The sequence below is a fragment of the Stenotrophomonas sp. YJH_SMC_133 genome (genome assembly GCF_059370655.1).
Genome location: NZ_JCAFTW010000010.1, coordinates 1 through 57,671, shown reverse-complemented (window position 1 = coordinate 57,671; position 57,671 = coordinate 1). Strand labels below are relative to the sequence as shown.

Sequence of the window (57,671 nt, the reverse complement as noted above, 5' to 3'; positions counted from 1 at the left end):
GCACCGCAGCCGCCAAGGCACCTTTGATATGGGCACAGAAATTCTGAACAACCTCAAGCAACGCAACTGCATCGACGACTTCGGCACGGACAAACAGGCCATCAAAGCGTTGGTGGACGATTACTTGAAAGACAAGACGCCCATGGACGAGAAACTGGTCTTGGCCCACACGCGCTCTGAAGTCAAGGCGCTCACCACAGGCATCCGAAAGGGACTCCAGGAGCAAGGCGTGCTGGACAAGGAGGAGTTCACCTTCCGATCGATCGTGAAAGGGCAATGGGAAGACCTGACGCTCTCCCGCCGCGACCGTGTGATGTTCACGGCGACCAACAACGACTTGGGCGTCATCAACGGCACCGAGGGCACGGTGGAGAGCATTCGGAAGGACAAATCCGGTGGCTACGACCTGGTGGTGCGCATCGACTCCTCGAACCCGAAAGAGGACGGGCGCATTTTGGAATTCAACACCAGCGAGCACAACGCCTTGGCCCACCGGTATGCCATGACCGTCCACAAGGCGCAAGGACAAGGGAAATCCGAGGTTTACCACTTGGCCACGAACATGGGCATGCTCGACCAGCAGTCGGCCTTGGTGGCGTTCACCCGCCTCACCAAGGGCAGCTACCGCATGTATACGACGGACGACGTGATGGAGCGCATGGCCGAACGCTTGGGCACCGAGCGACACAAAGAAATGGCGCTGAGCGTCGGCTTGTCCGAGACCCAGGCTGCTCCGGTGCGCAACCTGGTCCAGGACGTGGAAGAGCTGCTGGCAGGATTGAAACCGCAACCCCGGGTGCCAATCACAAACGCGGAATTGCGCGAGATGAGGCTTACCCGGTGACGCATCGGGCCAGCGCCAACACGCTGATCACCACCACTACCCATGGCCACCACCCCACGCGTTCGGAGGGGGCTTTCACCGGTGTTCCCAGCTGCCACCGCCGTTGGTGGGCCAACCCGCGCACGTGGGCCGTGGCCCGCCGGTGGGGGTTGACCACGATCCCCGGTGGCTTGGCGTAGATGCGCCATCCCTCCCGGGAGGCCTTCACCCGCCACGCCTGCTCATACGCCTCGGTTTCCGCCCGGGTGGCTGTCACCACCTCCAGCGCATGGAACCGGAAGGGACGGTGCCAGCCGCCTTTGGGGGAGCGGTGCTGCTTCTCCCGCTGCTGCGGGTTTGAGCTTTGGCCGATGTAACAGCCCCCGTCGTCGAACAGCAGGGCGTAAAGGGTGCGGGGCAGGGCGTGATACTTCTCGCTGCGTCCCAGGTTGTGGCGGTGGGTCATGGTCTCTCCGTGAGTAAAACGACCCACTCACGAATAGATCAGAATCTGGAGTTGGCAAGCCTGCTGCGAAGGACTTGAGAGGCCGCGCGTTACTTGCGTGTAATCTCTTCGCAGTTCATGGCGAGCATGGGGCTGGCGAGTGACCTTTAAGTTCCCGGTTGGACCTTCCAAAGGGCGTTGCAACATATGCGGGCAGGAAACCGACCTGACCGAAAATCACGTGCCACCCAAGGCGTGGGCTCAAGGCATCGCTCTGAGGGTGTCCAGCGTCGCCGATGCAATCAGTGGAGAGAAGAAGCCGCGGTCCCACAAGATGCCCAATGGCGTTTGCTTCAGGAGCATCTGCCGGACCTGCAACGGCTCGGTCCTTTCCCGATACGACAAGGCGCTTGTATCGATGAGCCGACAGGTGACGGAGATCTTGCGTGATCGAACCAAAGTTACCTACTACCAGAGCATCCGTATCCAGCCGCAGCTTGTGGCAAGGGGCGTCCTGGGCCACATGTCATCGGTGGGCTTGAATCGCTACGACGAACGCCACAGCCAGCACCTGTTCGATGAGCGGTCAGATCTTCTACGCCAGGTTCGGCTTCACTACTGGGTGTATCCCTACAGCGGTCGAACGGTTCTTCGCGACTTCGGGCTGGGCATCTTGGGCGGGAAAGGAAGTTCGGCGGTGTATGTCCTGAAGGCCTATCCGCTGGCCTTTGCAATGGTCTGGAACAGGGACTTTCAGTTCGAGGACCGGCAGCCGCAGAGCTTTGACCCGTTCGCTGGGTTCGAGCCAGACCAAGAGGCGAACCTCCCGCTGGAGTTCGTGGGCCTGCCAGGACAGGTTTGGCCAGAGCACGTCCAAGGGAACACGTTCGCGCTCCTTCATTCCGATGGTGCGTTCGTGGCAACGGAGAAAAGACGGGGCTAGGTTTGGGCGGTTTCGGCTCTGCCGGATCGGAGGCGCCGCGGATAGCTGCAGCGTTCCAAAGAAAAAGCCCGGGCTGGACCCGGGCTTTTCATATCGGTCAATGGGGAGCATGGCTCACCGCGCGTTGACCTGTGTAATGTAAGGAGCGCGCTTGCTCCTACAGCAATTGTCGTGTCGTAAAGCACCTTCAAGCCCACGCCAAGGGCTCTGCAAAGCGGGTGTTTCTTGATGCGTGTTGCAAGCGTGTTGCTGTTACTTGTTTCTTTATTCATTGAGGTATCCCTGTAATTCTTAGTGCTGCATGTGTCATCTTCCTTTGCGTCGTGGTTGGTCAACCATTCCCTAACGGCTTCTAGGGCAATGGCAAGCATTGGCGTGAGTAGTGCTACGGCAACGGTCATTATTGCAGGTGGGATTGTCAGTCCGGCTCCTACACTGATTAACGGTGGAGATGTTACCAGCTTCCAATGCCTTGGTCAATCGTAAGTTATTGTATATAAATACAATTTCAATAAATTGACGCCACGAACAAGGGCCCCGAAGGGCCCTTGCCGAGATACGATCACCTCCTTTCGCCGCTGACATTCTTTGATTCGTTACCAGCCGATGGCCCAGGCTGCGCCCACGGCCGTGTCCTGTCCGCTGCGGGAAACCCCGATCGAGAAAGCCGATGGGGATCCGCGTGGGGTGGTCACGTCACGGGTGTAGCCAATGGAAATGGCGGCTTGGCCGCTGCAGCCACCGACGCCCACGGCCAAGCGGTTTCGGTTCTCTCCGTGGATAGCCGACGTCGAGGTGGCCATCTGGGCGTTGGCTTGGGCCATGGCGCACACACCGCTCACCCGTTTGTCGAGCTGGCGGAAACGGCGGTCCGTCAGGTTCCAGCGGTCGTCTTGCTCCCGCTGGTAATCCCACAGCTGACCACCGTTGATCGCGTCCGTGGACCCTGGAGCGATCGCTCCTGCAGCCACCCCGGTTACCCGCTGGTTGGCGGCGTTGATCCCGGATCTGGTGACCGATGGGCCGCCCTGGACAGTGAAGCCGTCGCTGTTGTGGATGGCCTTGGCCACCTGGACCGAGCCCTGCTCGGACAGTTCAACGTTGTCTCTCAAGCCAACGGTTTGGGTGCCGTCCCCGTTGTCCGTGACCTCGATGTTGGCCCCGGCCACTGCGGTGGTGTTTCCCCCATCCTTACCGTCCTGGCCTGCTGGGCCTTGCGGACCGGTGGGACCCTGTGGACCGGGGGCGCCACCACCGCCGCCAGGGTTTTGTTCCAGCTGGTGAACGCGCCCATCGAGATCGTAGATGGCACCGGCCACGGTGGTGTAGTTGTTACCGCTGCTCAGCTGGTAGTTCGGCGCCACGATCACGCCGTTCACCATGGAGGCGCCAGCGCCCAAGGTTTCCACCACGGTCCGCAGTTGGCTGACCGCCACGGCGTCGTCGTCCGCTTTGCCCAAGGCAACTTGGGTCAGGCGGCGGTTGCCAAAGGCTGCAGTGTCTTCTTCATCGCACGTGGTGTTGGCGCCCACGGCCACGCATCCCCATGCGTTGGCCACGGCACGGGGCCCCAATGCCACACTTTCTGTGGCGTTGGCCGTGGCAGACGCGCCGAAGGCGGCAGAGTAGGGCGCAAACGCCTGTGCCCATGGACCCACGGCGGTGCCGGCCTCGCCGGCAACGCCAGCGCTGTAACCGTAGGCGCCGGCAAAGTCGGCGGTTGCGTTGGCACCGGGTCCCACGGCGGATGCACCTTCGCCCTCGGTCTGGGATGCGGCGCCCAACGCGAGGTTGCGATCGCCTTGAGCATTCGCCCCGGCCCCGAAAGCCGCCGCGCCGTTTCCATCGGCTCTTGCGGTTGAGCCTACAGCGGTCCCGCCATCCCCGAGCGCGCGGGCACTAGAGCCGATGGCCACACCGGTGATCCCGCTGGCCAGGCTGTGCCCGCCAATGGCCACCGTGGAATCGCCGGTGGCTTGGGCTTGGGGTCCGACGGCGACGGCGTAAACCGCAAATGCCTGTGCGCGAGAGCCAATGGCGAGCGCATTTGAGCCCTGCGCTTCGCTCGAGAACCCCAGAGCGGTTGTATGGCATCCGCGAGCGGTGGCGCGATTGCCCACCGCAGTGGCCCCCAGGCACTCACCCGGAACGCCATTTTCATCCACCATTATCCCGCCGTCGGCGAGGGCGTCCGCCCCGATGGCCGTGGCCCCAACGGTCAACGATTGGGCGCGGTCGCCCACCGCGGTGGCATCGGGTTTGGTGGCAACGGCGCCGTTGCCCACTTGAACCTGGGCTTGCGCCGTGCCTGCAAAGAGGCCCGCCAGCAAAGCGCAGTGGATGAGGGAGCGATTCATGGGGTGGCCTCCTGGGTTGTTAAATGAGTGAGCGTGTGCACTCACGAATAGATCAGATCCTGGAATGCGCAAGCCCCCCCCAACGAAACTTCCCGGCGAAACGGCAGGAGGGGCCGTTGCGCCAGGAAGCGGTGGGGCCGACTTTTCCCACCCCTGTTCTTCTACGACAGGGAAAAAATTCCGCAAGCCCCCTTGCGCGTTTTCGATTCTCCGCTTGCATGGGTGTATCGCTCATGTGAGTAAGGAGGCCTACTCATGTTTCAACGCTTGTTGCTCGCGCTCGCATTGGCCAGCGCCCCCATCTTGGTCCACGCTCACGTGCCAGCCACCGATTCCGTTGAGGTCCACGGTAAGAAGCCTGGGTTTTTCAAACGCCTGTTCCACCGCCACAAAGACGCCCCGCAGTGGGACGGTGTCCAGCCCGAGCTTCGCTCAACGCTGGAACGGATCGCTTTGCAGATGAAGGGCGAGGGCTACGACCTGCGCCTGATGGAGGGCTACCGCTCTGAACAGCGTCAGGCCGCGTTGCTCGCCAGCCAGAAGGGCGTGACCCAGGTGGGGCCAGGCAGCAGCTGCCACAACCACGGCTGGGCGGCGGATATGGTCATCTACAAGCGTGGGCGCCCTTCTTGGGACCTGAGGGACGAGCAGGTGCGGCAGGGCTACCAGCGCTTCGGTGAGCTGGCCCAGCAGGCGGGTTTGAGGTGGGGTGGCGCTTGGAGGAGATTCCAGGACATGCCCCACGTCGAGATGCGCAGCGAGTGCCTGGTGGCGATCCGGTCCTACCGCGCCGGCCAGCCCATGTTGGTGGCCGAGGTGGTGCCCGAACCGGTGGTCCCCTTGGCGCCGATGTGGCCCGGGTTGGTGCCGCTGGCGATCACGCCGGCCACGCCCTGCGAGGGCTGGATATGCGCCCGGCGGTGGGACTGGAACCTGTCCGTGGCAAGCGTCCCGATGGGGGCATTGTGGATGCGCACCCTGCAACAGGATGCCCCGTTGCAATGTCCCGTCAGCTCACCGTTCTGGGGTGCCTAAGCCACGTTGTGTTGCGATGGTGTTGCGATGCGTTCGCCAGATGATTGCAGGAATGTCGGAATTTCCTTGAAATCAGCTGAAAATCGATATCGATAGAAACACACGCCCATGGTGCTTCATCAGCGGGGTGTGTTCGGCGGACTTGTCTTTTGACATGGGACTCGTGGATCAGGGCGTCCGGCCACGCCGGGCGGCAGCGGCAGCGGAGCGGGTACAGGGCCGTCCATGGTAACTGCTGGGGCCGGTGGGCGCCGCTGCGGTTGGTGGGCATTGCCCGTGCGGAGCACACAGTCAGGCCGGAACCAGGGTGATCTGCCGGTGGCTTGCGAAGATCTCCATTACGATCTCGAAGTAGGTCTGGCCCTGGCCTCGTTGCAGGGCGTCCAGCTGGAGCGCAATGGTCCGCCTATTGAAGGTGCCCGGGGCTTCCAGCTTGGACTGCAGCCACTGACATGTGGTAGTTCGTCCCAGTGCGGCGCGGCTGTGCTCGATATCACCCCAGATCACCGTGGCCCGGTCGTGGCCGGCCAACACCCCATAGCCGCCATGCAGCAGGTCATCCAGGGCGTCCAGGCTTGGCCCGAGCTGCCAGTTCTCGCCGGCCATGAACACGCGGTTGATCTCCGCGTACAGGCTGGGGATGTCATTGATAGCGGCGCCTTCAATCTGTAGGACGATGGTCATGCGGCGACTGTAGCGTCAGCAGGCGAAAGCTGGCGTGCTGTAGGACCAGGGTTCGCACCATGGCCCGAACGCGCAGCGTCCCGGGCGTTTGCGGTGTGTTGCCCCGCAGTCGACTGAATTTGCAATCTTTCCTATAGAAGTTTCTGAGGCGGCCGATACCCTTTGCGCCTTTCTGCGCTTCGCGTAGCGGCGTGCTGTCGCCTGTGCGTCGGCAGACCCGAATCAAGCCGGCACGTCGATGCCTTGTCCTTTTCCGGACAGAGCGCCTGACGGCCTGCATCAATATCAGGAAAACACTGTGCGGTCAGGGAAGAAGCAGGCACGACAGGCGTGCCGTGGTGGTGGGTGGGTGGTGTTGCTTGGCATGACCTTCGGTGTTGCCGCCCAGCAGGCCGGTGATCCAGCCGCGCAGGAACTGCTGAGGCAACAGGAACGCGAACGCGTGCTGCGCGAGCAGCAGGAACAACGCCCCGACGTCCGCCTGGAGCGGAACGCGCAGAAGGAGAGCGACCGCCTGCCGGCGCAGGAGCACCCCTGCGTGCGCATTGATCGCATCGTGCTGGAAGGCGAGGACAGCCAGCACTTCGGCTGGGCACTGGCGGCTGCCGACCCGGTCGGCGATCCGGCCACAGGCCGTTGCCTGGGGACCGAAGGCATCAACGTGGTGATGAAGCGCGTGCAGAACGCGATCATCGCCCGCGGCTATGTCACCACGCGGGTGCTGTCGGCACCGCAGGACCTCAACCAGGGCACGCTGACGTTGTCGGTGGTGCCAGGCCGGTTCCGCGAGGCCGTGTTCTCCGACCCGCAGGGACGGCATCCGGCCCTTGCCAATGCACTGCCGATCCGCAGCGGCAGCCTGCTCAACCTGCGCGACATCGAGCAGGGGCTGGAGAACCTGCAGCGCGTGCCCACCGTGAGCGCCGACATCAAGATCGCGCCGGCCGACGGCGAGGGCGCGGCGCCAGGCCAGAGCGACCTGCAGATCGACTGGACGCAGCGCTCACCGGTGCGCGCCAGCGTCACCCTGGACGATGCCGGCAGCCGCGGCACCGGCAAGCTGCAGGCCAATGCCACGCTGTCATTGGACAATCCGCTGGGCCTGAACGAGCTGTTCTACATCAGCGCCGGCCGTGGCGTGTTCAACGGCCGAGGCAAGGACACCAACAGCTGGACCGTGCACTACGACGTGCCCTACGGGTATTGGCTGTTCGGTGCCACCGCCAGCGCTTACGACTACAGCCAGAACGTGGTGGGTGCCTTTGAAAGCTATGACTACAGCGGCCGCAGCCAAAACGCCGAAGCGCGGGTGGACCGGCTGTTGCTGCGCAATGCCAAGGTCAAGTTCAGCGCCTACGCGCGTGGCTGGCAGCGAGAGTCGAAGAACTACATCGACGATACCGAGATCGAAGTACAGCGCCGCCGCACCGCGGGCTGGGAACTGGGCCTGACCCACAAGCAGTTCATCGGCAACGCCACGCTCGATGCCAGCGTGGCCTACCGGCGTGGCACGGGGGCCTTCCACGCCCTGCGCTCGCCAGAAGAGATGGCGCAGCAGTGGGATCCGACGCTGCCTCTGGAAGGGACCTCGCGGATGAAGCTGATTACCGCCGACGCGCAGTTCAGCGTGCCGTTCCAGCTGGGCAGGCAGCGCCTGCGCTACACCGCCGCATGGCGGGCGCAGTGGAACCGCACGCCGCTCTCGCCACAGGACCGCTTCGCCATCGGCGGCCGCTATACCGTGCGCGGTTTCGATGGTGAAAGCTCGCTCAGCGGTGAGCGCGGCTGGTCGCTGCGCAACGATCTTTCGCTGGGCATCGGCGGTGGCCAGGAGTTCTACGTCGCCGCCGACTACGGCCGCATCGGCGGCCCATCCGCGCAGTGGCAGTCCGGCCGTGACCTGGCGGGCATGGCGCTGGGCCTGCGCGGCGGCTGGCAGCAGCTTTCCTGGGATGGCTTCGTCGGTTCGGCACTGCACAAGCCCGCCCATTTCCCCACCGACTACACCACATTCGGCTTCAGCCTGGCCTGGCGCTACTGATCTGCCACAAGGACACGTGACATGAACACTATCTATCGTCTGGTTTTCAACCGCGCGCTGCGCGTCTGGCAGGTGGCGTCGGAGCTGGTGAAGGGTGGCGGTGGCCTGGTCGGCCATGTGCCGGGCCGGCAGAGCGCCGCGCTGTCGCCGCTGGGCTTCGCACTGATGTGCTCACTGGGCTGGGTCAGCCTGGCAACTCCTGCACTGGCGCAGTCCGATGCGCGCATCATTTCCGACCCCAATGCGCCGGGCCGTGAACGGCCGACGATGGTGACGGCCCCCAATGGTGTGCCGATGGTGAACATCACCACGCCGTCGGCGGCGGGTGTGTCGCGCAACCGCTATTCGCAGTTCGATGTCGGACGCGAGGGCGTCATCCTCAACAACGCCCGCGGCCAGGTGCAGACGCAGCTGGGTGGCTGGGTGCAGGGCAATCCGTGGCTTGCCACCGGCAGTGCGCGGGTCATCCTCAATGAAGTGAACGGTCCGGCCAGCCGCCTCAACGGCTACGTGGAAGTGGCCGGGCAGCGCGCCGAGGTGATCATCGCCAACCCGGCCGGCATCCAGGTCAACGGCGGCGGCTTCCTCAACGCCAGCCGCGTGACCCTGACCACCGGCACGCCGATGTTCACGGGTGCTGGGGCACTGGAGGGCTACCGCGTCACCGGTGGTGCGATCCAGATCGATGGAGAGGGTCTGGACACCAGCCGCGCTGACTACACCGACCTGATCACCCGGTCACTGAAGGTCAACGCCGGCATCTGGGCCAACCAGTTGCAGGCCACGCTGGGCAACAACGTGGTCAATGCCGACCACAGCCAGGCCAGCCTGATCCCGGCCAACGGCGAGGCACCGACCTTCGCGCTGGACGTGGGCGCTCTCGGCGGCATGTTCGCCAACAAGATCTGGCTGGTCGGCAACGAGCACGGTGTGGGCGTGCGCAATGCCGGCAGCATCGGCGCGCAGGCCGGTGAGCTGGTGGTGACGGTGGACGGCCGCCTGGAAAACACCGGCGCACTGCAGTCGCTGCAGAACGTGCGCTTGCAGGCGCGCGGTGATCTTGCAAATGCCGGCACCATCGCCGCCACGCGCGAGGTTGCGATCACCACCGGCGGCACGCTGGACAACAGCGGCGGCAAGCTCAACGCACAGCGCCTGCAGGTCGAGGCGCAGGGCCTGCGCAACCATGGCGGCACCATTGAACAGACTGGTGTGCAGGCGCTGGCGCTCAAGGCCGAAGCGGCCCGCAACCGCAGCAACGGTCTGCTGGGTGCGCTGGATGCCGTCGCGTCCGGTGGCAACGGCGGTGGCCCAGGGGGCGGCACGTCGCCGGGCAGCGGCGGAGGAACGCCGGGAACCGGTGCCCCGGGTACGGGGACGCCGGGTACCGGCGGCGGCTCGACCGGCACGCCGACCTCGCCAGTGGTACCGATGGCCGAGGGCCTGATCGCCATCGCCGGCATGCTGGACAATGACGGCGGCAGCATCGCCAATGGTGGTGCGGTATCGCTCGCCGCACGTGCCGGACTCGACAACAGCGGCGGTCGCCTGGGAGTGAGCGCGCTGCAGGCTGGGGGCGAGCTGCGCAATGATGGCGGCACGCTGCAGGTGCATGGCGATGCCGCGTTGCATGTCGGCCTGTTGTCGAACCAGAAGGGTGCGCTGAGCGTGGCCGGCGGCCTGCGGCTGGATGCGCAGTCGCTCGACAACCGCGGGGGTGAATTGCGGCACGCCGGCAAGGCGGCATCGTCGTGGACGGTGCAGGGTCTGTTCAACAATGACGGCGGCCTGCTGGCCACCAACGCCGCGCAGTTGGCGCTGCAAGCAGGCCAGGTCGGCAATGCCGATGGCCGCATTGAACATGCCGGTGAGGGTGGCCTCACGCTGGACACGGGTGACTGGGCTGGTCCCGGTGGACGGCTGAGCACGGTGGGGCGTCTGCACTGGACGACTGGCAGCGCCGACCTGCGCAACGGTGCGCTCAGTGCGGCGGGATTCGACATCGTGGCTGGCATGCTGGACAACCGCGGCGGCAGCCTGCTGTCGCTCGGAACCGGTGCCAGTTCGGTGAAGGCGTCGAACCTGGACAACGGCGCAGGTGGCACGTTGGCCGGCAACGGCGACCTGATAGTGGCCGCGACCACGCTCGACAACAGCAAGGGCCTGGTGCAGCAGGCTGGCACCGGGAGCTTGAGCGTGCAGGCCGATACGCTGCATGGCAGCGAGGGGCGCCTGCTCAGCAACGGTGCACTGGTGCTGTCCGGCGGCGAGCTGGATGTGAGCGGCGGTACGACGTCGGCGCAGAGTGTGCAGATCCACGCCAGGGCACTGCGCAACCGCCAGGGCCAGATCGTCTCGCAGGGTGTCTCGGAGCTGGCACTGGACGTACGCGATGCGCTAGACAACCAGGGCGGCAAGATCGTCGGCAACGGCGGCCTGCGCATCGACGCCGGTCGCATCGACAACCAGAAGGGCACGCTGCAGTCGGCCGGTACGCAGGGCGTGGCGCTGACGGTGCGCGACACGCTGGATAACAGCGGCGGCGGCATCTCCGGCAATGGCCAAGTGCAGCTGCAGGTTGGCAGCCTGGTCAACCAGGGCGGCAAGGTGCTGGCGGCAGGCAGCGGCGCGCTGCAGGTGCAGGCCCGAGAGCGCTTGGACAACAGCAACGGCGGCCGCCTGGCCGGTACCGGTGATCTGCGGCTGCAGGCGGCAAGCCTGGACAACCGCAGCGGTGCAATCGAACACGCCGGCGGCGGTACGTTGCAGATCCGCGCCGACAGCCTGCAGGGTGCGGGCGGCCGCATCCTCAGCCAGTCGGCGCTGGAACTTGAGGGCGGCGACCTGCTGCTGGGGGCCAGCAGCACTACCCAGGCAGAGCGCATTGCCATCGATGCGCAGCGCTTGGACAACACCGGTGGCAACCTCAGCGCGACCGGCAGCGACACGCTGCGGCTGCACGTGGCGCAGGGCGTGGACAACAGTGGCGGCACGATCGCCGGCAACGGGGCACTGGATGTGCAGGCCGGTGAACTGATCAACCGCACGGGCACGCTCAGCGGCGCCGGAACGGCTGACAGCACCCTGCAGATCGTCGGTGCGCTGGACAATCACGAAGGCACGATCGCCAGCAACGCCAACCGCCTGACGATCGCCGCCGCACGGCTGGACAACAGTGGCGGCAGCATCCGCCAGGCCGGCAACCAGGGCCTGGACATCACCACCGGCCGCCTGGACGGCAGCAAGGGCACGCTGGTCTCCTCGGCCACACTGACCTTGCGCGCCGACGACGTGGATCATCGTGACGCGACGCTGGGCGCCGATCGCCTCGACCTTGAGGCCACCACGCTCGACAACGCCGGTGGCCGCATCATTGCCAGCGGCGAAGGCGCCAGTCGCATCAAGGCGACGGCGCTGGGCAATGCCGGTGGCACGCTGGCCAGCAATGGCGACCTGACCCTGCTGGCCCGGACGCTGGACAACAGTGCAGGCAGGATCCAGCACGCCGGCAGTGGCCAGCTGCAGGTCTCGGCGCAGGCCCTGCTGGGCAAGGGCGGCAGCGTGCTCAGCAACGGCAGCTTCGTGCTGGATGGCGCCTCGCTCGATCTTAGTGGAGCGACCACCTCGGCGCGTCGCGTCGCCATCAGCGCCGGCACCCTGACCACCGCCGGTGGCACGCTCACCGCAACCGGTGAAGATGCGCTGCGCCTGCGCGTACAGGGTATGCTGGACAATCGCGGCGGTTCACTCGCCAGCAATGGCGCGCTGGATGTCATCGCGCAGCAGCTGAACAATGCGCAGGGCACGCTGCAGGGCGCAGGCACCGGGCACTCCACGCTGGCGATCGGCCAGGCGCTGGACAACCAGAAGGGCCGGATCCTGCTCGGCGGTGCCGGCACAGTCACCGCGGCCAGCCTTGGTAACCAGGGTGGCACAGTGCACGCGGGCGGCAGCACGCTGGTGCTGGGCGTTGACGGTCGTCTCGACAATGGCGAACAGGGCCTGCTGTCCAGCACCGGCACGGTGACCCTGGACGCCGGCAGTCTCGACAACCGCCACGGCGCCCTGGTCGCTGGCAAGGACCTGACGGTGACCACGGCGGCAGGCGTGGACAACAGCGACGGCGCGATGCAGGCCGCCGAACGGCTGCAGCTGCAGGGTAACGGCCTGGACAACCAGCGGGGCACGCTGCTGGGTGGCCAGCTGGACATCGATACCCGCGGCCAGCGGCTGGACAACCGCGCCGGCACGCTGGGTACACAGAAGGGCGCGCTGAGTGTGCGCAGTGGCGTTCTGGACAACCAGGGCGGTCGCGTGCAGTCTGCGGCCGACCTGACCATCAACACGGCTGGGCAGGACATCGACAACCGTTTCACGGCCGGCAGCGGTGGGCTGCTGGCGGCCGGGAAGCTGCAGCTGGAAGGCGGTGTGCTGGACAACCGTGGCGGCGCAGTCAATGCACAAGGCGATGCGCGTTTGCTGCTGGCCCGCGTCGACAACAGTGCCGGTGGAACACTTGCCAGCGCTGCGGATCTTTCGCTGCAGGCGGCGAGCCTGGCCAATGCCGGTGGTCGCGTGCAGGCCGGACGCAACCTCGACCTGACCCTGGACGGGCACCTGGACAACGCCGCCGGCGCGATCGCGGCCGGCCAGCGGTTGACCCTCACGGCCGCCAGCGTGGACAACCGCAACACCCGTGGCGGCGACGGCACGCGTGGGCTGCAGGCGGGCCAGCTGCAGTTCGGTGCACAGTGGCTGGACAACAGCCAGGGCCAGGTCGTCACCGATGGCAGTGCGCGGCTGCAGATCAACGGCCAGCTGCAGAACACCGGCGGCATGATCAGCACCGGCGGCAACCTGGACAGCCAGGCGGACAACGTCGCCAACAGCGGTGGCCTGCTGCGCGCTGATGGCAGCCAGACCCTGGTGGCACGAGTGCTCAGCGAAGACGGCCAAGTGCATGCGCAGCGTGACCTCGGCCTTACCCTGCAGCAGGGCATGCGCCATCGTGGCGAATGGATCGCCAACGGCACGCTGTCGCTGAACCTGTCCGGCGACCTCGACAACCAGGGTGTCGTGCGCGGTGGCAACCTCGACCTCAACGCCCAGAACATCACCAACGCAGCCTCGGGTGAGATCTCCAGCCAGGGTACGACCCACCTCAATGCCCGTGGCCAGCTGACCAACCGCGGCCTGATCGATGGCGCGCTGACGCACCTGGAGGCCGGCGAGATCGACAATCTCGGCACCGGGCGCATCTACGGTGACCACGTGGCGATCTCCACCGGCGTGCTGAAGAACCGCGCCGAAGAGGCCGGTGGTGCCACCCGCGTCGGCACCGTGGCCGCACGCGAGCGGCTGGACCTGGGCGTGCGCGAACTGCAGAACACCGGCAAGGGCCTGATCTACAGCGGCGGTGATGCGGCCATCGGTGGCGCGCTCGGCGCCGACCGGATCGCCAGCGGCATTGCCGGGCGGATCGACAACATCAGCTCGGTCATCGATGTGGGCGGCAATCTGTCCATCGATGCGCAGGTGGTCAACAACATCCGCGAGAACGTGGCGATCGCCCCGACCCAGGTCAAGACCATCGACACTACCGTCAACATGATGGTGGCGGCATGGCAGAAGAACTCGAAGAACACCGCAGGCACGGTCAGCGATACCAGCAATTACAAGGCCTGGGAGTTCTACTACATCGCGCCGGAAGACGTGCTGCAGGACGAGCCCTACATTGCGCCGGACGGCACCCGCCTGGGCAAGGCGGTGGTTCGCCTGACCGCGAGCACCTCGCGCTTCTTCTTCGGCTCTGGTGGATTGGGCTATGACGTGCGCGGTGAGCGCTGGCGCATGGATCCGGTCAACGGCACCGTCACGATCTACTACGTGAGCAAGGGCACTGCCGCCAATCCGGACCAGGTGCCGGGCGGCGATCCGTTCGACGTGCTCAAGTCGAAGGAGAAGTTCACCTACCAGAACGACCGCCTGACGTTCTCCAGCGCCTACGGCACCTGCAGCACTACCTGCATCCAGTTCATCACCCCGGCGTCGTTGAGCAATCCCGATGCGACCATCGTCGGTCGCCGCCAGCACACGCAGGAACACGGCCTCAATGAAGAAAAGCGCGTTGCTCACCACGTGGCCCATGAGGACCAGCTGCAGCCCGGTGCCGGTGCCGATGCGGTGATCCGTTCCGGCGGCAACATGCGCCTGTCGGTGGACGAGCTGAACAACCGCTACGCGCAGATTGCTGCGGGCGGCAATCTGCAGATCGTCGGTCACGGCGCCGACAGCCGTGTCAGTAACGTCGGTCTCGAATTGTTCCGCACGCATACCTTCAACAACACCTCCATCGCCTACGACGGCACCCGAACGCAATGGACCGCCGAGCCCATCTCCGAAAAGATCGGCCAGCTGGGGGGCCAGATTACCGCCAACGGCACGTTGAGCATCGATGTCGGTGACCTGAGCAACCTCAACCAGGGGCGCAAGGCACCGAACGTGCAGAACGGTTCGGCCATGGCCAACCTCAACGTGCAGGGGCCCAAGGCGCTGCCGGATGGGCCGGGCCATGGCGGTGCGCAGGGGCCCGGCCAGTCCACCGGCACCGGTGCCGAACGCGCGCTGGCGCAGGCGGCCGATGCCGCCGGCACCCAGCAGGGCGGCAGCGTCGGCGGTGTGACCGGCAACAGCGGCACGTCCGGGCCGCGCGTGGTTGCGGCCAGCGGCGGATCGCCGGACCGCATCGCGATGGGCGCACCGGACACGCGCGCGCCGAGCGCCAGCCTGTTCAACGTCAATCCCAACGGTGGCCACTACCTGGTCGAGACCGATCCGCGCTTCACCGACCACAAGACCTGGCTGAGCTCGGACCACCTGCTGGGCCAGATGGGCTACTCGCCCGATACCGTGCAGAAGCGGCTGGGTGATGGGTACTACGAGCAGAAGCTGGTGCGTGAGCAGATCGGCCAGTTGACCGGTCGCCGCTTCCTCGACGGCTACGCCAGTGACGAGGCGCAATACCGCGCGCTGCTGGAGGCTGGTGCCACGGTGGCCAGCGAATGGGGCCTGCGCCCCGGCGTGGCGCTGACCGAAGCTCAGATGGCACAGCTGACCAGTGACATCGTCTGGCTGGTCGAACAGACTGTCACCCTGGCCGATGGCAGCACCACCACCGCGCTGGTGCCGCAGGTCTACCTGCGCCTGCGCCCGGGCGATCTGGACGGGCAGGGTGCACTGCTGGCCGGCGCCAATGTCGATATCAAACTGGGCAATGGCCTGGTCAACACCGGCAACATCGCCGGCCGCAAGCTGGTAACCATCGATGCAGGCAACATCGAGCATCTGGGTGGCAGCATTTCCGGCCAGTACGTCGGGCTGTCGTCGGACAAGGACATCCGCGTTGCCGGTGCCACCGTGACGGCCACCGATGCGCTGTCGGTCAAGGCCGCGGGCAATGTCACGGTGGCCTCCACGGTGGAGACACAGCGGGGCGGTGGCACCTACCAGTACGAGACCAACCGCATTGATCGGGTTGCTGGTCTGTATGTGACCAACCCCAGTGGCGACGGCATGCTGTCGGTGGTGGCTGGCGGTGACATCAGCCTGCAGGCCGCACAGATCCGCAACGCCGGCGCCGACGGCCTTACCCAGCTGGCCGCAGGCGGCACTCTGGATGTTGGCGCGATTGCGCTGGAGGAACGCCGCGACGCCACCTTCGATGAGCGCAACCACCAGCGCAGCAGCAGGACAACACATGCTGCCAGCTCGGTGCAGGGCGCTGGCGATGTGGTGCTGGCCGCTGGCAAGGACATCAACCTGGCCGCCGCGCAGATCAAAGCGGCGGGAGGTCTGGCATTGCAGGCCGGTGGGGACATCAACAGCCAGGCGCTGGTGGACAGCGAAAGCCGCGATTTCTCCAGTGCGGGCAAGCGCAGCTCGCTGCAGGTCAGCCAGCGTGATGAGATGGTGCGCGGCAGTCAGTTGTCTGCTGACGGCGGAATCGCACTCAGTGCAGGGCGCGATGTGAACCTGGTAGCCGCAGAGGTACGAAGCGAACAGGACGCGATCAGCATTGGTGCCGGCCGTGATGTGAATCTGAAATCCACGCAGGAAGAGCACACCTGGGAGCAGGATACGCAGCGCAAGAAGCGAGGACTCACTTCCACTACGCGTACCGCAACGCACGATGCAACCCAGGACGTACTAGCCGTTGGCACGGTTCTGTCGGGTGAGCGGGTCAGCATCGGCGCAGGTCGTGACATCACAGCTGAGGGCGCCAAGATTGCGGCCACCGGCGACGTAGTGATGGCTGCCAAGGGCAATCTCAGTATTGTTGCTGCGGAGTCCACTCATTCCGAACAGCACAGCAGCGATCGCAAGAAGTCCGGGCTGCTTGGAGGGATGAATGGCAGCTTCGGGGTTACGTTCGGTAGCCGAAGCAGCGGCAACAGCAGTTCCCTCACCGAAACGATCGCAGAAGGAAGCATCGTCGGCAGCGCGCTGGGCAGCGTGACGCTGACTGCGGGCGAAACGCTGCACATCGGGGGCTCCGATGTGCTCTCCAGGAACGGAATGACGTTGCTTGGCAAGGATGTGCGTATCGATTCGGCAGAACAGTACTCGGAGTACAACGACAGGAATTACTTCAGGCAGTCCGGTCTGAATGTTGCCGTGGGCGGCGCGACCGTTGATACGATTCAAAGTGCACGCGCTGTGTATGCCTATGCCAAGCGTGCAGGCGAGGTCGAAGATGATCGCCTCAAGGCGCTATATGCGTACAAGGCGGCCCAGGGTGCAGTTGCGGTAGCCCAGGCTGCGGGGCAGCAGTCGGGCGACGGCGGTGGCGGCGCCGGATTGAACGTCCGGGTGACGGCAGGAACCCAGCGATCCCAGTCGGAAACGACGATGGAGCAGACAACCCATCGTGGCAGCACATTGCACAGTGATGGCGATGTGGTCATCGCAGCCACAGGCGGTGATCTGACGGTGGTGGGCAGCAACGTGTCCGGTCGCAATGTGGACCTCGTGGCTGCCAGGGATCTGGTTGTCAGAAGCAGCGAGGATCGCTACGCCCAGGACAGCAGAAACCAGTCCCAGGGTGGAGAGATCGGTGTTGCGATCAGTGGAAGCAGCGGCGGCGGTGCTGCGATCGGTGTCTATGTTGGTGCCAATGCCGCGCGTGGCAAGGCCGACGGGAACGGCACCATCCATAACGAAAGCACCATCAAGGCCGGGGATCGCCTTACGTTTGCGAGTGGTGGAGACACGACTCTGCAGGGTGCACAGCTGGTTGCCAACCAGGTTATCGGTCAGGTGGCGGGCAATCTGACGTTGCGCACAGAACAGGACACGGATAGATACAAGAGCCAGCAGCTTGCGGCGAAAGGTGAAGCCACGATTGGCTATGGCTTCGAGGGTAGTGCTAGCGGCAGTGCCGCCATGATCGACAGTGACTACCGTAGCGTCCGAGAGCAGACGGGAATCGCCGCCGGCGACGGGGGCTTCCAGTTGCAGGTGGGGGGCAACACGCATCTGGTCGGGGCCGTCATCGCAAGCACCGCGGATCCCTCGAAGAATCTGCTGTCGACGGGCAGCTTGACGGTTGAGGATCTCAAGAACCGGGCGGAGTTCCTTTCCGCCTCGATCAGTGGCGGTACCAGTGGCGGCGGGAGCCCTTCAGACGGGTTCAATTTCAACCCCTCGGTGATGCCGGGCCTGCCAACGGGTGACAGCAAGAGCTCCACCACGCGAAGCGGCGTGGCCGACGGCTCGATCGACATCCGAAATGGAGACAACAGCACGCTGGCAGACCTGCAGCGCGGCGTAACCGGTTTGGACAACGCCAATGGATTTGCGCCCATCTTCGACGAGAAGATGGTTCAGGAGCGGCAGGAGCTCACGCAGATCCTGGGGGAGATCGGCTTCAAGGCCGTCGGCAATCTGGCTTCCAGGAAGAGTGCGCAGGCCAAGGTGGACCTGGAAGTTGCGCGCGCCAATGGCGATGCCGAGGCCGAGGCCGATGCCCTGCGGCGGATCAGTGAGTGGGGTGAAAGCGGGCGCAACAAGGTCCTGCTGCACGGCCTGACAGGCGCTGCCGTTGCAGCATTGAGTGGCGGCGATATTGGCGGCGCCGCTGCGGGTGCCACCGGTGCCGCGCTGGCCAAGGAGGCGATGACACGCTTCCTTACCGGTCAGGGCATGGATCCGCGAAGTGGTGAGTTCAACAGCTTGATCGAACTGGCCAGTGCTGCGTTGGGCGGGGTCGTGGGTGGTACCGATGGTGCGGGCACGGCGTTGCTGGGTGATCAGTTCAATCGACAGTTGCACCCTGATGAAATCAATTTCCTGGCCGCAAAGGCAAAGGACTTCGCCAATCTGCTGTTCGGATGCGGGGAAAGCTGTAGTGCCGATCAGGTCAAGGTGGCGCGGGGGCGTCTCTTGCGCGAAGCCTACGCACGCGTAGATGACATATATGGCTCCTACAAGTCAGACGCTGCTGCGTCAAGCTTCATCGGCTCAAACCCAATGGCGTTCGTTGGTCCCGATGGTCAGCAGCACGAAGGATTCATTGAACTGGACAATGGCCGCCGCAATGACCACAGCCTGTACAAGGATATGCTTGGCACCCGACGAGCGGAATTCAGTCTGCTGACGGAAGCACTGCTGGACGGTGGGAAAACCGAAGCGGCGTTGAGGCTGGACTACAATCGGCAGCTCGCTGAGCTCGCCACGAGTGCTCGTGGCCGCGATGGAGTGATGATCCTCGAAACTTTCAGTGGAGAAATCGGGGGGTGGGGCTCAGTAGTAAAAAATGTACTGAAGGGGGATGGCGAGTCTGCAAGCCTTGCAGCTGCGCCTCTTCTTATTTTCACCAAGGTGCCGGGGGCCAAGGTTGCAGCGGAAATTGCGGAGACTCTCGCTGCGCAGGCTGTGAAGGCTTCTGCTACGCAATCCGACGCCGTGATAGCCCGAGCTGGTCGTCCACTTTGGAGCTCGACGAATTCAAAAACACCTGTTCAAAACGCTTACAGTCATTGGGTCAAGCACAAGAATGAATTCCCAGAATTCAACAGTGCGATCGACTACTACGTTGGGGCGAGAAAGTTCTTTGACTCTCCACCGCCTGGAACGCTGCAGAAAATTCGTCAAAATGGTGACACGATTCTTTATAATCCGACGACTGGTGTATTTGGTGTGAGGGCTGCCGACGGTACGCCAAAGACAATGTTCAAGCCGGACCCTGCAACCCACAACTACCCATCAAATCTGGACTACTTCAATGCACAATGAGTTAAGTTGTCGAATCTGTGGTTACATTTCCGATGCGCCCCATTGGGGTGAGGACGGGAAGACCCCCGATTTTGAGCTGTGCGCTTGCTGTGGGGTCGAGCATGGCTATCAAGATTGCAACAGAGTGTCGTGCCTAAAATACAGGGAAAAGTGGATCGCCGAAGGGGCCCGGTGGGAGGAGCCGAAGATGCGCCCAGATCAATGGAACTGGGAGGAGCAGCTTAAGAATGTTTCGGATGAATATTTGTAAGTATTCGTAATTCGAAGTTCGAAGTGAAAATAGGATTCGCTGTCAGACCTGCGGTGCGGCATCGACAGGTTGGCAATAGTGGCCTTGTTTGGAGGTCTAAAAGCATTCATCGTAATGGCGGGGCTATTTTGCATGGTCAAGGGAATAATTTCTGCGTGTACAGTGTGAAGATGTATGGTCTGCCCGCGTTGTGAGCAGGGTGATGTGTTTGAGGCTCGTGTCAAGGAGAGTGGGGTTCAGATTTTTGTCTGCGACGAATGTGATGCTGTATGGTTTTCTTTGAGTGACATCGGCGTTTCCCCGTTCCGGGATCTTGAGACCTATCTTGAGGAGAATTCAATTGCTCCATCTTGGGGGTCAATTTCCGTGGATGGGCGCCTGTGATGCCTTGATGCACGCGACGGTTTTTATCTGGTGAAACAGCAGGAGCATGGGTCGGCACTGATACAGGGTGGGCCATTTGACAGTGACTGGATGCAGCAAGCCGCAAGCCGCGTATGAGCAAGAAGTAGGTACGACCTCAGATGGAGTGCTGTGTGCTTCATCAAGTGCTACGCCGTGACGTGCGGATTCCGCTTTGTGCTCTCCTTCCAGTTCGAGAGTGCCTATGCAGCAAGGCTCGGGAAGAATCTGGTCTTCCCGGGGTCTGCTGCCCGTAACGCCCGACAACCCGGTCGCAGCTCCTAGCCTGATTTCACCTCGCTTCACGTGGCGATATACCTTATGAATATAAGGCGCAGCCTCCGGCCTGCGCGCGGCCACCACTTCGACCGTGGTGACTGCCGGCAGCCAGCGCACCAACAGCGAACAGAGCCATTCGACCAGTGATGCCCGCGTCAGCCAGTTGGCTGCAGGCGGCGATCTCACGTTGATTGCCAACGGCGGCTCGATCCTCAGCCAGGGCACGCAGATGTCGGCCGAGGGCAACGCTGTGCTGCTGGCCACCAAGGACATCGTGTTCGACGTGGCCCACAACACCGAGCGCAGCGACAGCAGCAGCCGCGGCAAGGGCTGGGGCTTTGCCAACAACCAGCGGCCTGCCGTTCGGTACCAACAACTCGCAGAGCCAGGGCAGCGGTAGCAGTGACACCATCACTGGCACGCAGCTGTCGGTCGGCGGCGGCGTGCGCATGGCCACCACCGAGGGCAACATCAGCCTGACCGCAGCCAACATCGCCGCCGAGAAGGACGTGAACATCCGTGCGGCCGGTGATCTGCGGGTCCGCAGCGGGCAGGATACGGTCAGCAACGCCAATACGTCGGACAGCAAGGCGATCGGCACGGTACAGATATCGGATACCGAGAAGTTCTCCGGCTGGCACCGCGAGCAGCACCAGGACGACAGCGCGCAGGTGTCACAGGTGGCCAGCAGCATCGGCAGCCTGGGCGGCAGCGTAAACCTGACGGCTGGCGGCAAGTACACGCAGACCGTCAGCAACGTGGTGGCGACCAAGGACGTGAACATCACCGCCGCCGAGATCGAGCTTTTGACCGCCGACGAAAGCGGCCACTACTCGCAGAGCGACAAGGACCTGAAGATCGGCGTGTTCGCGCGGGTGAAGTCGCCGTTGATCGACCTGATCAACAACGTGGACGCGGCCCGTCAGTCCGATGATCGCCTGCAGAAGATGCAGGGCATGGCAGCGGGCGCCAACGCGTATCAGGCAGCCAGTGCGATCTCGGCACTGTCCGGCCGTGGCGGCAGTGGCGAACTGTTCCGTGCTGAAGCAGGCATCGGCTTCAAGACCGCCAACAGCAGTGCAGATGGCAGCAGCATGGTTTCGCGTGGCTCCACCATCCAGGGCGGCGGCAACGTCAACCTCACCAGCACCCAGGGCGACATCCATGTGGTGCAGGGCAACCTGAGTGCAGGCAACACGCTCAGTCTGGATTCGGCCGGCGACATTCTGCTGGAAGCAGGCAAGGCGCACGTGGCAGACCGCAGCAAGAGCAGCAATGCCGGCGCCGAAGTGGGCGTTGGCGTTGTGGTGGGGGCGCAGACGGGCGTGTATGTGTATGCCGAAGCCAGCGTGGGCAGCAGCAAGGCGAACTCGGACAGCAATACCTGGCAGAACACCACGCTGACCGGCCAGAACATCTCGCTGAAGGCCGAGGGTGACGCCACGTTGCGCGGCGCGACCGCCACGGCTGACCGCATCGACGTCAAGACCGGCGGCACGCTGACCATCGAATCGCTGCAGGACATTGCCGAGAGCATGTCCAGGAACAGCCAGGTGGGCGGCCGCGTGCAGGTGGCCTTCGGCAACGCGTGGAACGCCGATGGCTACGCCAGCGCAGGCAAGGCCGAGGGCAACTACCAGGGCGTCGGCCAGCAGAGCGGCTTGTTTGCAGGAAACGGTGGCTATCACGTGGATGCCGGTCACGTGAATCTGGTGGGCGGGGCGATTGCCAGCACCCATGCGGGCAACAGTGAACTGACTGCGGGCTCGCTGACATTCACCGACCTGCAGAACCACATGGACTATACGGCCAGCTCCGGCAGCATCAGTGGTGGTGCGGGCGGGCAGATGGATGGCTGGGCGCCCAAGCCGGGAACTGCCCGATTTGTCTCTCAAACAACCTGAATCCGTTCTTCAGGCGTACTCGCAAAAGCGAATTGATGACCTCGCACACCAATACAATAGCAAGTCATTGGATCCTAAGGATTTTCAGCTTAATCTTGGTTCAAAGGTCTTGAAGGCCGATGCTCAAGTCAGTACGGGTGCTCCGGTTTATATTGGTGCAAGCACATCCGATGTCATGCTGTATTTCAGACAGCTGACTGGAACTGATCGCATGCCTGTCGCGAAGGTCGTACCTGGAAAGGGTCTTCTTTATACGGCAACCACGAGCTCTGGTGCAAAGATAACTCTTAGAGATTTTTCAACGAGCGCGCAGAAGACTGGTGCTAGTTGGACAATTGATGTGCAGGATAAATCCATAAATAATGGAAAGCGAGTAGAGGTGAAGTTCAAATGAAAGACGGGATTCATTGTGCAGTGGTGACTTCTTCGTTTGGGTTATCAATGGGTGCCGTCTGGCAGCACATGACGATGGAAATGGGAGGTGTTGGGATCTCCGAAAGAAAAGACGCGTTCTTCGAGTTGATGGGTCGTTTGTTGAGGGAAGGGAAAGTGAGGCTTGCAACGGACGGGGTGTTCTTGCAAGGCGACTGGAGGGAGCAGCTGACGCTAATCTCAAACGCTTGGCCCGAAAATCCTGGTGAAGATGATATCGATGGATTCGGCCTCTGGTTCTTGACCGATGCTCCGGCGGGTCTGGTTTGGATCGGCGCAGATGGCCGTGAACAGTGGACGTAGTAGTCCGATTCATGTCGGTGGCGCCCGATGATCCTGACGAATGGGTCAGGGCTTGTAACGACACCGAGCTTTGATGAAGCTTGCTTGAGTCGAAGCCGGTGCCGATCTGGGTTTCGTGCTGCGCGCTCTGGACTCGATCCAGGCCGTACTCCGACGGTGCCGACGGCCTGCGTGGATATCTTCCAGCATCCAACACCGGCTTCGGATTCAGCATCGTCGACCCGCCGGAAGCTGTCGTTGCGGAAGGGATTGAAGCCAAGTGGCAGGTCGGCCTGCTCGGCTCGTTTCATTTCCGCGCGAGCGGGTTTGAAAGTGCCTGGGAGGAAATCTGCCGCTTCATCAATCGTTACGCTGCGGCGTGCGAGTTCCGGTTTGTGCTCTCCTTCCAGTTCGAGAGCATCTATGCGGCAAGGCTCGGGAAGGATCTGGTCTTCCCGGGGCCTGCTGCTCCGTAATGCTGGATGCCGGGGCGGCAGGCCCGGGCCTGATCCCATTCTCGGTACACATGGCGATATGCCTTATGGATATAACGCGTTCGTGGGTTTTCTGATTTCACACCTGTCTGCACAGTTCCAGAGTTTTAGATCGATATAATAATATCGACCCATAAAGTTTCCCCTGCCTGCGCCGCCATCGATCATACGGCCATGATCAAGGGAATTGAGATGCTCGCCTTACGCAACCTTCGAGTGGGATCCCGGCTGGGTGCCGGGTTCGGTTTGCTGCTGCTGTTCATCGTGGCCATCGTTGGCCTCGTGCTGTACGGAAACCACCTGAAGTCCGCCCAGTTCGAGAAAGTGGTGGACGTCAACATGGTGAAGATGCGGCTGTTGAACGACATGCTGGATACCAACAACGCGGTGCTGATGCATCGCCGGCTGATGGTGATCAAGCGCGGTGAGGATTTCGACAAGGATTATCAGAAGGCGCAGGAGCTGTCGCAGACCTACGACGGTATCTGGGCCAAGTACATCAAGATTCCACGCGACGCCACTGGTGATGCCCTGGTGGCGAAAATCGACGCGGCACGCAAGGCCACCGACGCCTCCACCCAGCATCTGCACGAGCGCATGAAGGCCGGTGATTTCAACGGCGCGGCCAAGGAACTGCTCGCCGAGCACGGCTTGGCCACCGCATGGAATGAGGCGATCTCGACCCTGCTGCGGCATCAGGAGACACTGACCGAGCGCAGTCGCGAGGAATACCGTTCAACCGAATCCTGGACAGGCACGTTGTCGATCGTGTTCGGCGCGTTGAGCCTGCTACTGGGCTCGCTGGCCGCGTGGGCCATCACCCGCAGCCTGACCCGCCCGCTGGAAGGTGCGGTGAAGCTGGCCGACGGCATCGCCAACGGGCGGCTGGACAACAGCATCGACGCGTCCGGCAACGATGAGGTGACGCAGCTGCTCAGGTCGATGCAGCGCATGCAGGCGCAGTTGCAGTCGGTGATGGCGGCGCAGGGCGAGCTGGCCCGCCAGCACGACGCGGGCAGCCTCAGCTATCGCATGGACGAGAGTGCTTTTCCTGGCGACTACGGGCGCATGGTGCACGAGACCAATGCGCTGGTCGGCTCGCATGTGCAGGTGCAGAACCGGCTGATCGAAGTAATGAAGCATTACGCCCGCGGTGATCTGTCAGTGGACATGGATCCGTTGCCGGGCGAGAAGGCCGCAATCACCCAGGCCATGGACGAAACCAAGACCAGCCTGTCGGCGATCAACGGTGAGATCCGCCGCCTGGCGACGGCCGCAGCCGCCGGCGACTTCAGCCTGCGCGGCGATGAAGATCGCTTCGCCTATGATTTCCGCGACATGGTGGCCGGGCTCAATCGCCTGATGCAGACCACCGACGAGAACCTGGTGCAGGTGTCGACCCTGCTGCAGGCGATCTCGCGCGGTGACCTCACTGTACGCATGCAGGGCGACTTCCACGGCGTGTTCGCCCGCATGCGTGATGACTGCAACGCCACCGTCGATCAGCTCAAGCAGATTGTCGGCCGTATCCAGTCCAGCGCGTCCAGCATCAACCTGGCGGCAGGCGAGATCGCTTCGGGCAACAACGATCTGTCGCGGCGCACCGAGCAGCAGGCGGCGAACCTGGAAGAGACGGCTGCGTCGATGGAGGAACTGACCTCCACCGTGAAACAGAACGCCGAGCACGCACGCCAGGCCAACCAGCTTGCCATCGGTGCGCATGGCGTCGCCTCACAGGGCGGCGAGGTGGTCGGCCAGGTGGTCACCACCATGTCGGCCATCGAAGCCTCGTCGAAGAAGATCGCCGAGATCATCAGCGTCATCGACGGCATCGCGTTCCAGACCAACATCCTGGCCTTGAACGCGGCGGTGGAAGCTGCTCGTGCCGGCGAGCAGGGCAGGGGCTTTGCGGTGGTGGCCAGTGAGGTGCGCACGCTGGCGCAGCGCTCGGCCGGTGCGGCCAAGGAGATCAAGGGCCTGATCGAGGATTCGGTCGGCAAGGTCGCCGATGGATCGGCGCTGGTTCGTCAGGCCGGCACCACGATGGGCGAGATCGTGGCCTCGGTGCAGCGCGTGACCGACATCATGGCCGATATCTCTGCCGCCTCGCAGGAGCAGAGCTCGGGTATCGAACAGGTGAACCAGGCGGTGGTGCAGATGGACGAGACCACGCAGCAGAATGCGGCGCTGGTGGAAGAAGCCAGCGCGGCGGCACGCTCCATGGAGGAGCAGGCCAACCTGCTGGCCGAGGCAGTTTCGGTGTTCCGCACGGGGGCGGTGACCGCCGCCGCAGCGGTCCGCCCGGCGCTGGCAGCCGTGGCGGCATCGGTTGCACCGGTACGCCGGCCGGCGGTGCTGCCGCCGCGGATGGAACCGACGCTGGCCGCCAATGCGGGCGGTTGGGAAGAGTTCTAGCAGAGGGCAATGCCGGTAGGAAGACAGCGCCCATCACGATGGCTGATCGTGATGGGCGCGGATTTCTTCCTGAACGCGCGATGGCCGATGAGGCGGTGGACACGCGCATTTCACTTCCGGTTGCCAACCGCAGGAGGACACTTGCGCCATACCGGAACTCAGGAGATGGCCATGAAGACCTCGACCCGATTGCTTGTGCTGGGCACGCTGCTGGCGGCTTCGCCGGTGGCCGGTGCGCAGACGTATGGGCCGCGCGATGAGGGACGCAAGTTCAATGACGGCAGCCGCGTGGTCTGCAAGAACGTGGAAGTGCAGCGCAACTCGCGCGATCCGAACCGCATCACGGGTACCGCTACCGGCGCAGTGATCGGCGGCCTGCTGGGCAACCAGGTGGGCGGCGGTAACGGCAAGAAGCTTGCAACCGTGGCCGGCGCCGTGGCCGGTGGCGCGGCCGGCCGCCAGATCCAAGGCAACCAGCAGCAGAAGAACGGTGACCGCGTGGTTGAACGTCGCTGCGAACGCGTCTACCGCTGATCGGTCACAGCCAGACCTCGTTTCCCCTTCCACACCGCAGTACCCGAACGCCGGCCCCACGCCGGCGTTCTTCGTTGCAGGAAAAAGGGGACGGAGGGAATTAAGTCGCAATCCCCCAAACCGGCCGTTTACGACTTAATCCCCTCCGTCCCCTTTTTTGCAAGGAGGCGCCAGGTGGCGAGGCTGCCGTAGAGCAGCAGCAGGACGGTGAGGGTGATCAGTTCGTGGCTGACGTCGGCCAGGCTGGCGTCCATCTGGTTCAGCCGCACCATCAGGTTGATGCCGGAGGTGGTAGGCAGCAGCTGCGCCAGCCAGACCAGCGGTTGCGGCGTCATCACTGCCGGCCACGACAGGTTGGCCAGGAAGAACAGCGGGATCGAGGTGGCGATGATGTACTGGAAGGCGCGTTCGCGGGTGCGGAAGAAGCTGCCGACGAACAGGCCGAAAACCACTGTAGCGGCGATGAACAGGGTGCCGCCCAGCAGCTGGCCCAGTGGGTTCCCGCCGCGCGGATAGTCCTGCACCCAGGCGGTGAACCCGGCGTACCAGAACAGGCCGAACAGGCCGATCAGGCCGAAGCCCATCGCCATGCCGGCCAGGGTCGGCAGGTCGAAGCGCAGGCGCCGGCCGAGTGCCAGACGACGACCACCGAGCAGCACGCCGATGCCCATCAGCAGGGTCTGGTGCACGATCAGCTCGGCCACGCCGGGCACGATGGCGCTGCCATAGCCTTCCTGGGTGTTGTACAGCGGGCGCTGCACCAGGGTGACCGGCGGCGCCTGTGGCGCGCCCATGAAGGCGGCCTGGCCGACCACGGCGTCACGCCCGAACGCGCCCAGTGCGTCGGCCACGCTGCCCAGCACCCAGCTGGCACGGCCCAGGTAGGCGCCGTTGCCGAGCAGCACCAGCTTGGCCGGGTGGCCGCGCAGGATGTCGCGCTCCAGGTTGGCCGGGATCAGCACGATGCCTTCGGCGTGGCCGGCTTCCAGTTGCTGGCGCGCACTGTCGATGTCCGCCGGTTGCCCGACCACGCGTGCAACGCGGAGTGCATCGAGCTTGCGCAGCAGCTCGCGGCTGGTCGCGCTGTGGTCCTGGTCCACTACCAGCACCGGCAGGTTGCCGGCCACCTGGTGACGGTACGCGGCCGGGTAGAAGAAGGAATACAGGATCACCGCGCCGACCATCACCACGATCGCGTAGCGGTCGCAGAGCACCGCCATCAGGGTCTGCCGCAGGCTGCGCCAGAGTGCGCTCATGCGTCGGCTCCCGCAGGCTGCGCGGCTTCCGGCCTGCGCGCGAAGGCGATCAGGCGCAGGCCGCCAATGCCTCCTGCCACCACCGCCATCAGCAGCAATGTGGCCAACGGCCACACCGAAACCTGCAGCGGCGAACCGATGATCTGCTGCTGGGTCTGCAGCTTGATGTAGGCGCTGAGTGGCAGCAGCTGATGCCAGATGCGGGTGAACAGGGGGCCATCCAGGACCGGGAAGGTAGCGCTGGAGAACGCCAGTGCGGTGCCGATGCTGAGGCCGACCGCGGACAGCGCGGTACCCATGTCGCGGGTGACGCCGACGAAGAACAACGCGTAGGCGGCCGTGGCCAGGTAGAACAGTGGCTGTGCGAGCAGCAGCAGGAGCACGCTGCCGGCCACACCATCGCCGCGCAGCCAGGCCAGGTGACCGATGCCGAGCGCGCCATACAGCGAAAACAGCAGGATGTACGGCGCGACCTTGCCGGCAATCGCCGACCACGGCGTTCGACCCAGCCAAGCGGGCAGGGTGCCGTCGCGGATCTCGCGGCCGAGGCTGCCGGCGACCGCAAGTGCCAGTACCAGCGACAGCACGGCAGGGAAGATCAGCGGCAGCAGGAACAACTCGTAGCTGCGCGCAGGGTTGTACAGGATGTCCGACTGCACCGCGATCGGTGCCGCACGCAGCTTGCCGGGGCCGACCTGCAGGCCGATGCGTTCGCGCAGCAGGCGTGCGTTCCAGGCCGAGACTGCGTCGCCGATATCGCGCGACGCAGATTGGCCGGTGGTCATGTAGGTGGCGTTGTAATAGGCGAACACCGTGCCCTGGCGTCCACGCAGCGCCTGCCGGGTGACATCGCGCGGCACCAGTACGATGGCAAACACGTCCAGCCTGCGCAGCTGCGAACGCGCGTCCTCCAGGTCCGCCGGCTGGCTGGCGATGCGTACGCCGGGGCTGGCATCGAGCATGCGCAGCAGCAGGCGGCTGTCACTGCTGTGGTCGAGGTCGACCACGGCAATGGGGATGTCGCGCATCACCGACGGCGAGAACATCCACGCCATCACCGCCAGCATCAGCAGGGGCAGCACGGTGACCAGCAGCAGGTCGGCACGGTTGCCGCGCAGCGACTGCAGCTCGCGCCGCCAGGAAGCAGCGAAGCCGTTGCGGTCCGGGCTCAGTGCTGGGGCCATGCGAACAGCACGCTCATGCCGGGGCGGAAGCCCTCGATGCGGCGTACCGGGCGCACCCGCACCTCGAAACTGCGGACGTCGTAGCCGGACGACTGGCGGGTGGTACGCCAGGTCGCATAGTCGCCGGCAGGGTTGATGAAGTAGACCTCGAACTCGCCGTCCAGGCCGAGTGCCGGCACGTTGCCCTGCAGCTTGCTGCCGACCTTCAGGCCCTGCATCTGTGATTCGCGCAGGTTCATCGCCACCCACATGCGATCAATGTCGACCAGGGTGAATACCGGGTAGCCGGCCGGCACCAGCTCGCCCGGGTCGGCCATGCGCTTGTTGATCTCGCCCGCCACCGGCGCGCGTCCTTCGACTTCGGCACGGGCGGCGTTGACTTCGGCCACCGCGCCCTGCGCCTGCTGCACCTGGCCCTGCGCGGCACGCTTGTCCTGCTCGCGTGCGCCGGCCAACGCCATGTCGTACTGCGCGCGCGCGGCACGGGCCAGTTCGCGCGAACTGGTGGCCTGGGCATGCGCTTCATCGCGCTTCTGCCGGGTCATCACCCCTTCGTTGAACAGGTTCTGCACGCGCTGGTACGTGGCTTCGGCCAGCGTCGCACCGGCTTCGGCGCGCTTCCAGTTCGCTTCGGCGGCGCGGATGTCTTCGCTGCGCGCGCCTTCGTCGGCCTTGTCGGCCACCGCCTGTGCGGCGGCCAATGCGCCGTGCGCCTGCTGTTCCTTGGCGGCCACTTCGGGGCTGTCGAGCAGGAACAGCACCTGCCCGGGCTGCACGCGGTCGCCCTCGCGCACCTTCAACTCCGCCACGCGCGCGGTGATCTTGGCGGCCACGTTGATGGTGTCCGCGTCGGCCATGCCCTGGATCTGGTCGGCCGGGCTGCGCCAGGCCAGCCACAGGCCGAGCACCACCGCGACCAGCAGCACCACTACCAGGATCGGGCCCAGGCGGCGCTTGGCCGGGGGTGTTGTCGCATCGTCGTGCAGCACATCACTCATGGTCGATCACCTCGTCCGCACGGCGCCGGAATTCTTCAAAACGGTCCATCTGTCCACTGACCTCCAGCAACTGTGCCAGCGCAATATCGTATTGGTAGGCGGCCTGTGCGCGCTCTACACGGGCACCGCCCAGGCCGAGCCGCGCGTCGATCACATCCAGCGAGGTGGCCTGGCCCTCGCGGAACGCCAGCTCCTGCAGGCGCAGGTTTTCCTGTGCCTGGGCAATGCTGCTGTCGAGCAGCACGTACTGCTGGCGCGCGGTTTCCAGTTCGTTCCAGGCCTTGCGCACGCCCAGCGCGACCTGGTTCTCGGCCTCGCGCAGGCCCGCTTCGGCCTGGTCCTGCTGCGCGCGCGCGGCGCTGATCTGCGCCGGCCGCGAGTTCGGCGACAGGAAGGTGTACTTCAGGCCGATGCCAAACGCCCAGTCCGGATCGGTCAGCATTTCGTCGCGGCGGCGGAAGTCGTACTGGCCGAAGGCAAAGATCTGCGGTTTCAGCTTGGCCTGCTGCACGCGCACGCCCTGTTCGGCCTGCGCCACCATGGCCCGCAGGCGTGCGATCTGCGGCTGGCGCGCCTGCGCAGTACGCTCGAAGCTGGCCACCGGTTCCAGCGGCACGCGCTGCACGAACAGCGGCGAAACCGGCTGCACCTCGCCACCACTGCGCAGCAGCGTGGCCAGTGCGGCCTTCAGCGTGGCCAGGTCGTTCACTGTCTTCTGGTATTCGCGCTCGGCCTTGTCGCGGGCCACGGTGGCCTGCAGGCGCTGGGCGCGGGTGGCGAAACCCTCGCGTTCCAGCTTCTCTGCATCGGACAGGTGGCGGTTGAGGCCATCGCGCACGTCACGGCGCACGTCCACCGCCTGCTCGGCCAGGCGCTGCCCGAAGTAGGCCTGGGCCAGCTGCACGGTCAGCGATTGACGTTGTGCTTCGCGCTCGGCGCTGGCCTGTTCGTGGGCGGCACTGGCCGCACGCTGCGCGGCCGGAATCACGCCGCCGGTGTACAGCGGCAGCACCGCAGTGACCACTGGACGGGTGCGCCAGTCGCGCTCGGTGAACGACAGCGGCGAATCGATGCCGAAGGCTTCAGCCACCGGCGCCAGTGAGCCCAGCGGCAGAGTGAGCGTCTTCTGGAACTGCAGGCGGCGCACTTCGCCGGTGATCTCCGGCAGGCGCAGCAGCCGGGTGGCGTCCTGCAGGTCCTGCTTGTTGCGAACGGCTGCATCGGCAGCGGCCAGCGCATCGGAGACCTGCTCCAGGCGTTGCCGCGCCTGTTCCCAGTCCAGTGCGGGTGCATCGGCACTGCTCTGCGCTGCCGCCGCAAGCGGCAGGCAGGCTGCCAGGGTCAACGCGACTTTCGCGCGGTGCATCCTTGTACGTCGGCCGATCACGCCCATGCCGTCCCAGTGGTAAAGAAGTGCGCAAACGGTAGTGCGCATGGTGTGAAGCCCGGGTCTGCGGTCATCGGTCTTTCCTCAACGAAGGGTGCCGCTGGCCGCAGTACGCAGCGCCTGGGTGATGTGCTGCAGCGTGCTTGAGCGCACGGCGGCATGCTGCCAGTACAACGGCACATCGAGCCAGCGGCGGGGTTCCAGTACCACCACGCGGCCGGCGCGCACAGCGGGCGCGGCCAGGGTTTCCGGGGCCAGGCCCCAGCCGAGTCCGCACGCGGCGGCTTCGACGAAACCGGTGGAGGAGGGCAGGTAGTGTAGCGGCGGCTGCAGCCGCGCGCGGGTCAGACGACGCACGAAGCGCCACTGCAGTTCATCTTTGCGGTTGAACACCAGCATCGGCGCGCGTGCCAGTGCTGTGGCGTCCATGCCATCGCTGAAGTACTGGCGGGCGAAGCCGGGCGAAGCAATCGCTTGGTAGCGCATGGCGCCGAGCGGGTGCACGTTGCAGCCCTTCACCGGCTGGCTTTCGGCGGTGACCGCACCCAGCACGCTGCCGTCGCGCAGCAACCGCAGGGTGTGGTCCTGGTCGTCCATGCGCAGGTCGAACAGGTAGCCATGGCGCTGGTGCAGGTCGGCGATGGCCGGCACGAACCACGTATCGAGCGAATCATCATTGACCGCCAGCGGGATCGGGGTGCGCGCAGCGTCGCTGCTGCCACGCTCGGGTAGCAGCTCGGCCAATGCCTCGGCCTCCAGCGCCTGCATCGGTCGCACCCGGCGCAGCAGCGCCTCACCGGCGGCGGTGGGGCGGCACGGCGCCTGGCGCACCACCAGCACCTGCCCGAGCCGGTCTTCCAGAGCCTTGATCCGCTGCGACAGTGCTGATGGGCTGATCGACAGGCGGCGTGCCGCAGCCTCGAAGCTGCCTTCCTCCAGCACCGCGGCAAACGCGGCCAGTTGCGGGTGTACCAGGTCCATGCCGGTGCCTCTTCAGTTTTCCTGCGCAGGATAAAGAAAAATCAGTTTGTCTAAACAAGGCTGTTGGCCGCACCCTGCGCGTCCCCTCGCTGCCTGGCCTGTCCCGATGTGGATTGCCGCTACCGTCGCCGGCCTCTTCGCGGGCGCCGGCCTGATCATCGCCATCGGCGCACAGAATGCCTTCGTGCTGCGCCAGGGCCTGCAACAACGTCATGTGGGCAGGGTGGTGCTGGCCTGCGCCGGCGCGGATATCGCGTTGATCCTGGCCGGCGTGGGCGGCATGGGCGCGCTGGTGCTGCAGTGGCCGTTGCTGCTGCAGGTGCTGCGCTTCGGTGGTGCGGCCTTCCTGCTCTGGTATGGCCTGCAGGCGGGCCTGCGCGCGTGGCGAGGTGGCAGCGCGCTGGCCGCCGCCGAGGCGCAGGGCGGCAGTGGGCGCCAGGTACTGCTGACCTGCCTGGCCTTCACCTTGCTCAACCCGCATGTCTACCTGGACACGGTGGTGTTGCTCGGCAGCCTGTCGACGCGCTATCCGGGCGATCTGCGCTGGGCCTTTGCCGCCGGTGCGTGCGTGGCCAGTGTGGCCTGGTTCTGTGCACTGGGCTATGGCGCGCGGCTGCTGCAGCCGGTGTTCCGCAGGCCGTCTGCGTGGCGGGTGCTGGATGCAGGCGTGGCGATGTTCATGCTCTGCCTTGCCATGCTGTTGCTGTTGCGCCCGCTCTAGGCGGCATCCACCGCGCACAACGGTGTTTCGCCCGGGCGCAGGGTCAGCACGCGCACGCCGCTGCCGGTGACCGCGACGGTATGCTCGAACTGCGCCGACAGCTTGCCGTCGCGGGTGTAGACCGGCCATTCGTCCGGCTGCTGGCGGATGGCCGGCTTGCCCTGGTTGAGCATCGGCTCGATGGTGAACACCATCCCTTCTTCCAGCACCACGCCGGTGTTGGGATGCCCGTAGTGCAGGATCTGCGGTTCCTCATGCATCTCCTGGCCGATGCCGTGGCCGCAGTACTCCTTCACCACGCTGTAGCCGTGGCTGCGTGCGTGGCGGGCGATGGCGTGGCCGATATCGCCCAGGCGTGCGCCGGGGCGCACCGCGGCGATGCCTTTCCACATCGCCTGGTAGGCGGTCTGCACCAGCCGGCGCGCGGCGTAGTCGACCTCACCGACCAGGTAGGTGGTGCTGGAGTCGGCGATGTAGCCGTTCTTTTCCAGGGTGATGTCGAGGTTGACGATCTGGCCGTTGCGCAGCACGTCGGTGGTGCTGGGCACGCCGTGGCAGATGACGTTGTCGATCGAGGTATTGAGCACGTACGGGAAACCGTACTGGCCCTTGCTGGCCGGCCGCGCCTGCAGCTCATCGACGATCATGCGCTCGACGAATTCGTTGATCTCCATCGTGCTGCGGCCCTGCAGCGGCAGCTGGTCGAGTGCGGCGAACACCTGCGCCAGCAGGCGACCCGATTCGGCCATCAGCGCGATCTCGTCGGGGCGCTTGATGATGCCCATCGGCTCAGACCTGGCCCGGAGGCAACAACGGCGGCTGCACGCCGGCCGCGCGCAGCTCGCTGGCGACGATGTCCTGGAAACTCAGCGTCGGGTTCATCTCGCACAGCATGCCGACCCGGATCCAGAAGTTGGCCTGGGCGTTGATCGAACGGCTGGAGACGGTGCAGGCACGGCGCAGCTGGTCGTGCAGGGTGTCATCGATGTTGACGATGCCCATGGGTGGCCCTCGAGTATGAATATACGAATCGTATATGTTCCGTATATCCATCTCAAGCCGACGTCATTCAGTCCGTGTGGGTGGCGAAGCGCAGCCGGTTGCCATCCGGGTCGCGCAGCAGCATTTCGCGGCTGCCCCATTCGGTGTCATGCGGGGGCTGCTCGATTGGGACGTTGGCGGCACCGAAGGCGCGGTGCAGGCTGTCGACGTCGTCAACGATGAAGTACACCGCGCCGCCGACCTCGCAGTCGCCGCTGTGTTCGGTAAGGAAGATCGTCTGGCCGTCGCGGGTGAGCTGGGCAAACAGTGGGAAGCCGGGTTCGAAGCGATGTTCCCAGTCGACCACGAAGCCCAGCCCCTGCACGTAGAACGGCAGGGTGGTGTCGGCGTGGCGCATGCGCAGTTGCGGGATGACGGTCTGGGGCATGGCGAGGGCTCCTGGGGTAGGCGCCCAGTGTAGTGCCGGCCGCTGGCCGGCATTGGTCTGGTAGATGCCAACCTCGGTTGGCATTGCCGGCCAGCGGCCGGCACTACCGAAGCCACGCCGGCCCGCGGCCGGCATTACCGGCGCGGTCAGCAGGCCGTCGGTACGGCGGCGATTGCCGCCAGCAGTTCGCGGTTCACCTGCTGGTGACGCGCCTGCCAGGCGGGAAGATCATCGGCGCTGATGTCCGGCTGGCCATCCAGCGACGACAGCCAGCGCTTGAAGCGGCTCTGGTAGGTGGCCAGCGACACCTCGCCGGTGATGTCACTGCCGACCAGGCCGCCGGCACGCAGCGCTTCGATCACCACCAGCGCGTCTTCCAGCTGGAATCGGCCCTGGTCCCAGTTGCTGCGCGCGACGTCCTCGGCGAACACGTCCTTGTCGATCGACAGGTAGGCCGGCTGCGGCGACTTGGCCTGTTCGGCAGCGAACGCGGCCACCAGCGCTTCGGGGTGCTCGAAGCGGCGGAACGCGTGGCCCATGCCGAGGCGATGGCCCCAGCTGACATCCACGTCCATGCACCAGTACGTCAAGCGACCGCCCAGCAGCGGGCGCCAGTGGTTCTCCCAGGCATGGCCGAGGCCGATGTCGCTGGAGGTAATGCCGAGCACATGGATGTGCGAGATCTGCGGCAGCTTGCTGGCGGCATTCACCCATGAGCCACAATGCATGCCGAACGGAAAACGCATGTTGTCCGGATGGTTGTCCAGCACTACCAACTGAAACGGCGCCTGTGTGCGCATGCGGCGCAACAGCGGCAGGCTGAGGTGGTGGAAGTCGCCACTGCCGAGCATGACCGTGCCGAGCTGCGCGGGCAGCGGCGCCAGCACTTCAGTGGCGAAACGGTCCAGGGTGGCATTGCTGCAGGCAAAGCGCAGTGGATCGTGCCACTGCGGCAGGGCCAGGGTCTGCGCCTGGGGCAGCGGCAGCACGCCACCGTCCAGGTCGAGGATCAACGGAGAACGCAACGTCATCGTTCAACCGCCTCCATCAGCTTCGCCCTGCAGGTACGGGGCCAGCCGGCGCAGGGCGGCGCGCAGCAGCGGGGAACGGGCGTGGATCGCGTGCCGGGTGGAGGTGAAGCGGGCGCCCAGTTCGGCCTTGATCCGCGAGTCGGTCCAGCCGGCCACGTAGTGGCTCAGGCCGTGCTGCAGGGCATACTCGAGGTTGTGCATCCAGCTGACCGCGTACAGGTTGTGCTCGCGTGACTGCGGGTAGGCCAGACCGATGTACTTGTCCACCAGCTTTCCGGCGTGGATGTAGCACAGGTTCCAGCCGATCAGCTGCCCTTGGTGGCGGTACAGGAACATCCGTCCCTGGCCCTGGCTGTCGGCCAGCAGGTACTGGAAATAGGTCAGGTCGAGCTGGTCGAAATGCACCGCGCTCTGCGCATACACGCCCAGGTACAGCGCATACAACTCGGCCTGCAGCCGTGGGTCGGCCAAGGCGGGATCACCGGTGGCGATGCAGTCGACCTGCAGGTCATCACGCGAACGGAGCTTGCGCCGGATGTTCTTGCGGCGCGAGGACGACAGGCGGCCGAGGTAGCCATCGAGCGAATCGAAATCGATCGCCACCCAGGCAAGCGGCATGCCTTCCAGTTCAACGAAGCCGCGCGTCAGCAAGGCCTGCAGGAACGCCGCGCTGTGCGCATTGGCCGCGTCGTCCAGCAGCGGTGAATCGATGGCCAGGTCCTTGACCACCAGCAGCCGGGTATCGCCGATCGCGTGACGCGTCACGTCCTCGGCCAGCGCCTCCGGCGCCACGTGCGCCGGCAGTGGGGTGTACTCGGTGCTGGTGGCACCGACGAAGCGGGTCTTCCAGGTGATCCAAGGCCGCCACAGGCGCGACAGCGGCAGGCCGAGCAGCTTGCTGCGCAGCGCGTCGTCCATCGTGGTGGTCAGGTCCAGCGGCGCACGGAAAGTCGGCAGGCCGCTGGGAAGGCGGCCTGCCTCGAATCCGAGCGGCGGATGGGCCAGGAAGCCCTCCAGCAGCGCGGCCGGTTCCAGCGCGGTGCTGGATGCGCGTGACGTCATCTCCATCGGCACGGGAACCGGCAGCCCATCCAGCCTCAGCCCTTGGCCTTGGTCAGCGCCTGGTCGAGCAGGGTGATCGCCAGGTCGATCTCTTCGTAGCTGATGTCCAGCGACGGCGCGAAGGTGATCACGTTCTTGTACCAGCCACCTACGTCGAGCACGAGGCCCATGCGCTTGCCGTCGTGCAGGAGGTCACCGGCCAGGCCGATGTCGACCATGCGGTCCAGCAGTTCCTTGTTCGGGGTGTAGCCGTCGGCCTGGCAGATTTCGGCGCGCAGGGCCAGGCCCAGGCCGTCGACGTCGCCGATTTCCGGGTGGCGCTTCTGCAGGCCACGCAGGCCGTCGAGGAAGTACGCGCCCTTTTCCGGCACGGTGCGCTCGTAGTCCATTTCCTTTCCCAGCTTCAACACTTCCAGGCCCAGGCGGGTGCCCAGCGGGTTGGAGTTGAAGGTGGAGTGGGTGGAACCCGGCGGGAACACGGTCGGGTTGATCAGCTCTTCGCGTGCCCACAGGCCGGACAGCGGGTTCAGGCCGTTGGTCAGCGCCTTGCCGAACACCAGCACGTCCGGGGTCACGCCGAAGTGCTCGATCGACCACAGCTTGCCGGTACGCCAGAAGCCCATCTGGATCTCATCGACCACCATCAGGATGCCGTACTTGTCCAGCACGCGCTTGAGGCCGGTGAAGAAGTTGCGCGGCGGAATGACGTAGCCGCCGGTGCCCTGGATCGGCTCGACGTAGAACGCGGCGTACTCGGCCTGGCCGACCTTGGGGTCCCACACGCCGTTGTACTCGCTTTCGAACAGGCGCTCGAACTGCCACACGCAGTGGTCGGAATACTCGTCCGGGGTCATGCCCTTCGGGCGACGGAAGGGGTACGGGAACGGGATGAACATCGCGCGCTCGCCGAAGTGGCCGTAGCGGCGGCGGTAGCGGTAGCTGGAGGTGATCGACGAGGCACCCAGGGTGCGGCCGTGGTAGCCGCCTTCGAAGGCGAACATCAGGCTCTTGCCGCCGCGCGCGTTGCGCACGATCTTCAGCGAGTCTTCAATGGCCTGCGCGCCGCCGACATTGAAATGCACGCGACCGTCGAGGCCGAATTTCTCGTGCATGTCCACGGCAATGGTCTTGGCCAGCTGCACGCGGGTCGGATGCAGGTACTGGCTGGCGACCTGCGGCAGGGTGTCGATCTGGTCCTTCAGCGCGTCATTCAGGCGCTTGTTGCTGTAGCCGAAGTTGCAGGCCGAGTACCACATCTGCAGATCGAGGTAGGGCACGCCCGCACCGTCGAACATGTAGCTGCCTTCGCCGCGCTGGAAGATCTTCGGCGGGTCGACGTAGTGGACGGTATCGCCGAAGGAGCTGTAGCGGGCTTCGTCGGCCAGCAGCTGCGCGTCGGAGGCAGCGGCGTCGGCGTTCTTGTCAAAAATGTTCATGCAGTTCGGTTCCGTGAAGGACGTTCGAAAGGGGCGACGGGGGAGCGTGCTTGGAGGGAGTGCTCAGGCGGTGGCCAGCAGCGGGGGCAGTGCGGCGGGCTGCGGGCGGGCGTCGATGCGACGTGGCTGCAGCAGGCTGCCATCGAGCAGGCGCGGCAACAGTGCGACTGCATCGTGGAAGGTGTCGATGGCGGCATGCTCGATGCCGGCATTCGTGCAATGGGTAATCAGGCGGCGCTTGGCGAACACGAAGTCGGCGTCTTCGGACACACAGAAATCCGAGCTGCCGTCACCGATCATCAGCACGCGCGGTGCTTCGTTGGCGCGCGCCTGCGCGGCGCAGGTGCACTTGCAGGTGCCACTGCGGCAGCCTTCGGCCTGGTAGGGCGACTCCAGTTCCCAATGGTCTTCGCACCAGCGCAGGTGGTTGGCCACCACCGGCAGCTGCGACAGGCCGTGGTTGGCCAGGATGCGGTGGATCGCATAGTCCAGGCCGTCACTGACGATGCGCAGCGGCAGGCCCAGCTGTTCGGCACGGCTGACAAAGGCGGCGAAGCCCGGATCGATCTGTACCTGGTCCAGATGGGCGTCGAGCGTGGCCGGGTCCAGTTTCAGCAGCCGCACCTGGCCCTGCATGCATTCACGCGAGCCGATCTTTCCCGCTTTCCACTGGTCTTCCAGTTCCTGCCAGCCCGGCTGGCCGTACTTTTCCAGCAGCGAGTCGATGACATCTTCGAGGCTGATGGTGCCGTCGAAGTCACACAGGATGCTCCAGTGCATGGGCAGGTCCGTCGATGAAAGAAACGCCCGGCCCGATGCCGGGGCAGGCTCAATGTAGGCAGGCCGCCTTTCTCGTTCCTTTCCTGTTGAAAGGCTCTTCTGACAGGCTGGGAAAACGTTCAGGAAGGTGCACGGATGAATGCGCGGAGGGCAGGCCACGCGTGCACGTTCGGGTCAGGCGCGGGCCAGGACCTGCAGTATTTCGGCAGTCTCTTCGCGGGTCTGCCAGGCGCTGTTGCCAAGGGTCAGCATGCGTGCGGCGAAGTCGCGTGCATTGGGCATGTCGTCCTGCGGCACGATGCCGCGCAGGTACGCGTAGCCGGGCAGGGCATGGATGAACATGCGGCTGGCGCCGAGACCACGTGGCCACAGGTCCTTCAGTACGGCATCGCGGGCGCGCTGGCTGGGCAGCAGCAGCATCAGCAGTGGCCAGGTGCCACCGCTGCCGGCGAGGCCGTCGACCACCTCAACGGCTGGCAGCTGTGCCAGCTGCACGCGCAGCTGCAACGCACGCAGGCGACCGGCCTGCAGGAACGCCGGCAAGCGCCGCGCGGCATGCGCGCCGATGTTCTGCCGCCAGTGGCTGACCCGGTGCTGCGGTATATCAAGCGGGAAAATGTCACCGACCGCTTCTTCCAGATCGTCGCGTTGAAGCGCACTGCGCAATGGATTGCCATACACCAGCGACAGCAGCGAAGGGCGATAGCAGGCAGCAAGGCCGATCAACTGCACGCTGCGCAGCAGCTCCCAGCGCAGGCTGGAGCGAACGTGCTGGACGGCATGTTCGGCCAGCGCGGCACGCAGTTCGTCATCGCGGCTGACCAGCAGGCCGCCTTCGTGCAGGCTCAGGCCCTTGCCGGCGGCCAGGCTGAAGAATCCGATATCGCCGCGCAGGCCGACACTGGTGTTGCCAACGCGTGCGCCGAGCGCCTGCGCGGCATCCTCGATCACCCAGGCGCCGGCGCCGCGCGCAACCTCGCAGGCCAGCTCGACATCGGCGATGCGCCCGCCCAGGTGGGTCGGCAGGATCGCCAGCGTGCGCGCATCGGCCAGACGCCTGAGCTGGCCGGGATCAAAGTCGAAGTGGCCACGACGGGTATCGCACAGTTGCACGCGCAGGCCCAGGCTGTGCACCGCGATCGGCACCAGCGGGCAGGTATAGGCCGGCATGATCACGGTGTCGCGCCTTGGCGCGCGCTTGCGCAGCGTACGCAGCGCGATCAGCAGTGCGTGCGTGCCGGAACAGGTCAGCTGCAGTGGCGGTGTGCCGAGCTGGCTGGCCAGGACTTCGCGCAGGTCGCCGCCACCGGGCAGGAAATCGCTGGCCTGAATCGGCAGGCCAGCGGTAGGTGGCAGTTCGCGCGCGAACAGGCTCATCGCAGCCCGCTCACGACGCGCTTTCGGCGGGACTGTGCGGGTCGTCCGCTTCAGCGCGGCCGAGGCAGACGATGCCGGCCACGATCAGTACCGCACCTAACAGATGGTGCAGGGTCAGCGGCTCGTTCAACAGCCACGCCGACAGCAGCAGAACGCTGATCACTTCCAGGTGCGATGCGGCAAATGCAGGGCCGATTGGCGCATGGCGCAGCAGGCTCATCCAGGTGAAGAACGCACCCACGTAGCCGAGGATGGCGCCATACACCCACGGCTGCGACAGCACGCGCAGCAGCCAGGCGGTGTTGGCCTCGACCGGCAGCGCGGCGTCACCGGCGTACTTGAAGCACAGCTGGGCCAGCGTGTCGAAGGCCATCAGCAGCGGGAAACCGATCACATACAGGCGCCTCATGAGCCGGCCCCCACCACCGCCACGCCCGCGGTGACCAGCAGCATGCCGGCCACCCGCAGCGGCGTGAGCTTCTCGCGGAACAGGAAACGACCGGCGATCATCAACGCAACGATGTTGATCGAGCCCAGCAGCACGCCCTTGGACAGCGGCACCAGCGACAGGAACGCAATCCAGGCCACGAACTCGAGCACGTAGCAGGCGATGCCGATCCACAGCCAGGGGCGGCTGAGCATGTGTTTCCAGCGTTGCAGTCCTTCGCCTTCCTGCGGATCGCTGGCGGCGGCCTTGAAGGCGAGCTGGCCACCGGTATCGAGTACCACATTGGCCAGCCACAGCAGGGTGGCGAGTGCCCCCATCTCAGGCCACCGCCTTGAGCACGCCCGTGCGTTCACCGATCTCGGTGAAAAAGCGCGCGCTGCGACGGATCACATCGCGGCGTTCGCGATCGATGGTGATCATGTGGTAGCTGTCTTCCAGCACCACCAGTTCCTTCGGGCCGCTGACCCGCGACATCACCAGCTCAGCGTTGCCCATGCTGGCCACATCGTCTTCGCGGGCGTGCATCACCAGGCACGGTGCGGTGACCTGGTGCAGGTGGCGGCGGGTCCAGTTGCTCAGCGCACGCATCTCGGCCAGCGCATGCCAGGGATTGCCCGGCAGGCCGGCGGCGGCGCTGTCGCCGGACAGCATGGCGGCGCTGACCTGCGCGCGCAGGCGCTCGTCGCGCAGGCCGTACGGCGGTTCTTCCATGAACATGCGGTCGCGGCCGATGTTGAAGCGCTTGAACCACGGCAGGAGGAACGAGAAGCGGGCCACGGCGGGAATGTTCCAGCCGTCGTAACGGAAAGTGGCGCCGTACACGCCCACGCCGGACACCCACTCCGGGCGACGTGCCGCCAACGCCAGCGAAAGTACCGCGCCCATCGACAGTCCACCCACGAACAGCTGGTCGACCTTGCCGCGCAGGGCGGCCGCCGCATCTTCCACGCCCTGGTACCACTGTTCCCAGGTGGTCGCCAGCAGGTCATCCACGGTGCCGCAATGGCCGGGCAGCTGCACGCCGTGGACGGTGAAGCCGGCATTGTTCAGCCCCTTGCCCAGCATGCGCATTTCCGCCGGGGTGCCGGTCAGGCCATGGACCAGCAGCACGCCCTGGGGGCCACCGGGGAGGAAGAAGTCGTGCGATTCGGTCACCTGGCGGCTCCGGGACGGCAGTGGGGATGGCAGGATCGCAAGCGCGATTTTCACCAGCCTTTCAGCGCGCCGGGCCGGGTCAGGGGGCCTTCAGCAGCGGCAGCATGATGGCGACCTTGAGGCCCCCGCCCGGGCGGTTCAGAAAGCTCAGGCGGCCGCCGAAGTGCTCTACCGCCTCGTGCGCGATGGCCAGGCCGAGGCCGGTGCCGCTGGCAGCAGTGCCCGGCGCCCGGAAGAAGCGCTCGCCCAGCCGTGGCATCACGTCGTCGGGCACGCCGGGGCCGTTGTCTTCCACATAGAGTTCGACATCATTGTCGTCCAGCGCGTGCATGCCCACCGTGACGGTGGCATTGCGGCCGGCATAACGCAGGGCGTTGTCGATCAGGTTGTCCAGCGCCTCCTGCAGCATGGCGCCGTTGCCGAGCACACGCAGCGGATGGGGGCTGCCGCGGTAGCCGAGGTCGATGCCATCGCGGATCGCCTCCGGCACGCGCATGCCAACCCACTGCGGCACCAGCTCGCACAGGTCCAGTGCTTCCACGGTATCGGGCACGGTCTGCGCCCGGCTCAGCGCCAGCAGCTGGGTGCTGACCCGGGCAGTGCGCTGGTTGAGCCGGCGGATGTGCTGCAGCGCCTCGCGCACCGTATCGGGGTCACCGTGTGCCAGCGCCTGGTCCACGTGCAGGGCCATGCCCGCCAGCGGCGAACGCAGCTGGTGCGCGGCATCGGCGATGAAGCGGTTCTGCAGGGTGATCATTTCCGCCTGGCGGGCAAACAGATCGTCGATGGTGCTGATCAGTGGCTGGATCTCCTCCGGTACGTCGGCGTCGGAGATCGGTGCCAGTTCGCCACGGCGCTGCGCCAGGCGGGTCCTCAGCGGCGTGAGGATGCGCAGGCCGTAGGTCACGCCGAACCAGACCAGCGCTGCGGTGCCCAGCGCCAGCATGGTCATCAGCGGGATGATGATCATCAGGATCTCGCGCGCCCGCTGTCGGCGGTCGGCCATGCTCTCGGCCACGGTCACCGCCAGCTGGTCCTGCGGATCGTTCATCGCCTGCGTGCAGACCGTGGCCATGCGCACCTGCTGGCCATTGAGGTTGCCGTCGTACAGCGCCGGATGCACGCCGGTGCAGTCCTGAGAAGGGGCATACGGGCTGAAGTCGGCATTGCCGCTGAGCGTACCCATGCGGCTGCTGTCGACGTTGAAGTAGCGATGGCCGTCGGGGTCGTACTCGATCAGGAAGCGCGCCTGCGGCGACAGGTCGCTGGTCACCGGCATGGTGCTCAGCATCTGCGCGAACGAATGCGTGTCGTCGATCAGGTTGCGGTCGTGGATGCGGTTGGAATAGTCCAGCGCAACGTAGTAGGCCAGGATCGTGTTGAAGGTGAGCAGACCCAGCATCGGCAGCGCCAGGAAGGCGAGCAGGCGCCGGCGCAGGCTGGGCGGTCCACTGATCACGGGGTGCTGTCGTCCTGCACGTCTTCCAGCATGTAGCCCAGCCCGCGCACGGTGCGGATGCCCATGCCGCCGGGCTGCAGCTTGCGGCGCAGGCGGTGCAGGGCGATGTCCAGACCGTTGTCGGTCAGGTCCTGGCCCCAGTCGCACAGCGCTTCCACCAACTGCGCGCGTGACACGATGCGCTCGGCGCGCACTGCCAGTGCCGACAGCAGGCCGAACTCGCGTGCGGTCAGTTCCAGCGACTGGTCGTCGATCCACACCCGATGCCCGGCCAGGTCGATGCGAAGGCGGCCGATGCGCAGGTCCGGGTTGCCATTGCTGGTGACCCGGCGCAGCTGGGCGCGCACGCGCGCTTCGAACTCGTCCAGCGCGAACGGCTTGACCAGGTAGTCATCGGCACCCAGGTCGAGCACACGCACGCGCTCGGCCAGGCCGTCACGGGCGGTCACCACCAGCACTGCGAGGCCATCACCGCGCTGGCGCAGGCGCTGCAGCACGTCGCGGCCATCCAGCTGCGGCAGCCCCAGGTCCAGTACCAGCAGCGCGTACTGCGTCGAGCCCAGTGCAGCATCGGCGTGCGCACCGTTGTCGACGTGGTCGACCACGTGCCCCTGCCGGCGCAGCGAGGCGCACAGGCCGGAGGCGATATCCGGGTCGTCTTCAGCAATCAGAACGCGCATGCGCGGGGCTCCTGTAACGGTCAGGCCCACCGGATGGACGGGGTGGGCCTCTCGGCTGCCGAGGGTAGCCGCAAACCGGCTGCAGGTGGAGCGCGCCGGCACCTCCCGGCACCGTCGCGCTGTCCCTCCATTCAGTCCTGCAGGCCCGGCTCACCCAGCGCCAGCGGCACCCGCGAACCATCCAGCAGGCCACGGCTGAGCTTGCCACCCTCGATGAACAGCAGTTCGCCGTTCTCGCCGTTCTTGATGCTGCTGTCGATGGCGATCACGCGGTCGCCGTGGAAGCTGCTGACGTGCGGCATCGAGGTATGGCCAACCACGATGCGCTTGAGCTGCAGGCGGTCGAGCACAGCCTGCACACCCGCGGTGTCGAGGCGGCCATCGAAATAGCCGCGGTACCAGATCGGGCTGGTCTTGCCGTCATACAGCGGTGCGGTGGCCGGGTCGGCCTTCACTTCGGCCTTGGGCAGGCCCAGCGAGGCCTGATAGGCCGCGTTGGTGCGTGCCGGGTCCAGCGCCAGCTGCACCGCCTCGGGCGAGATGCCGCCGTGCAGGAACAGGGTATCGCCGATCTTCAGCAGCACCGGGCGGGTGCGCAGCCACTGGCCGATCACCGAGTCGGCGCCATACAGTTGCGGGTAGCTGCGGCCGAGCAGCTGGGCGCTGCGCAGGTATTTCGGGTTGACGTAGCGCAGGTCGTCGTACAGCACCATGGTCTCGTGGTTGCCGAGCACGAAGTGCACCGCGCCGCCGGCGGCGGCCGCCTGCTGCTGCAGGCCATACAGCAGCCAGAAGGCTTCGGTTACCTGCGGGCCGCGGTCGAACACATCGCCGGCGATGACCAGGGTGTCCTTGCCCAGCGCCCAGCGGTCCTGTGCGTCGATGACCTGGTGGGCACGCAGCAGGCGCACCAGCAGCCCGTACTGGCCGTGGATGTCGGACAGCGCCACGATGCGCGGCACGGCCGGCAGCACGGAGACCGACGGAGCATTCGGGGCGGCCACGTGCACGCTGTGTTCGTAGCCGCAACGCGGGGTGATGTCGGTGCCTGCGGCCTGCGTGGCAAGTGTGTGCGACTCGACCTTGTCGTCGCAGATCCATCTGGCCTGCAGCTGGTTGCCCTGGCGGAACACATAGGGTCCATCGGCCTGTACGTGGTCGGCGGGCGCGGCAACCTCGCGGGCCTGCGTGGTTGCTGTGGCGCAGGCCAGCAGCGGCAACAGCAGGGCGGTCAGCAGGGAAGGGCGACAGCGCGACATCGGCGGCATCCAGCGGCGGAAAGATCCGATGCTAACCGGCGCGGGCGTCCGTCGGTGTGCGCGAATGGGCGGATCAGGTGTCGCGCCCGTCGTCCTTGAGCTTGCGCACGCGGGTGGCAGTGGGCTGAAGCGGCTGGTCATCGCGCCCGCGCGGCTGCATGTAGGGCAGCGGCCGCCGCGTCGCCAATTCGATCAGCTGCGAATGGCCTTCGCCTGCACCGAAGCGATGGCGCTCTCCCCACTGGCGCAGTGCGACCAGCAGCGGGAACAGTTCCAGGCCTGCGGCGGTGAGCACGTACTCCTGGTAGGCCGATCCATCGGAGGCTGACTGCAGCTGCAGGATGCCGGCCTCGACCAGCCGGCGCAGGCGGTCGCTGAGGATGTTGCGCGCCGCGCCGAGGCTGCGCTGGAAATCACCGAAGCGGGTGATGCCGTCGAACGCGTCGCGGATCACCAGCAATGCCCAGCGGTCACCGAGCAGGTCGGCACTGCGGGCTACAGGGCAGGGGCTGTCGGCGTGCATGCTGGGTATCTCCGAATGTGGTTGCAGTTTAAAACCAATGGCGATAGCCTGCATCTGGTTTCAAATTGCAACCATATGATGAGTGCGACATCGCTTCCCCGCCCGCTGCTGGTCCTGCTTGCGGCTGCCGCCGGCGCCAGCGTCGCCAACGTCTACTACGCGCAGCCGCTGCTGGATCAGCTTGCACGCGCCTTTGCGCTGGACCGGGCGGTGGCCGGCGCAGTGCTGGCTGCCACCCAGGCCGGCAGCGTGCTGGCATTGCTTGGCCTGCTGCCGCTGGCAGACCGCGGCGACCGGCGACGCCTGCTGCGGCTGCAGTTGATCGCGCTGGTGCTGGCCCTGTTGTGGCTGGCGGCGTCACGCACGGCGAGCTGGCTGTTGTCGGGCATGCTGCTGGCAGGCCTGCTGGGCACCGCGCTGACCCAGGGCCTGATTGCCTATACCGCCATGCTGGCACCGCCCGAGCAGCGCGGTCGCGTGGTTGGTGTGGTGCAGGGCGGCGTGTTCATCGGCCTGCTGCTGGCGCGCGTGGTGTCCGGTACGGTGGCGGCGGCCTTTGGCTGGCAGAGGGTCTACCTGCTGTCAGCGGTGGTGATGGCAGCGTTGGCGGCGCTGCTGTGGCGGCGCCTGCCCGCAGTACCGGTGCCGTCGGTCCCTCCACGCTGGCGCGAGCTGCTGGGCTCGATGCTGGGCATGCTGCGCCGCGATCGAACGCTGCGCGAGCGCGGGCCGCTGGCATTGCTGCTGTTTGCCGGCCTCAATGTGTTCTGGGCGGCGGCACCCTTGCCGCTGTCGGCACCGCCGCTGCACTGGTCGACCGCAACCATCGGCGCGCTCGGCCTGGCCGGCGTGGTCGGTGCGCTGATGGCGGCGCGGGTCGGACACTGGATGGACCGTGGTTTCGCGCATCGGGTCAGCCTCGGCGCGCTGTTGTTGATGCTGGTCGCGTGGTGGCCGCTGCTGGGCCTGCCGCATTCGCTGTCCTTGCTGTTGCTGGGTGTGGTCGTGCTCGACCTGGGCGGCCAGGCACTGCATGTCTCGAACCAGGCATCGTTGCTGCGTGCACCGGCAGAACAGCATGGGCGCCTGGTGGCGTTGTACATGCTGTTCTATGCGGTGGGCAGCGGTGCGGGAGCGGCGGCGGGGCCTTGGATGCAGGTGCGGCATGGCTGGCCCGCTGTGTGCCTGCTGGGGGCAGGCATCGCGTTGCTGGCGCTGCTGTGGTGGGCAGCATGGCGGGTGGGGGCGGTGAAAGCAGCGGCTGGCGCGCGAACCGGTAGAGTCGACTTTTAGTCGACTGCTCTTCGTTCCGACGGCGAAAAATCCCGCGCTGCGCGCGATAGTCGACCAGCGGTCGACTCTACCTGTCCTGCCGTCATCGCTGCAGTGCACGCCGCCCCGGGGCTTCCTGCAGGTCCGCGCTGGCGACCACCACGCGGTTGCGGCCGCTGCGCTTGGCCTCGTACATCGCGGCGTCGGCACGTGCCATCAACCGCTCGTAGTCCGGATGACCATCGTGACCGGCCACGCCGATGCTGGCGGTCAGCTCCAGCACCTGGCCATTGGCCAGCGCAACGGGCGATTGCGCGATCTGCCGGCGCAGGCTCTCGGCGATCACGGTCGCCTGTGATTCGCTGGCCGCCACCAGCACCACCACGAATTCTTCGCCGCCATAGCGGAACAGGTAGTCGCTGCCACGCGTGAGCTGGCCGAGCAGGCCGGCCACGTGCTGCAACGCACGGTCGCCGGCATCGTGGCCATGGCCGTCGTTGATTGCCTTGAAATGATCCAGGTCGAGCAGCAGCAGCGAGAACGGTGTGCGGTTGCGCGTGGCCAGCTCGATTTCCCGGCGCAGCACGGTGGGCAGGAAGCGACGGTTGAGCAGGTTGGTCAGCGCGTCGCTGCCGGCATCCAGTTCGCCGATGCGCTCGAACAGCAGCGTCATCAGGGTGCGGATGGCGGCCAGGTCCTCGCGGATGGCCGGCAGCACCGCCAGTCGCTGCGCCGGAGCATCGCCACTCGCGCGCTGCAGGTGGCCGTCAATGCGGGCCATCAACTGGCCCACCTGCTGCGTTTCGCTGCTTTCGCCGAAGCTGGGGATGCCCTTGTGGGTGAACCACAGGCCGAACTCCGAGGTGGCCAGGCTGGCGTTGTCGCTGGCCTGCACGTGGCCGGCGAGGGCGTAGAGCAGGGCGTTCTCCCAGTCCAGCAGCAATGCGCGCTGGCGCTCGCGTTCGGTACCGACGTTCTGTACCAGCGAGAACAGCCGGTAGGCGGCGTCGGCACGGGTGGAGCGCTCGCGCGCATGGGTGTAGGCCAGGGTCATGCCTTCCATGGCGATGTCCATGATCGCGCTGAAGCAGGCGATGGCGGCGAACGCGGTCGCGCTGTCGGGCGCGTCGTCCCGCAGGCGCACGAACAGCTCGTGCTTGAGCACGCGCGCACCGCGGGTGACCAGGTCGACCGGGATGCCGACCCGTGCGTGTACGTCGCCGATCACCCGCTGCGAGGCGACCGTGGTGGCGATGCCAGCGGCGTCGGTGGTCAGCAGCTGTACCAGCCAGCGCTGCATGGCCGGCTGCAGGCGCTGCTTGACCTGGTCGTGGGACAGGAAGCGGCGTGCGCGCCCGTCGTGCAGCAGCACTTCGTAAAAGCGCTGGGCCAGCGCGGGTGGGGCATCGGTGGCAGCGGCCTTGAGCAGCGCGGTGGCGGCAGGGCCGGCCTGTAGCAGGCATTGCTGCCAGGCCTCGGCCAGCGGCTGGCTGGCATCGTCCAGTTGGGGTGGTTCCACGTCGATCTCTGACTGCGTACGGCAAACCACGGGTATCGGCCGCGGCGGCATACGGTTGATGGCGGGGTAGCCGGGCAGTTTACGCGCGGTGCAGGCTTGCACGGTGCGCAAAGCACATCGACGCCGCTGCGGCAATGAGTGAACGCATTTGAGAATCACTCGCATTGATGGGAGAATGCGCGCACGGAGCGGGCTGCAGGTGCCTGCAGGACGGCTCCGCCTCCCCCCCCTCGTCGTTGCCTCAAGCCCTTTGCCAGAGGCCCCGCAGCCCTGCCAGAAGGTCCTGATCATGTCTCCTGCCGTTGTCCATTCGCCGCGCCCGCTGGCGCTTGCCGTTGCCGCCCTGCTGGCGGGCAGCGCCCTGACCGCCCAGGCCGAAACCGACGCCACCGATATCGACACGGTGCACGTCACCGCCTCGCAGATCGCGCGCCAGGCACTGGGCACCTCGACCATCACCGCCGAGGATATCGCCCGGCGCCCGCCAGCCAACGACATCGCCGAGCTGTTGCGGACCATGCCGGGCGTCAACCTGACCGGCAACAGCGCCTCGGGCCAGTACGGCAACAACCGCCAGATCGACCTGCGCGGCATGGGCCCGGAAAACACCCTGATCCTGGTCGATGGCAAGCGCATCGGCGCACGCGATGCCGTGCGCATGGGGCGCAGCGGCGAGCGCAATACCCGCGGTGACACCAACTGGGTGCCGGCGGAAATGATCGAGCGCATCGAAGTGCTGCGCGGCCCGGCGGCGGCACGCTATGGCTCCGGTGCCTCCGGCGGCGTGGTCAACATCATCACCAAGCGCCCGACCGGTGACCTGACCGGTGCGGTGGACCTGTATGGGCTGGTGCCCGAACACAGCGCCGAAGGTGGCAGCGAACGCGTCGGCCTGCAGCTGAGTGGGCCGATGACCGACACCCTGTCGTTCCGCCTGTACGGCAATCTCAACAAGACCGACGCGGACTCGCTGGAGCTCAACCGCCAGTACGCTACCAACCCCAACGCGGTGCCGCCGGCCGGCCGCGAGGGCGTCAAGAACCGCGATGTCAACGCGCTGCTGCGCTGGGACGTGACCGCCAACCAGGTGGTGGAGTTCGAAGCCGGCACCAGCCGCCAGGGCAACATCTACGCTGGTGATCGCGCGGTCAGCACCACCGGTACATCGACCGGTGTTGACCTGGCGGCACTGGCCGAGGGCGAAGCGGAGACCAACCGCATGTACCGCAACACCGGCGCGATCACCCATCGTGGCCGCTGGGGCGACGTGACCTCGCGGGTGACGGCCGCGGTGGAGGCGGTGAACAACTCACGCATCAACGAAGGCCTGGCCGGTGGCCCGGAAGGCAGCTTCAACGGCAGCGACTGGTCGACCTCGCGACTGCGCAACTACCAGCTGGACGGCGAAGTGAGCTTCCCGGCCACGCTGGGTGGTGCCGAGAACATCTGGACGCTTGGCTTTGAATACCTGGACAGCCGCCTGACCGACCCGTACTCGATGAGCCAGTCCAGCAGCAGCGGCGGCGGCATCCCGGGGCTGTCGGCCGATCGTGCGCGGGGCAAGGCCGATGCGCAGACCACCGCCGTGTTCGTCGAAGACAACATCTACCTGGGTGAGCGCTGGATCGTTACCCCGGGCCTGCGCTTCGACCACCACAGCCAGTTCGGCAACAACACCAGCCCCAGCCTCAACGCGCAGTTCCGCATCAACGGCGACTGGGTGGTGAAGGGCGGCATCGCCCGGGCGTTCAAGGCGCCGAACCTGTACCAGTCGAATCCGGACTATCTGTATTACACCCGTGGCAATGGCTGCCCGAATGCACTGCCGAGCCTGGGCTCCGGCTGCTACATGCGCGGCAATGCGGACCTGAAGGCGGAAACCAGCCTGAACAAGGAACTCGGCATCGAGTGGGCACCGCAGAGCGGCTGGCAGGCCTCGTTGACGTACTTCCATAACGACTACAAGGACAAGATCCAGGCCGGCTACACCCAGATCGCCCTGACTGCCGACACCAGGGGCCGCATCTTCCGCTGGGAGAACGCGCCGAAGGCGATCGTGCAGGGGCTGGAAGGCAACCTGGTAATCCCGCTGCTGGGCGAGCAGGGCAACCGCCTGAAGTGGAGCAACAACTTCACCTACATGGTGGAGAACGAGAACAAGCGCACCGGCCAGCCGCTGTCGGTGATTCCGAAGTACACCGTCAACACGATGCTGGACTGGCAGGCCACCGACAAGCTGTCGCTGCTGCTGACCGGCACGTTCTACGGCAAGCAGAAGCCGGCCACTACCAACATCAACAATGATCCGCGCTGCACCGGCACCTGCGACCCATCGATCGCACTGCAGGATCGCGGTGCATACAACATCTGGGGCGTGAGCGCGCGCTACAAGGTGACCGAGACGGTCAGCTTCGGCTTCGGCGTGAACAACCTGGCCGACAAGCGCCTGTTCCGCGAGGCCAACAGCAGCGATGCCGGCGCGGCGACCTACAACGAGCCGGGCCGCGCGTACTGGGCCAGCCTGCGCTTCGGGTTCTGACCCGATGAGGCCTGCGCCGGGGCGTTCCCCGGCGCAGCCTGAAGGCTACTTCACCTGCCGGCAATCGCGCAGGTGGACGCCACCGGTGTCCATCTTGTCGACCACGCCTTCCAGTTTCACCCAGTCGTTCTCGCGCAGGGTGGCGCCCAGCGCCATCTGATCCGGCGCCAGCGCACAGTGCACGGTGAAGTTGGCATTGTTGTCGTCGTTCGACTGGCGTCCGCCGATGCCACCGATGCCCTTCATCTTGGTGACCAGATAGCCCACCTCGAAGGTCTTGGCAAAGCGGTTGGGCTGGGCGGTGTAGACCTGGCCATCGATGATGAAACGACGGCCGAAATACTTGACGAGCAACGGCTGGTACATCGCGTCGGTATCCGGCGGGGTGCTGGTGCCGGAGAACAGTGCCCTGAGCGGTGCGGTGTTGATTTCCCGCTGCAGCCGCTTGGCGTCCTTGCCCATTTCGGTGGACATGCCGACCGCAGTGGCCTGGATCGGCTTGTCGAAACCGCTGGAGACACGCACGGCTTCTGCGATCGCCTCGCCTTCGGGGCCGGTCTTGAGCTTGTCCAGCCAGCCACACAGCGCGCTGCGTGCGTCCTCTTCCTTGGCGGTCTGCCCGCGTGACAGCTTGGTGCCGACCACCACGTTGCCGCCATTGGAGGCGGTGATGATGCTGACCAGCGGCATCTTGGTGTCGGTCTGCAGCACGTACATCTGGCCTTCGGTCTCGGTGATGACATCACCGCTGACGAAGTTGTTGCCTTCGTCGAGTGCCGCCTTGCGCAGCTGGCCCAGCGCACTGCGGGGCTTCAGGCCGGGGAGGGTGACTTCGGAGGTGAAGAACTGGCCATTGCGGGGATCGCCTACCGCCTGGAAATTCTGCTGGCAGGTCTTGGCCGAGGCGCTTGCGGCCGTGCCCAGCGCGCAGGCCACGGCGACGGCGACCCAGGGGGTCTTGGTAGTCCACATGTTCCGGATTCCTTGTGCTTGAGTGTCCATTGCGGGCCGCAACGCCGAAGCGGTCTGGCTGCCCGTTCCCCATCCAGAGGGGATGGGGTCATCATAGTGTGGCCCGGCACGGGCGCAAGCTGCGGCGAGCCGCGGCGTGCAGTCTGCAATGTTATAAACACCGTGATAGTTTCCCCACGGCCGCCGGCGTAGCCTGCCTCCATCGCAAAGGAGCTGTTGCCATGGGCCACGACCACGATCACCTGCCGTCCGAGATCCGCCATGAGAGGCCCTTGTGGTGGGCGCTCGGCCTGACCTCCACCTTCCTCCTCGTCGAAGTGGTGGGCGCGTTCTGGACCAACAGCCTGGCGCTGTTGTCCGACGCGGCACACATGGCCACCGACGCGCTGGCCCTGATGATCGCGCTGGTCGCGGTGCGGCTGAGCCGGCGCCCGCCGGATGCGCGCCGCACCTACGGCTATGCGCGCCTGGAAGCGCTGGGCGCAATGATCAACGGCGCGATGCTGTTCGTGGTTGCCGGCTACATCCTGTGGGAAGCCGTCGGGCGCTTCAGCAAGCCGCAGGAGATCGCCTCCACCGGCATGCTGGTGATCGCCTCGGCCGGCCTGGTCATCAACCTGATCTCGATGCGCCTGCTGCAGGCCGGCAGCGGCGAGAGTCTCAACGTGAAGGGCGCCTACCTGGAAGTGTGGGCGGACATGCTCGGCTCGGTGGCGGTGATTGCGGGTGCGGTGCTGATCCAGTTCACCGGCTGGAAGCCGATCGATCCGATCCTGGCGGTGCTGATCGGCCTGTGGGTGTTGCCGCGCACCTGGGTGCTGATGCGCGAGGCGATCAACGTGCTGCTGGAAGGCGTGCCCAAGGGCATGGACGTGGCCAAGGTGCGCGACAGCCTGTCCAGCCATGCCGCGGTAATGGACGTGCATGACCTGCACGTGTGGGCGCTGGCCTCCAGCACGCCGGCGCTGACCGCGCATGTCGTGATGCGCGACGGCACCGAAGCCGATGCGCTGCGCCGTGAGCTGAGCGGGCGCCTGCACGATGACTTCGGCATCGAGCACGTGACACTGCAGCTTGAAGCGGACCACTGCGGTGAAGCCTGTGGTGAGCCGGCGCCGGCCAAGGGCGGTGAGCACGAGGCCCATGAAGGCCATGACCACGGCGAGGACGCGCAGGGCCATCGCGGTCACGTGCATCGCTGAATGGGATATGCCGTCACGCGGATCGGGTGAAACCGGTCGGGCGAAACCGCATGGATGAAACCGCTTGGACGAAACCGACCGGGCGAAACCGCCTTGGTAGAGTCGACTGTCAGTCGACTGCTCTCCGGCGAGGCTGCGACGAAGCCCGCGCTGCGCGCGTTAGTCGACTGACAGTCGACTCTACCCTGTCGTCCCGACGCGACCGTGCAGGCTGCATCCGTCGAGAACAGCGAAGGTCATTCGTCCCGTCGCGAGGCCAGCCGATCCGCCAGCCGGGTCGGTTCCGGCAGCCGGTAACCGCGCAGCGTGCGCTGCACCCAGTCCAGCGCGGTATCGGCACTGACCCGATGGCCGCCGGCCACGAACAGCGGCTTGCAGCGCACCTTGCTGCGCAGCACCCAGCCGAGCTGCTCGTCACCGTCCATCAATGGCGTATGCGCGCCTGCTTCGGCACCTGGTTCGACGAACCGGCCCACCAGTTTCGACTTGGCCACGCCGATGCTCGGCAGGTCGGTGACCACGCCCAGATGCGCGGCCACGCCCAGTCTGCGCGGATGGCTGATGCCGTGGCCATCGACGAACACCAGATCCGGCGCCCGCGGCAGCAGTGCCAGCGCGGCCAACAACGCTGGCAGCTCGCGGAAGCTGAGCAGGCCGGGAATGTACGGCATCACCGTGGGAATGCGCGCTATTTCCTGCGCCACGGGCTGCAATGTCTTCGCATCCAGCAGGACCGCTGCGGCGCGGGTGGTGGCACCGTTGTCCTCAAAGCCCACATCCAGCCCGGCCAGCCAGCGCACGTCGTTGGGCAGGCGGTCCTGGCGCTCCACGCGGCCGGCCAGCTGGAGCTGCTGCGCGCGGGCCGCGGCGACGCTTCCTTCCCAGCGCCCGGGGTCGATCACCGTATTCATTGGCCACAGCATCGCATGGGTGGCGCCACGGCCCGGTGAGTGGCGGCCGGGGCTACAATGGCGGCCTGCCTTTCCTCGCGTTGGAGACCCTGCAGTGACCCGTAAACTCGTACTGTTGCGCCATGGCCAGAGCCAGTGGAACCTGGACAACCGCTTCACCGGCTGGGTCGATGTCGACCTGACCGAGCAGGGGTGCCGGGAAGCGGCCGCCGCCGGTCGTCTGATGCGTGAGGAAGGCCTGCAGTTCGACGTCGCCCACACCTCCGTTCTCAAGCGCGCCATCCACACCCTGCAGGGTGCACTGGCCGAGCTGGAGCAGGACTGGCTGCCGGTGAACAAGTCCTGGCGCCTCAACGAGCGTCATTACGGCGGCCTGCAGGGCCTGGACAAGGCCGAGACCGCCGCCAAGCACGGCGAGGAGCAGGTCAAGGTGTGGCGCCGTTCGTACGACATCCCGCCGCCGCCGATGGAGCTGGAAGATCCGGGCCACCCGATCCATGACCGCCGCTACGCCGGCCTGGACCGCAACGCGCTGCCGGGCACCGAATCGCTGGCCACCACCCTGGATCGCGTGCTGCCGTACTGGCACGACGCGATCGCGCCGCAGCTGAAGGACGGCAAGACCGTGCTGGTCACCGCCCACGGCAACTCGCTGCGCGCGATGTACAAGTACCTCAACAATGTCTCGCGCGAGGAAATCCTCGAGCTGAACATCCCGACCGGCATCCCGCTGCTGTTCGAACTGAACGACGACCTGACGGTGCAGTCGTTCCGCTACCTGGGCGACCCGGAAGCGGCGCGCAAGGCTGCTGAAGCCGTGGCCAACCAGGGCAAGGCGAAATAAGTAGATACCCACCGTTGGTGAGTATTCTTCTGCTGGGTGTGTGTGCGGACCAACGGTCTGCACACATCCGCTTGCGACCACGGGCGTTCCCCCTGTGACCTTTGGCCGGTCCCTGTCGTGGGCCTCCCCGGCTACCCTGTGAAATTACCCGCAGGAGAGCCTCATGAACGTCCGCAACCTGGTCCCGCTGGGCCTGACCATCGCCATCGCTGCCTCGCTGGCGGCCTGTGGCAAGAACGAAACCGCACCGGCGGCCGGTGCCGACGCCAAGCCGGCCTTCGACCTGTCGCAGATCAAGACGCCGCTGATCTCGCTCAACAGCGCCGACCTCGATCCGGCCATCTCGGCCTGTACCGACCTCAATGGCTTCGTCAACAGCAAGTGGCTGAAGGCCAACCCGGTGCCGGGTGACCAGACCACCTGGGGCAGCTTCGAGATCCTGCGCGAGCGCTCGCTGGAAGTGCAGCACGCGCTGGTGCAGCAGGCCGCCGCCAGCCAGGCCAAGGCCGGCTCGGTGGAAGCCAAGATCGGTGACATCTGGAAGACCGGCAATGACGAAGCCAAGATCGAATCCGCCGGCCTCGCGCCGCTGCAGCCGCAGCTGGACAAGATCACCGCGCTGAACGATACCGCCGCCATCACTCAGTACCTGCGCGACAGCCAGGCCGAGGGCAAGGGCGTGCTGTTCTCGCTGTTTGCCAATGCTGATTACAAGGATTCGGCCAACGTCATCGCCTACGTCGGCCAGGGCGGCCTGGGCCTGCCGGAGAAGGGCTACTACTTCGACGATGCGCAGGCCAAGATCCGCGACGCCTACGTGGCCTACATCGCGCAGGTGCTGACTCTGTCCGGCGTGGACGCCGCGCAGGCCGCCGAGCAGGCCAAGGCCGTGATGGCCTTTGAGACCCGCCTGGCCAAGGCCTCGATGTCGCGCATCGAAATGCGTGACCCGGCCAAGCGCTACAACCCGCTCAGCGCCGCAGACGCCGACAAGCTGACCCCGAACTTCAGCTGGACCGCGCTGTTCGACACCCTGAAGGTGCCGGCCGCACAGAAGTTCTCGCTGGCCCAGCCGGGCTTCTTCGGTGAAATGGACAAGATGCTGGCCGATGTGCCGGCCAGCACCTGGCAGGCCTACCTGCGCTTCCACACCATCGACGACGCCTCGCCGTACCTGAGCAGCCAGTTCGAGAAGGCCAACTTCGAGTTCTATGGCAAGACCCTGCGCGGCCAGCAGGAAATGCAGCCGCGCTGGAAGCGCGTGCTGGAGTCGGTCAACGGTGGCATGGGTGAAGCCCTTGGCCAGCTGTACGTCGACGCCGTGTTCCCGGCCGAGTCGAAGGTGGCCATGCAGCACCTGGTGGAGAACCTGTCGCAGGCGCTGAAGGCGCGCCTGGAGCAGCTGCCGTGGATGGGCGAAGAAACCAAGAAGAAGGCGCTGGAAAAGTGGGCCAGCTTCACCCCGAAGATCGGTTACCCGGACAAGTGGCGTGACTGGGCGGGCCTGCAGACCAACGGCGACAGCTACCTGGGCAACATGCAGGCAGCGCGTGCGTTCAACTACCGCTACATGCTGGACAAGATCGGCAAGCCGGTGGACAAGACCGAGTGGGGCATGACCCCGCAGACGGTCAACGCCTACTACAACGCCACCAAGAACGAGATCGTGTTCCCGGCGGCGATCCTGCAGGCGCCGTTCTTCGACGCCAAGGCCGATCCGGCGCTGAACTACGGCGGCATCGGTGCGGTCATCGGCCACGAAATGATGCACGGCTACGACGACTCGGGCAGCCAGTTCGCCGCCAACGGCAATTTCGACAACTGGTGGACCGACGCCGACCGCAAGGCCTTCACCGAGCGTACCGACCAGCTGGTTGCACAGTTCGATGGCTACGAGTCGGTGCCGGGCGTGTTCGTGAAGGGCAAGCTGACCCTGGGCGAGAACATCGGCGACCTGGGTGGCCTGACCGTGGCCTACGACGCACTGCAGATGGCGCTGAAGGAAGACCCGAAGGCGAATGTGGAAGTGGATGGCCACAGCCAGGACCAGCGCTTCTTCATGAACTGGGCCACCGTGTGGCGCCGCAACTTCACCGACGGTGAGCTGCGCGTACGCCTGAACACCGACCCGCATGCGCCGGCCAACTTCCGAGCCAACGGTGCACCGTCGAACATGCCGTCCTTCGCTGCGGCGTTCCAGTGCAAGGCAGGCGACGCGATGGTGCGTGCCGACGACAAGCGCGTGGTGATCTGGTAACCGATCACCCGTGATGCGTGATGCGAAAGGTCCGGCGAGCGCCGGGCCTTTTGTTTTTCAGGCCGACAGCGATGAGGGGACGGGTAGAGTCGACTGTCAGTCGACTATCGCGCGCAGCGCGGGATTTTCTCGATCCGAAGAGCAGTCGACTAACAGTCGACTCTACCGCCGGGTCGTTTCACGTGCCGGGAGTCGACCAACCGGTTCGACGGAATCCGCTTGGTAGAGTCGACCGTTGGTCGACTATCGCGCGCAGCGCGGGATTTCTCGATCTGGACGAAGAGCAGTCGACTAACAGTCGACTCTACCGCCGGGTCGTTTCACGTGCCGGGAGTCGACCAACCGGTTCGACGGAATCCGCTTGGTAGAGTCGACCG

At 65.6% G+C, this 57,671-nt stretch carries 44 protein-coding genes (1 of these 44 running past the window's edge); 18 read left to right on the top strand and 26 right to left on the bottom strand.

What is annotated here, in order from left to right:
- Positions 1–844, top strand: the 3' portion of a protein-coding gene (gene mobF / locus AC5P78_RS15180; protein WP_495217237.1) for a MobF family relaxase. Its footprint begins 1,991 nt before the window's first position; the window shows 844 of its 2,835 coding nt (coding positions 1,992–2,835); the start codon falls outside the window, past its left edge; it ends in the stop codon at positions 842–844.
- Here the strand turns inward: mobF and AC5P78_RS15175 are convergent.
- Positions 834–1,289, bottom strand: a complete 456-nt coding sequence (locus tag AC5P78_RS15175; RefSeq protein ID WP_054172039.1) for a GIY-YIG nuclease family protein — start codon at positions 1,287–1,289, stop codon at positions 834–836. The genes mobF and AC5P78_RS15175 overlap by 11 nt on opposite strands.
- Before the next feature lie 259 nt (positions 1,290–1,548).
- On the opposite strand from AC5P78_RS15175, the gene AC5P78_RS15170 reads away from it, so the two are divergent.
- Positions 1,549–2,211, top strand: coding sequence for a hypothetical protein (locus AC5P78_RS15170; protein WP_495217236.1), 663 nt, complete (start codon positions 1,549–1,551; stop codon positions 2,209–2,211).
- Positions 2,212–2,807: 596 nt separating this feature from the next.
- On the opposite strand, the gene AC5P78_RS15165 is transcribed toward AC5P78_RS15170, so the two are convergent.
- Complete coding sequence (locus AC5P78_RS15165) at positions 2,808–4,568, bottom strand: adhesin (RefSeq protein ID WP_495217235.1); 1,761 nt, start codon at positions 4,566–4,568, stop codon at positions 2,808–2,810.
- A gap of 255 nt (positions 4,569–4,823) precedes the next feature.
- Between AC5P78_RS15165 and AC5P78_RS15160 the strand changes: the two genes are divergently transcribed.
- A complete protein-coding gene (locus AC5P78_RS15160; RefSeq protein WP_495217234.1) occupies positions 4,824–5,603 on the top strand; it encodes a M15 family metallopeptidase in 780 nt (259 codons plus the stop codon).
- 291 nt (positions 5,604–5,894) lie between these two features.
- Here AC5P78_RS15160 and AC5P78_RS15155 read toward each other — a convergent pair whose 3' ends face one another.
- On the bottom strand, positions 5,895–6,287 hold the full coding sequence (locus AC5P78_RS15155; protein WP_005408640.1) for a barstar family protein: 393 nt from the start codon (positions 6,285–6,287) through the stop codon (positions 5,895–5,897).
- 364 nt (positions 6,288–6,651) lie between these two features.
- On the opposite strand from AC5P78_RS15155, the gene AC5P78_RS15150 reads away from it, so the two are divergent.
- The 9 genes from AC5P78_RS15150 (at position 6,652) to AC5P78_RS15110 (ending at position 26,612) form a co-directional block, all read left to right on the top strand.
- The gene (locus tag AC5P78_RS15150) at positions 6,652–8,328 is read left to right on the top strand and encodes a ShlB/FhaC/HecB family hemolysin secretion/activation protein (RefSeq protein WP_235643792.1); all 1,677 of its coding nucleotides are present in this window, start codon (positions 6,652–6,654) and stop codon (positions 8,326–8,328) included.
- 21 nt (positions 8,329–8,349) lie between these two features.
- Positions 8,350–19,620, top strand: a complete 11,271-nt coding sequence (locus AC5P78_RS15145) for a hemagglutinin repeat-containing protein (protein WP_414498537.1) — start codon at positions 8,350–8,352, stop codon at positions 19,618–19,620.
- Positions 19,621–20,642: 1,022 nt separating this feature from the next.
- Positions 20,643–20,951 (top strand): hemagglutinin repeat-containing protein, encoded by a 309-nt coding sequence (locus AC5P78_RS15140; protein ID WP_065183079.1) that lies wholly within the window; start codon positions 20,643–20,645, stop codon positions 20,949–20,951.
- On the top strand, positions 20,890–22,455 hold the full coding sequence (locus AC5P78_RS15135) for a hemagglutinin repeat-containing protein (RefSeq protein ID WP_065183078.1): 1,566 nt from the start codon (positions 20,890–20,892) through the stop codon (positions 22,453–22,455). Before AC5P78_RS15140 ends, AC5P78_RS15135 begins: the two co-directional genes overlap by 62 nt.
- A complete protein-coding gene (locus AC5P78_RS15130) occupies positions 22,436–22,849 on the top strand; it encodes a hypothetical protein (RefSeq protein WP_141097972.1) in 414 nt (137 codons plus the stop codon). Before AC5P78_RS15135 ends, AC5P78_RS15130 begins: the two co-directional genes overlap by 20 nt.
- Positions 22,846–23,190 carry a DUF596 domain-containing protein gene (locus AC5P78_RS15125; protein WP_024958502.1) on the top strand — a complete coding sequence of 115 codons (345 nt, stop codon included), beginning with the start codon at positions 22,846–22,848 and terminating at the stop codon, positions 23,188–23,190. Before AC5P78_RS15130 ends, AC5P78_RS15125 begins: the two co-directional genes overlap by 4 nt.
- Before the next feature lie 80 nt (positions 23,191–23,270).
- Positions 23,271–23,645 carry a hypothetical protein gene (locus AC5P78_RS15120; RefSeq protein ID WP_216655110.1) on the top strand — a complete coding sequence of 125 codons (375 nt, stop codon included), beginning with the start codon at positions 23,271–23,273 and terminating at the stop codon, positions 23,643–23,645.
- A gap of 210 nt (positions 23,646–23,855) precedes the next feature.
- Complete coding sequence (locus AC5P78_RS15115) at positions 23,856–26,078, top strand: methyl-accepting chemotaxis protein (RefSeq protein ID WP_414498536.1); 2,223 nt, start codon at positions 23,856–23,858, stop codon at positions 26,076–26,078.
- Between the two features lie 165 nt (positions 26,079–26,243).
- Positions 26,244–26,612, top strand: coding sequence for a glycine zipper 2TM domain-containing protein (locus tag AC5P78_RS15110; RefSeq protein ID WP_012479547.1), 369 nt, complete (start codon positions 26,244–26,246; stop codon positions 26,610–26,612).
- Between the two features lie 128 nt (positions 26,613–26,740).
- On the opposite strand, the gene AC5P78_RS15105 is transcribed toward AC5P78_RS15110, so the two are convergent.
- The 5 genes from AC5P78_RS15105 to AC5P78_RS15085 all read right to left on the bottom strand — a co-directional run bounded on the left by AC5P78_RS15105 (position 26,741) and on the right by AC5P78_RS15085 (position 32,418).
- Complete coding sequence (locus AC5P78_RS15105) at positions 26,741–27,868, bottom strand: ABC transporter permease (RefSeq protein WP_005412689.1); 1,128 nt, start codon at positions 27,866–27,868, stop codon at positions 26,741–26,743.
- The gene (locus AC5P78_RS15100; RefSeq protein ID WP_201864051.1) at positions 27,865–29,052 is read right to left on the bottom strand and encodes an ABC transporter permease; all 1,188 of its coding nucleotides are present in this window, start codon (positions 29,050–29,052) and stop codon (positions 27,865–27,867) included. Before AC5P78_RS15100 ends, AC5P78_RS15105 begins: the two co-directional genes overlap by 4 nt.
- Positions 29,037–30,050, bottom strand: coding sequence for an HlyD family secretion protein (locus tag AC5P78_RS15095; protein WP_043035549.1), 1,014 nt, complete (start codon positions 30,048–30,050; stop codon positions 29,037–29,039). Before AC5P78_RS15095 ends, AC5P78_RS15100 begins: the two co-directional genes overlap by 16 nt.
- Positions 30,043–31,443 (bottom strand): TolC family protein, encoded by a 1,401-nt coding sequence (locus AC5P78_RS15090; protein ID WP_043035548.1) that lies wholly within the window; start codon positions 31,441–31,443, stop codon positions 30,043–30,045. Before AC5P78_RS15090 ends, AC5P78_RS15095 begins: the two co-directional genes overlap by 8 nt.
- A 78-nt stretch (positions 31,444–31,521) precedes the next feature.
- Positions 31,522–32,418 carry a LysR family transcriptional regulator ArgP gene (locus tag AC5P78_RS15085; RefSeq protein WP_012479551.1) on the bottom strand — a complete coding sequence of 299 codons (897 nt, stop codon included), beginning with the start codon at positions 32,416–32,418 and terminating at the stop codon, positions 31,522–31,524.
- Between the two features lie 106 nt (positions 32,419–32,524).
- Between AC5P78_RS15085 and AC5P78_RS15080 the strand changes: the two genes are divergently transcribed.
- Positions 32,525–33,139 carry a LysE/ArgO family amino acid transporter gene (locus AC5P78_RS15080; protein ID WP_012479552.1) on the top strand — a complete coding sequence of 205 codons (615 nt, stop codon included), beginning with the start codon at positions 32,525–32,527 and terminating at the stop codon, positions 33,137–33,139.
- Here AC5P78_RS15080 and map read toward each other — a convergent pair.
- The 15 genes from map to AC5P78_RS15005 form a co-directional block, all read right to left on the bottom strand.
- The gene (gene map / locus AC5P78_RS15075) at positions 33,136–33,918 is read right to left on the bottom strand and encodes a type I methionyl aminopeptidase (protein WP_171956620.1); all 783 of its coding nucleotides are present in this window, start codon (positions 33,916–33,918) and stop codon (positions 33,136–33,138) included. The genes AC5P78_RS15080 and map overlap by 4 nt on opposite strands.
- Positions 33,919–33,928: 10 nt before the next feature.
- On the bottom strand, positions 33,929–34,141 hold the full coding sequence (locus AC5P78_RS15070) for a ParD-like family protein (protein ID WP_005408659.1): 213 nt from the start codon (positions 34,139–34,141) through the stop codon (positions 33,929–33,931).
- 67 nt (positions 34,142–34,208) lie between these two features.
- A complete protein-coding gene (locus AC5P78_RS15065) occupies positions 34,209–34,568 on the bottom strand; it encodes a bleomycin resistance protein (protein ID WP_024958234.1) in 360 nt (119 codons plus the stop codon).
- Between the two features lie 146 nt (positions 34,569–34,714).
- A complete protein-coding gene (locus AC5P78_RS15060; RefSeq protein ID WP_201864053.1) occupies positions 34,715–35,599 on the bottom strand; it encodes an arginase family protein in 885 nt (294 codons plus the stop codon).
- A gap of 3 nt (positions 35,600–35,602) precedes the next feature.
- The gene (locus tag AC5P78_RS15055; RefSeq protein ID WP_201864054.1) at positions 35,603–36,667 is read right to left on the bottom strand and encodes a GNAT family N-acetyltransferase; all 1,065 of its coding nucleotides are present in this window, start codon (positions 36,665–36,667) and stop codon (positions 35,603–35,605) included.
- A 29-nt stretch (positions 36,668–36,696) separates the two neighbouring features.
- Positions 36,697–38,097 carry an aspartate aminotransferase family protein gene (locus AC5P78_RS15050; protein ID WP_005408663.1) on the bottom strand — a complete coding sequence of 467 codons (1,401 nt, stop codon included), beginning with the start codon at positions 38,095–38,097 and terminating at the stop codon, positions 36,697–36,699.
- Positions 38,098–38,160: 63 nt separating this feature from the next.
- Positions 38,161–38,877, bottom strand: coding sequence for an MtnX-like HAD-IB family phosphatase (locus AC5P78_RS15045; RefSeq protein WP_005408664.1), 717 nt, complete (start codon positions 38,875–38,877; stop codon positions 38,161–38,163).
- Between the two features lie 174 nt (positions 38,878–39,051).
- A complete protein-coding gene (locus AC5P78_RS15040) occupies positions 39,052–40,254 on the bottom strand; it encodes a DegT/DnrJ/EryC1/StrS family aminotransferase (RefSeq protein WP_201864055.1) in 1,203 nt (400 codons plus the stop codon).
- Between the two features lie 10 nt (positions 40,255–40,264).
- Entirely contained in the window at positions 40,265–40,663 is a 399-nt protein-coding gene (locus AC5P78_RS15035) for a DMT family transporter (protein ID WP_005408666.1), read from the bottom strand.
- A complete protein-coding gene (locus tag AC5P78_RS15030; RefSeq protein ID WP_111151368.1) occupies positions 40,660–41,019 on the bottom strand; it encodes an EamA family transporter in 360 nt (119 codons plus the stop codon). Before AC5P78_RS15030 ends, AC5P78_RS15035 begins: the two co-directional genes overlap by 4 nt.
- A gap of 1 nt (position 41,020) precedes the next feature.
- Positions 41,021–41,857, bottom strand: coding sequence for an alpha/beta hydrolase (locus tag AC5P78_RS15025; protein ID WP_005412675.1), 837 nt, complete (start codon positions 41,855–41,857; stop codon positions 41,021–41,023).
- 79 nt (positions 41,858–41,936) lie between these two features.
- A complete protein-coding gene (locus AC5P78_RS15020; RefSeq protein ID WP_099527827.1) occupies positions 41,937–43,316 on the bottom strand; it encodes a sensor histidine kinase in 1,380 nt (459 codons plus the stop codon).
- Positions 43,313–43,996 (bottom strand): response regulator, encoded by a 684-nt coding sequence (locus AC5P78_RS15015; RefSeq protein ID WP_076739576.1) that lies wholly within the window; start codon positions 43,994–43,996, stop codon positions 43,313–43,315. Before AC5P78_RS15015 ends, AC5P78_RS15020 begins: the two co-directional genes overlap by 4 nt.
- 131 nt (positions 43,997–44,127) lie before the next feature.
- A complete protein-coding gene (locus tag AC5P78_RS15010) occupies positions 44,128–45,255 on the bottom strand; it encodes a metallophosphoesterase (protein WP_414498586.1) in 1,128 nt (375 codons plus the stop codon).
- Between the two features lie 73 nt (positions 45,256–45,328).
- Positions 45,329–45,778: a winged helix-turn-helix transcriptional regulator gene (locus tag AC5P78_RS15005; RefSeq protein ID WP_043035537.1), complete on the bottom strand. Its 450-nt coding sequence runs from the start codon at positions 45,776–45,778 to the stop codon at positions 45,329–45,331.
- A 75-nt stretch (positions 45,779–45,853) separates the two neighbouring features.
- On the opposite strand from AC5P78_RS15005, the gene AC5P78_RS15000 reads away from it, so the two are divergent.
- Positions 45,854–47,071 (top strand): MFS transporter, encoded by a 1,218-nt coding sequence (locus AC5P78_RS15000; RefSeq protein WP_005412671.1) that lies wholly within the window; start codon positions 45,854–45,856, stop codon positions 47,069–47,071.
- 82 nt (positions 47,072–47,153) lie between these two features.
- On the opposite strand, the gene AC5P78_RS14995 is transcribed toward AC5P78_RS15000, so the two are convergent.
- Positions 47,154–48,569, bottom strand: a complete 1,416-nt coding sequence (locus AC5P78_RS14995) for a GGDEF domain-containing protein (RefSeq protein WP_282256174.1) — start codon at positions 48,567–48,569, stop codon at positions 47,154–47,156.
- A gap of 289 nt (positions 48,570–48,858) precedes the next feature.
- Between AC5P78_RS14995 and AC5P78_RS14990 the strand changes: the two genes are divergently transcribed.
- The gene (locus AC5P78_RS14990; RefSeq protein WP_099527864.1) at positions 48,859–51,108 is read left to right on the top strand and encodes a TonB-dependent siderophore receptor; all 2,250 of its coding nucleotides are present in this window, start codon (positions 48,859–48,861) and stop codon (positions 51,106–51,108) included.
- A gap of 45 nt (positions 51,109–51,153) precedes the next feature.
- Here the strand turns inward: AC5P78_RS14990 and AC5P78_RS14985 are convergent, their stop codons facing one another.
- Positions 51,154–52,080 carry a hypothetical protein gene (locus AC5P78_RS14985; RefSeq protein WP_005408676.1) on the bottom strand — a complete coding sequence of 309 codons (927 nt, stop codon included), beginning with the start codon at positions 52,078–52,080 and terminating at the stop codon, positions 51,154–51,156.
- 221 nt (positions 52,081–52,301) lie between these two features.
- Between AC5P78_RS14985 and AC5P78_RS14980 the strand changes: the two genes are divergently transcribed.
- Complete coding sequence (locus AC5P78_RS14980) at positions 52,302–53,282, top strand: cation diffusion facilitator family transporter (protein WP_111197919.1); 981 nt, start codon at positions 52,302–52,304, stop codon at positions 53,280–53,282.
- A gap of 236 nt (positions 53,283–53,518) precedes the next feature.
- Here AC5P78_RS14980 and nfi read toward each other — a convergent pair whose 3' ends face one another.
- Positions 53,519–54,193 (bottom strand): deoxyribonuclease V, encoded by a 675-nt coding sequence (nfi, locus tag AC5P78_RS14975; protein ID WP_049397958.1) that lies wholly within the window; start codon positions 54,191–54,193, stop codon positions 53,519–53,521.
- Positions 54,194–54,287: 94 nt separating this feature from the next.
- Between nfi and gpmA the strand changes: the two genes are divergently transcribed.
- Complete coding sequence (gpmA, locus tag AC5P78_RS14970) at positions 54,288–55,037, top strand: 2,3-diphosphoglycerate-dependent phosphoglycerate mutase (protein ID WP_138969740.1); 750 nt, start codon at positions 54,288–54,290, stop codon at positions 55,035–55,037.
- Positions 55,038–55,200: 163 nt separating this feature from the next.
- Positions 55,201–57,294, top strand: coding sequence for a M13 family metallopeptidase (locus tag AC5P78_RS14965; RefSeq protein ID WP_005412666.1), 2,094 nt, complete (start codon positions 55,201–55,203; stop codon positions 57,292–57,294).
- The last annotated feature ends 377 nt before the right edge of the window (positions 57,295–57,671 follow it).

What these genes read in the sequence shown, in the direction of transcription:
- AC5P78_RS15090 (WP_043035548.1), bottom strand. Translation starts at nt 31,443, where the DNA reads ATGGGCGTGATCGGCCGACGTACAAGGATGCACCGCGCGAAAGTCGCG.
- AC5P78_RS15045 (WP_005408664.1), bottom strand. Translation starts at nt 38,877, where the DNA reads ATGCACTGGAGCATCCTGTGTGACTTCGACGGCACCATCAGCCTCGAA.
- AC5P78_RS15015 (WP_076739576.1), bottom strand. Translation starts at nt 43,996, where the DNA reads ATGCGCGTTCTGATTGCTGAAGACGACCCGGATATCGCCTCCGGCCTG.
- AC5P78_RS15145 (WP_414498537.1), top strand. Translation starts at nt 8,350, where the DNA reads ATGAACACTATCTATCGTCTGGTTTTCAACCGCGCGCTGCGCGTCTGG.
- AC5P78_RS15160 (WP_495217234.1), top strand. Translation starts at nt 4,824, where the DNA reads ATGTTTCAACGCTTGTTGCTCGCGCTCGCATTGGCCAGCGCCCCCATC.
- AC5P78_RS15065 (WP_024958234.1), bottom strand. Translation starts at nt 34,568, where the DNA reads ATGCCCCAGACCGTCATCCCGCAACTGCGCATGCGCCACGCCGACACC.
- AC5P78_RS15055 (WP_201864054.1), bottom strand. Translation starts at nt 36,667, where the DNA reads ATGGAGATGACGTCACGCGCATCCAGCACCGCGCTGGAACCGGCCGCG.
- AC5P78_RS15050 (WP_005408663.1), bottom strand. Translation starts at nt 38,097, where the DNA reads ATGAACATTTTTGACAAGAACGCCGACGCCGCTGCCTCCGACGCGCAG.
- AC5P78_RS15010 (WP_414498586.1), bottom strand. Translation starts at nt 45,255, where the DNA reads ATGTCGCGCTGTCGCCCTTCCCTGCTGACCGCCCTGCTGTTGCCGCTG.
- AC5P78_RS15175 (WP_054172039.1), bottom strand. Translation starts at nt 1,289, where the DNA reads ATGACCCACCGCCACAACCTGGGACGCAGCGAGAAGTATCACGCCCTG.
- AC5P78_RS15070 (WP_005408659.1), bottom strand. Translation starts at nt 34,141, where the DNA reads ATGGGCATCGTCAACATCGATGACACCCTGCACGACCAGCTGCGCCGT.
- AC5P78_RS15005 (WP_043035537.1), bottom strand. Translation starts at nt 45,778, where the DNA reads ATGCACGCCGACAGCCCCTGCCCTGTAGCCCGCAGTGCCGACCTGCTC.
- AC5P78_RS15035 (WP_005408666.1), bottom strand. Translation starts at nt 40,663, where the DNA reads ATGAGGCGCCTGTATGTGATCGGTTTCCCGCTGCTGATGGCCTTCGAC.
- AC5P78_RS15060 (WP_201864053.1), bottom strand. Translation starts at nt 35,599, where the DNA reads ATGACGTTGCGTTCTCCGTTGATCCTCGACCTGGACGGTGGCGTGCTG.
- AC5P78_RS15155 (WP_005408640.1), bottom strand. Translation starts at nt 6,287, where the DNA reads ATGACCATCGTCCTACAGATTGAAGGCGCCGCTATCAATGACATCCCC.
- AC5P78_RS15000 (WP_005412671.1), top strand. Translation starts at nt 45,854, where the DNA reads ATGATGAGTGCGACATCGCTTCCCCGCCCGCTGCTGGTCCTGCTTGCG.
- AC5P78_RS14985 (WP_005408676.1), bottom strand. Translation starts at nt 52,080, where the DNA reads ATGTGGACTACCAAGACCCCCTGGGTCGCCGTCGCCGTGGCCTGCGCG.
- AC5P78_RS15085 (WP_012479551.1), bottom strand. Translation starts at nt 32,418, where the DNA reads ATGGACCTGGTACACCCGCAACTGGCCGCGTTTGCCGCGGTGCTGGAG.
- AC5P78_RS14965 (WP_005412666.1), top strand. Translation starts at nt 55,201, where the DNA reads ATGAACGTCCGCAACCTGGTCCCGCTGGGCCTGACCATCGCCATCGCT.
- AC5P78_RS15080 (WP_012479552.1), top strand. Translation starts at nt 32,525, where the DNA reads ATGTGGATTGCCGCTACCGTCGCCGGCCTCTTCGCGGGCGCCGGCCTG.
- AC5P78_RS15040 (WP_201864055.1), bottom strand. Translation starts at nt 40,254, where the DNA reads ATGAGCCTGTTCGCGCGCGAACTGCCACCTACCGCTGGCCTGCCGATT.
- nfi (WP_049397958.1), bottom strand. Translation starts at nt 54,193, where the DNA reads ATGAATACGGTGATCGACCCCGGGCGCTGGGAAGGAAGCGTCGCCGCG.
- AC5P78_RS15030 (WP_111151368.1), bottom strand. Translation starts at nt 41,019, where the DNA reads ATGGGGGCACTCGCCACCCTGCTGTGGCTGGCCAATGTGGTACTCGAT.
- AC5P78_RS14980 (WP_111197919.1), top strand. Translation starts at nt 52,302, where the DNA reads ATGGGCCACGACCACGATCACCTGCCGTCCGAGATCCGCCATGAGAGG.
- AC5P78_RS15105 (WP_005412689.1), bottom strand. Translation starts at nt 27,868, where the DNA reads ATGAGCGCACTCTGGCGCAGCCTGCGGCAGACCCTGATGGCGGTGCTC.
- AC5P78_RS15095 (WP_043035549.1), bottom strand. Translation starts at nt 30,050, where the DNA reads ATGAGTGATGTGCTGCACGACGATGCGACAACACCCCCGGCCAAGCGC.
- AC5P78_RS15110 (WP_012479547.1), top strand. Translation starts at nt 26,244, where the DNA reads ATGGCCATGAAGACCTCGACCCGATTGCTTGTGCTGGGCACGCTGCTG.
- AC5P78_RS15165 (WP_495217235.1), bottom strand. Translation starts at nt 4,568, where the DNA reads ATGAATCGCTCCCTCATCCACTGCGCTTTGCTGGCGGGCCTCTTTGCA.
- AC5P78_RS15125 (WP_024958502.1), top strand. Translation starts at nt 22,846, where the DNA reads ATGAAAGACGGGATTCATTGTGCAGTGGTGACTTCTTCGTTTGGGTTA.
- AC5P78_RS14990 (WP_099527864.1), top strand. Translation starts at nt 48,859, where the DNA reads ATGTCTCCTGCCGTTGTCCATTCGCCGCGCCCGCTGGCGCTTGCCGTT.
- AC5P78_RS15150 (WP_235643792.1), top strand. Translation starts at nt 6,652, where the DNA reads ATGACCTTCGGTGTTGCCGCCCAGCAGGCCGGTGATCCAGCCGCGCAG.
- AC5P78_RS15100 (WP_201864051.1), bottom strand. Translation starts at nt 29,052, where the DNA reads ATGGCCCCAGCACTGAGCCCGGACCGCAACGGCTTCGCTGCTTCCTGG.
- AC5P78_RS15115 (WP_414498536.1), top strand. Translation starts at nt 23,856, where the DNA reads ATGCTCGCCTTACGCAACCTTCGAGTGGGATCCCGGCTGGGTGCCGGG.